General features: G+C 71.0%; 53 protein-coding genes and 9 pseudogenes (2 of these 62 cut by a window edge). 37 read left to right on the top strand and 25 right to left on the bottom strand.

Annotation, left to right across the window (positions count from 1 at the left end; genetic code table 11):
• Together BLW82_RS42210 and BLW82_RS42205 are read right to left on the bottom strand one after the other, a co-directional pair.
• A protein-coding gene (locus BLW82_RS42210; RefSeq protein ID WP_256216154.1) for an MFS transporter crosses the window boundary here: on the bottom strand, positions 1-783 show its 5' portion. 489 nt of this gene lie to the left of the window's left edge; 783 of the gene's 1,272 nt are visible here — the first part of the coding sequence; the start codon lies at positions 781-783; its stop codon lies beyond the left edge, outside the window.
• Between the two features lie 23 nt (positions 784-806).
• Positions 807-1,445, bottom strand: a complete 639-nt coding sequence (locus BLW82_RS42205) for an HD domain-containing protein (protein ID WP_093507674.1) — start codon at positions 1,443-1,445, stop codon at positions 807-809.
• A gap of 137 nt (positions 1,446-1,582) precedes the next feature.
• Here BLW82_RS42205 and BLW82_RS42200 point away from each other — a divergent pair, with 137 nt between their 5' ends.
• Positions 1,583-2,557, top strand: coding sequence for a GlxA family transcriptional regulator (locus BLW82_RS42200; protein WP_093507672.1), 975 nt, complete (start codon positions 1,583-1,585; stop codon positions 2,555-2,557).
• Here the strand turns inward: BLW82_RS42200 and BLW82_RS42195 are convergent.
• The 4 genes and pseudogenes from BLW82_RS42195 to BLW82_RS42180 all read right to left on the bottom strand — a co-directional run.
• The gene (locus BLW82_RS42195; RefSeq protein ID WP_256216153.1) at positions 2,523-3,392 is read right to left on the bottom strand and encodes a transposase; all 870 of its coding nucleotides are present in this window, start codon (positions 3,390-3,392) and stop codon (positions 2,523-2,525) included. The genes BLW82_RS42200 and BLW82_RS42195 overlap by 35 nt on opposite strands.
• A gap of 44 nt (positions 3,393-3,436) precedes the next feature.
• Positions 3,437-4,075, bottom strand: a complete 639-nt coding sequence (locus BLW82_RS42190; protein ID WP_143063754.1) for a hypothetical protein — start codon at positions 4,073-4,075, stop codon at positions 3,437-3,439.
• Positions 4,076-4,178: 103 nt separating this feature from the next.
• Positions 4,179-5,177: a rod shape-determining protein gene (locus BLW82_RS42185; protein ID WP_093507668.1), complete on the bottom strand. Its 999-nt coding sequence runs from the start codon at positions 5,175-5,177 to the stop codon at positions 4,179-4,181.
• Positions 5,178-5,212: 35 nt separating this feature from the next.
• Positions 5,213-5,475, bottom strand: a pseudogene (locus tag BLW82_RS42180) (transposase family protein); the annotation flags it as partial.
• 44 nt (positions 5,476-5,519) lie between these two features.
• On the opposite strand from BLW82_RS42180, the pseudogene BLW82_RS46435 reads away from it, so the two are divergent.
• Positions 5,520-5,603 (top strand): annotated as a pseudogene (locus BLW82_RS46435) (hypothetical protein); the annotation flags it as partial.
• A 129-nt stretch (positions 5,604-5,732) separates the two neighbouring features.
• Here BLW82_RS46435 and BLW82_RS42175 read toward each other — a convergent pair.
• Both BLW82_RS42175 and BLW82_RS42170 read right to left on the bottom strand, forming a co-directional pair.
• Positions 5,733-6,278 (bottom strand): hypothetical protein, encoded by a 546-nt coding sequence (locus tag BLW82_RS42175; RefSeq protein WP_093507666.1) that lies wholly within the window; start codon positions 6,276-6,278, stop codon positions 5,733-5,735.
• Between the two features lie 355 nt (positions 6,279-6,633).
• Complete coding sequence (locus BLW82_RS42170) at positions 6,634-7,035, bottom strand: hypothetical protein (protein WP_093507664.1); 402 nt, start codon at positions 7,033-7,035, stop codon at positions 6,634-6,636.
• A 385-nt stretch (positions 7,036-7,420) separates the two neighbouring features.
• Between BLW82_RS42170 and BLW82_RS44880 the strand changes: the two are divergent.
• From BLW82_RS44880 to BLW82_RS45965, 8 genes and pseudogenes are all read left to right on the top strand, one after another.
• Positions 7,421-7,554: pseudogene (locus tag BLW82_RS44880) on the top strand (ATP-binding protein); the annotation flags it as partial.
• A 120-nt stretch (positions 7,555-7,674) separates the two neighbouring features.
• On the top strand, positions 7,675-8,247 hold the full coding sequence (locus BLW82_RS42160; RefSeq protein ID WP_093507662.1) for a hypothetical protein: 573 nt from the start codon (positions 7,675-7,677) through the stop codon (positions 8,245-8,247).
• A gap of 240 nt (positions 8,248-8,487) precedes the next feature.
• Positions 8,488-8,682 carry a helix-turn-helix domain-containing protein gene (locus BLW82_RS42155; RefSeq protein WP_093507661.1) on the top strand — a complete coding sequence of 65 codons (195 nt, stop codon included), beginning with the start codon at positions 8,488-8,490 and terminating at the stop codon, positions 8,680-8,682.
• A 32-nt stretch (positions 8,683-8,714) separates the two neighbouring features.
• A pseudogene (locus BLW82_RS42150) lies at positions 8,715-9,385 on the top strand (site-specific integrase); the annotation flags it as partial.
• Positions 9,386-9,418: 33 nt separating this feature from the next.
• Positions 9,419-9,723, top strand: a pseudogene (locus BLW82_RS46430) (ATP-binding protein); the annotation flags it as partial.
• 4 nt (positions 9,724-9,727) lie between these two features.
• Entirely contained in the window at positions 9,728-10,342 is a 615-nt protein-coding gene (locus tag BLW82_RS42145; protein WP_256216152.1) for a hypothetical protein, read from the top strand.
• 1,151 nt (positions 10,343-11,493) lie between these two features.
• Complete coding sequence (locus BLW82_RS42140; protein ID WP_093507659.1) at positions 11,494-12,102, top strand: hypothetical protein; 609 nt, start codon at positions 11,494-11,496, stop codon at positions 12,100-12,102.
• Positions 12,103-12,195: 93 nt separating this feature from the next.
• Positions 12,196-12,528, top strand: a pseudogene (locus BLW82_RS45965) (DUF664 domain-containing protein); the annotation flags it as partial.
• 105 nt (positions 12,529-12,633) lie between these two features.
• Here the strand turns inward: BLW82_RS45965 and BLW82_RS42130 are convergent.
• A pseudogene (locus BLW82_RS42130) lies at positions 12,634-12,894 on the bottom strand (transposase family protein); the annotation flags it as partial.
• Positions 12,895-13,189: 295 nt separating this feature from the next.
• On the opposite strand from BLW82_RS42130, the pseudogene BLW82_RS42125 reads away from it, so the two are divergent.
• From BLW82_RS42125 to BLW82_RS42115, 3 genes and pseudogenes are all read left to right on the top strand, one after another.
• Positions 13,190-13,545 (top strand): annotated as a pseudogene (locus BLW82_RS42125) (transposase); the annotation flags it as partial.
• A 328-nt stretch (positions 13,546-13,873) separates the two neighbouring features.
• Complete coding sequence (locus BLW82_RS42120; protein WP_093507655.1) at positions 13,874-15,115, top strand: IS110 family RNA-guided transposase; 1,242 nt, start codon at positions 13,874-13,876, stop codon at positions 15,113-15,115.
• A 21-nt stretch (positions 15,116-15,136) separates the two neighbouring features.
• Positions 15,137-15,544, top strand: a pseudogene (locus BLW82_RS42115) (IS5 family transposase); the annotation flags it as partial.
• A gap of 64 nt (positions 15,545-15,608) precedes the next feature.
• On the opposite strand, the gene BLW82_RS42110 reads toward BLW82_RS42115, so the two are convergent.
• The 3 genes from BLW82_RS42110 to BLW82_RS42100 form a co-directional block, all read right to left on the bottom strand.
• Positions 15,609-16,013 carry a nuclear transport factor 2 family protein gene (locus tag BLW82_RS42110; RefSeq protein ID WP_093507654.1) on the bottom strand — a complete coding sequence of 135 codons (405 nt, stop codon included), beginning with the start codon at positions 16,011-16,013 and terminating at the stop codon, positions 15,609-15,611.
• 154 nt (positions 16,014-16,167) lie between these two features.
• On the bottom strand, positions 16,168-17,406 hold the full coding sequence (locus tag BLW82_RS42105; protein ID WP_093496986.1) for an IS256 family transposase: 1,239 nt from the start codon (positions 17,404-17,406) through the stop codon (positions 16,168-16,170).
• A gap of 67 nt (positions 17,407-17,473) precedes the next feature.
• Positions 17,474-17,977 carry a hypothetical protein gene (locus tag BLW82_RS42100; protein ID WP_093507652.1) on the bottom strand — a complete coding sequence of 168 codons (504 nt, stop codon included), beginning with the start codon at positions 17,975-17,977 and terminating at the stop codon, positions 17,474-17,476.
• 170 nt (positions 17,978-18,147) lie between these two features.
• On the opposite strand from BLW82_RS42100, the gene BLW82_RS42095 reads away from it, so the two are divergent.
• Both BLW82_RS42095 and BLW82_RS45960 read left to right on the top strand, forming a co-directional pair.
• Positions 18,148-18,681, top strand: a complete 534-nt coding sequence (locus tag BLW82_RS42095) for a CbrC family protein (RefSeq protein ID WP_093507650.1) — start codon at positions 18,148-18,150, stop codon at positions 18,679-18,681.
• Between the two features lie 49 nt (positions 18,682-18,730).
• Positions 18,731-19,024, top strand: coding sequence for a DUF6083 domain-containing protein (locus BLW82_RS45960; RefSeq protein WP_256216151.1), 294 nt, complete (start codon positions 18,731-18,733; stop codon positions 19,022-19,024).
• 162 nt (positions 19,025-19,186) lie between these two features.
• Here BLW82_RS45960 and BLW82_RS42085 read toward each other — a convergent pair whose 3' ends face one another.
• The 3 genes from BLW82_RS42085 to BLW82_RS42075 form a co-directional block, all read right to left on the bottom strand.
• Positions 19,187-19,621, bottom strand: a complete 435-nt coding sequence (locus BLW82_RS42085; RefSeq protein ID WP_093507646.1) for a hypothetical protein — start codon at positions 19,619-19,621, stop codon at positions 19,187-19,189.
• A gap of 73 nt (positions 19,622-19,694) precedes the next feature.
• Positions 19,695-20,099, bottom strand: coding sequence for an Imm21 family immunity protein (locus BLW82_RS42080; protein WP_093507644.1), 405 nt, complete (start codon positions 20,097-20,099; stop codon positions 19,695-19,697).
• Positions 20,100-20,182: 83 nt separating this feature from the next.
• Positions 20,183-21,352, bottom strand: a complete 1,170-nt coding sequence (locus BLW82_RS42075; protein WP_093507642.1) for a low temperature requirement protein A — start codon at positions 21,350-21,352, stop codon at positions 20,183-20,185.
• Between the two features lie 505 nt (positions 21,353-21,857).
• Between BLW82_RS42075 and BLW82_RS42070 the strand changes: the two genes are divergently transcribed.
• Positions 21,858-24,188 (top strand): heavy metal translocating P-type ATPase, encoded by a 2,331-nt coding sequence (locus BLW82_RS42070; protein ID WP_093507640.1) that lies wholly within the window; start codon positions 21,858-21,860, stop codon positions 24,186-24,188.
• Between the two features lie 255 nt (positions 24,189-24,443).
• Here BLW82_RS42070 and BLW82_RS42065 read toward each other — a convergent pair whose 3' ends face one another.
• Positions 24,444-26,171 (bottom strand): sensor histidine kinase, encoded by a 1,728-nt coding sequence (locus BLW82_RS42065; RefSeq protein WP_093507638.1) that lies wholly within the window; start codon positions 26,169-26,171, stop codon positions 24,444-24,446.
• Between the two features lie 482 nt (positions 26,172-26,653).
• Here BLW82_RS42065 and BLW82_RS42060 point away from each other — a divergent pair, with 482 nt between their 5' ends.
• Entirely contained in the window at positions 26,654-27,823 is a 1,170-nt protein-coding gene (locus BLW82_RS42060) for a site-2 protease family protein (RefSeq protein WP_093507636.1), read from the top strand.
• Positions 27,820-28,260 (top strand): OsmC family protein, encoded by a 441-nt coding sequence (locus BLW82_RS42055; RefSeq protein WP_093507634.1) that lies wholly within the window; start codon positions 27,820-27,822, stop codon positions 28,258-28,260. Before BLW82_RS42060 ends, BLW82_RS42055 begins: the two co-directional genes overlap by 4 nt.
• Before the next feature lie 119 nt (positions 28,261-28,379).
• On the opposite strand, the gene BLW82_RS42050 is transcribed toward BLW82_RS42055, so the two are convergent.
• Together BLW82_RS42050 and BLW82_RS42045 are read right to left on the bottom strand one after the other, a co-directional pair.
• Complete coding sequence (locus BLW82_RS42050; protein ID WP_093507632.1) at positions 28,380-29,279, bottom strand: universal stress protein; 900 nt, start codon at positions 29,277-29,279, stop codon at positions 28,380-28,382.
• A gap of 21 nt (positions 29,280-29,300) precedes the next feature.
• A complete protein-coding gene (locus tag BLW82_RS42045; RefSeq protein ID WP_093507630.1) occupies positions 29,301-30,146 on the bottom strand; it encodes a CBS domain-containing protein in 846 nt (281 codons plus the stop codon).
• Between the two features lie 173 nt (positions 30,147-30,319).
• Here BLW82_RS42045 and BLW82_RS42040 point away from each other — a divergent pair, with 173 nt between their 5' ends.
• Genes BLW82_RS42040 through BLW82_RS42000 form a run of 9 tightly spaced genes read left to right on the top strand, consistent with a single transcriptional unit; the run spans position 30,320 to position 38,184 of the window.
• Complete coding sequence (locus tag BLW82_RS42040; protein WP_256216150.1) at positions 30,320-30,757, top strand: hypothetical protein; 438 nt, start codon at positions 30,320-30,322, stop codon at positions 30,755-30,757.
• The gene (locus tag BLW82_RS42035) at positions 30,754-31,686 is read left to right on the top strand and encodes a hypothetical protein (RefSeq protein ID WP_093507628.1); all 933 of its coding nucleotides are present in this window, start codon (positions 30,754-30,756) and stop codon (positions 31,684-31,686) included. Before BLW82_RS42040 ends, BLW82_RS42035 begins: the two co-directional genes overlap by 4 nt.
• The gene (locus BLW82_RS42030; protein ID WP_107408604.1) at positions 31,673-33,091 is read left to right on the top strand and encodes a V-type ATPase 116kDa subunit family protein; all 1,419 of its coding nucleotides are present in this window, start codon (positions 31,673-31,675) and stop codon (positions 33,089-33,091) included. The genes BLW82_RS42035 and BLW82_RS42030 overlap by 14 nt, the downstream gene beginning before the upstream one ends.
• 4 nt (positions 33,092-33,095) lie before the next feature.
• Positions 33,096-33,512, top strand: a complete 417-nt coding sequence (locus BLW82_RS42025; RefSeq protein ID WP_093507626.1) for an ATP synthase subunit C — start codon at positions 33,096-33,098, stop codon at positions 33,510-33,512.
• A 2-nt stretch (positions 33,513-33,514) separates the two neighbouring features.
• On the top strand, positions 33,515-33,748 hold the full coding sequence (locus BLW82_RS42020) for a V-type ATP synthase subunit F (RefSeq protein ID WP_256216149.1): 234 nt from the start codon (positions 33,515-33,517) through the stop codon (positions 33,746-33,748).
• A complete protein-coding gene (locus BLW82_RS42015) occupies positions 33,745-34,371 on the top strand; it encodes a hypothetical protein (protein WP_143063753.1) in 627 nt (208 codons plus the stop codon). The genes BLW82_RS42020 and BLW82_RS42015 overlap by 4 nt, the downstream gene beginning before the upstream one ends.
• Entirely contained in the window at positions 34,368-36,089 is a 1,722-nt protein-coding gene (locus tag BLW82_RS42010; RefSeq protein WP_093507620.1) for a V-type ATP synthase subunit A, read from the top strand. The genes BLW82_RS42015 and BLW82_RS42010 overlap by 4 nt, the downstream gene beginning before the upstream one ends.
• Positions 36,086-37,567, top strand: a complete 1,482-nt coding sequence (locus tag BLW82_RS42005) for a V-type ATP synthase subunit B (RefSeq protein WP_093507618.1) — start codon at positions 36,086-36,088, stop codon at positions 37,565-37,567. Before BLW82_RS42010 ends, BLW82_RS42005 begins: the two co-directional genes overlap by 4 nt.
• Entirely contained in the window at positions 37,564-38,184 is a 621-nt protein-coding gene (locus tag BLW82_RS42000) for a V-type ATP synthase subunit D (RefSeq protein ID WP_256216148.1), read from the top strand. Before BLW82_RS42005 ends, BLW82_RS42000 begins: the two co-directional genes overlap by 4 nt.
• A 91-nt stretch (positions 38,185-38,275) precedes the next feature.
• Here the strand turns inward: BLW82_RS42000 and BLW82_RS41995 are convergent, their stop codons facing one another.
• Entirely contained in the window at positions 38,276-38,680 is a 405-nt protein-coding gene (locus BLW82_RS41995; RefSeq protein ID WP_093507616.1) for an Hsp20/alpha crystallin family protein, read from the bottom strand.
• Positions 38,681-39,125: 445 nt separating this feature from the next.
• On the opposite strand from BLW82_RS41995, the gene BLW82_RS41985 reads away from it, so the two are divergent.
• From BLW82_RS41985 to BLW82_RS41970, 4 genes are all read left to right on the top strand, one after another.
• On the top strand, positions 39,126-40,010 hold the full coding sequence (locus BLW82_RS41985; protein WP_093507612.1) for a universal stress protein: 885 nt from the start codon (positions 39,126-39,128) through the stop codon (positions 40,008-40,010).
• Positions 40,011-40,125: 115 nt separating this feature from the next.
• Entirely contained in the window at positions 40,126-42,945 is a 2,820-nt protein-coding gene (locus BLW82_RS41980) for a cation-translocating P-type ATPase (RefSeq protein ID WP_256216147.1), read from the top strand.
• A complete protein-coding gene (locus tag BLW82_RS41975) occupies positions 42,942-43,601 on the top strand; it encodes a potassium channel family protein (protein ID WP_093507608.1) in 660 nt (219 codons plus the stop codon). Before BLW82_RS41980 ends, BLW82_RS41975 begins: the two co-directional genes overlap by 4 nt.
• The gene (locus BLW82_RS41970; RefSeq protein WP_093507607.1) at positions 43,598-44,254 is read left to right on the top strand and encodes a potassium channel family protein; all 657 of its coding nucleotides are present in this window, start codon (positions 43,598-43,600) and stop codon (positions 44,252-44,254) included. The genes BLW82_RS41975 and BLW82_RS41970 overlap by 4 nt, the downstream gene beginning before the upstream one ends.
• Before the next feature lie 595 nt (positions 44,255-44,849).
• Here BLW82_RS41970 and BLW82_RS41960 read toward each other — a convergent pair.
• A complete protein-coding gene (locus BLW82_RS41960) occupies positions 44,850-45,476 on the bottom strand; it encodes an Rv1733c family protein (protein WP_143063751.1) in 627 nt (208 codons plus the stop codon).
• A gap of 367 nt (positions 45,477-45,843) precedes the next feature.
• Between BLW82_RS41960 and BLW82_RS41955 the strand changes: the two genes are divergently transcribed.
• From BLW82_RS41955 to BLW82_RS41940, 4 genes are all read left to right on the top strand, one after another.
• Positions 45,844-46,122 carry a DUF1876 domain-containing protein gene (locus BLW82_RS41955; protein ID WP_093507603.1) on the top strand — a complete coding sequence of 93 codons (279 nt, stop codon included), beginning with the start codon at positions 45,844-45,846 and terminating at the stop codon, positions 46,120-46,122.
• 176 nt (positions 46,123-46,298) lie between these two features.
• On the top strand, positions 46,299-47,207 hold the full coding sequence (locus BLW82_RS41950) for a pyridoxamine 5'-phosphate oxidase family protein (RefSeq protein WP_093508576.1): 909 nt from the start codon (positions 46,299-46,301) through the stop codon (positions 47,205-47,207).
• Between the two features lie 499 nt (positions 47,208-47,706).
• Positions 47,707-48,576 (top strand): universal stress protein, encoded by an 870-nt coding sequence (locus BLW82_RS41945; protein WP_093507601.1) that lies wholly within the window; start codon positions 47,707-47,709, stop codon positions 48,574-48,576.
• Positions 48,577-48,676: 100 nt separating this feature from the next.
• Positions 48,677-50,176, top strand: a complete 1,500-nt coding sequence (locus BLW82_RS41940; RefSeq protein WP_093508575.1) for a bifunctional aminoglycoside phosphotransferase/ATP-binding protein — start codon at positions 48,677-48,679, stop codon at positions 50,174-50,176.
• 95 nt (positions 50,177-50,271) lie between these two features.
• Here the strand turns inward: BLW82_RS41940 and BLW82_RS41935 are convergent, their stop codons facing one another.
• Together BLW82_RS41935 and BLW82_RS41930 are read right to left on the bottom strand one after the other, a co-directional pair.
• A complete protein-coding gene (locus BLW82_RS41935; RefSeq protein WP_093507599.1) occupies positions 50,272-50,556 on the bottom strand; it encodes a hypothetical protein in 285 nt (94 codons plus the stop codon).
• 448 nt (positions 50,557-51,004) lie between these two features.
• Entirely contained in the window at positions 51,005-51,880 is an 876-nt protein-coding gene (locus BLW82_RS41930; protein WP_093508574.1) for a universal stress protein, read from the bottom strand.
• 178 nt (positions 51,881-52,058) lie between these two features.
• Here BLW82_RS41930 and BLW82_RS41925 point away from each other — a divergent pair, with 178 nt between their 5' ends.
• Together BLW82_RS41925 and BLW82_RS41920 are read left to right on the top strand one after the other, a co-directional pair.
• Entirely contained in the window at positions 52,059-52,736 is a 678-nt protein-coding gene (locus BLW82_RS41925) for a CBS domain-containing protein (protein ID WP_256216146.1), read from the top strand.
• A gap of 203 nt (positions 52,737-52,939) precedes the next feature.
• Positions 52,940-53,614 (top strand): CBS domain-containing protein, encoded by a 675-nt coding sequence (locus tag BLW82_RS41920; RefSeq protein ID WP_093507595.1) that lies wholly within the window; start codon positions 52,940-52,942, stop codon positions 53,612-53,614.
• A gap of 32 nt (positions 53,615-53,646) precedes the next feature.
• Here the strand turns inward: BLW82_RS41920 and BLW82_RS41915 are convergent, their stop codons facing one another.
• The 3 genes in view from BLW82_RS41915 to BLW82_RS41905 are tightly spaced (at most 5 nt apart) and all read right to left on the bottom strand, a layout consistent with a single transcriptional unit that may run on beyond the window.
• Entirely contained in the window at positions 53,647-53,922 is a 276-nt protein-coding gene (locus BLW82_RS41915) for an acyl carrier protein (protein WP_093507593.1), read from the bottom strand.
• 5 nt (positions 53,923-53,927) lie between these two features.
• On the bottom strand, positions 53,928-55,430 hold the full coding sequence (locus BLW82_RS41910) for a dihydrolipoamide acetyltransferase family protein (RefSeq protein ID WP_093507591.1): 1,503 nt from the start codon (positions 55,428-55,430) through the stop codon (positions 53,928-53,930).
• Positions 55,427-56,014: the 3' portion of an alpha-ketoacid dehydrogenase subunit beta gene (locus tag BLW82_RS41905; RefSeq protein WP_093507589.1), read on the bottom strand. Its footprint extends 468 nt past the window's final position; 588 of the gene's 1,056 nt are visible here — the last part of the coding sequence; the start codon falls outside the window, past its right edge — the gene reads right to left on this strand; its stop codon occupies positions 55,427-55,429. The genes BLW82_RS41910 and BLW82_RS41905 overlap by 4 nt, the downstream gene beginning before the upstream one ends.

Genomic DNA, 56,014 nt, shown 5'->3' with positions numbered 1-56,014 from the left:
GCTGAGCCCGCCCGCAGCACCGGACCGCACATGCAGGACACTGCTCACCAGGGAAGGAGTGAGCGCGAGGAACAGACCCGTGACGGACCACCCCGCGACCAGGGCGGGAACGGAGGCGAAGAACTGCGGCCGGGCTTCCCGAGGAACCCGGACGCTCGGTCGCAACGACGCCAGGCCCGTCGCGCGCGGGGCGAGTGTCTCAGGGATCGTGAGGACGACAGCGGCCAGAACGACGAAGGTCAGCGTCAGGACGGGAAAGACATACGCATCGGGGCGTGAGGTCGACTGAACCAGCAGCCCCACCAGTCCGGCGCCGGCGGCCATGCCGATACTCGTGCCCACCCCTGTCGTCGTGGGCCCCAGCTGCGGACGTCCCTCGGGAGAGAGGTCGACGAGCCCGGCGGCAAGAGCCCCCGTGGCCGTCCCCGTGGCGATGCCCTGCACCACCCGGGCGATCAGGAGAGAGACGACACCGTCGGCCGTCCAGAAGATCGCCGTGCTGGTCGCCGCCACCAGAAGGGCGGCCACCAGCACCGGACGGCGACCCAGCTGGTCGCTCAGCGATCCGACCGTCAGCAGGGCGCCGAGCAGACCCACGACATACACCGCGAAGATCACTGTCAGCATCGTGACCGACAGGCCCCACCGCTCCCGGTAGAGAGGGTAGATCGGTGACGGTGCGCTTGCCGTGGCCATCATCACGACATTGGCACAGGCCAGCACTGTGAAGGCCGTACCGCGCCCGAGACGACGCCCGTCGTGTGGGCCTCTCACAGGTCTCATCATCACGTTTTATGGCGCCTTGATCAGCTCGGCCAGGGAGCGCTCATGATGCGCTCGACCGTGGTTGTGCGCTGGAAGCCGGGAACGAAATGCTCCAGCACATCCGAATTCACGGTTCCGTTCGTGGTCTCCGGGCGGTACTTCAGTCCCTCGACGAAGGCCTGCAGAAACTCGTTCTTGAAGTCGCCCCGCGGATGGACGGCGGTGATCTCGTCCACCCGGCTGCGATCCAGCTCGTCCAGACCGAAGCCGAGCACGTCCGTCAGAACCCCGGAGTACGTGATGGCGATCTCCGGGCCCATCCGGCCGGGAATTCCCGGGGTCGTGTGCAGCGCGATCGCCGTCCACACCACGTCGGCGGCCGCGGCCGGGAAGCCGTGGTCGAGCATGAACTTGCGTGCGTGGTCGGCTCCATCGACCTCGAAGCGCTGCTCGACGTCGGAAAACGGCGTCAGCAGGCCGGTGTCGTGGAACATGGCGGACAGGTAGAGAAGCTCCGGGTCGGGCTCCAAACCGAGCCTGTGAGCATGCAGGGCGCCGAAGACGAAAACGCGCCGGGAGTGGTGGTAGATGAGGGGGCTGGTCATCTCCTGCATGAGGCGGGTGGCCTCGGCGACCGCCGCCGTTTCAGGAATCTCCACCCCCGCGATGATGTCGCTCATGACCTCTGCTCCTACCGATATCGGTGTGTTACGAATGGACGGTGCGTCCGTCTTCCACCCTGCCGACCACCCGGCGTCCGGCGCTCCCTCGGTCCGGCCATGAGTCACCCGAATCCGGACAGGCGGGCAGCGGGGTTGTGGGCTCCACCACGCATCGGGTCGCGATCCTCGTCTACGACGGGGTCAAACTCCTGGACGTCGTCGGCCCCGCGGAGGTGTTCGGGGAAGCGAACCGGCTCGGCGCCGACTACAAGATCGTTCTGGTGTCACCGACCGGTGCCGATGTCACCTCGTCCATCGGGATCCGGATCTCGGTCGACGCCGCCGCCACGGAGACCGCTCCCGACACGTTCCTGGTGGCCGGCGCCGACATCTACCCGCGCACACCTGTGCCCCGTGATCTGATCGAGGCCACGCGAACGCTGGCGGGCCGGGCCGGCCGGGTCGCGTCCATCTGCACCGGAGCCTTCATCCTCGGCGCCGCCGGCCTCCTGGATGGCAAGCGCGCGACCACGCACTGGAAGGTCGCGCAGGAACTCGCCGCCCGCTGCCGGGCCAGCAGCGTCGAACCCGACGCGATCTACGTCCGTGACGGCACCACCTACACCTCGGCGGGCGTGACCGCCGGCATCGACCTGGCACTGGCACTCGTCGAGGAGGATCACGGCCCTGATCTCACCCGTGACGTCGCCCGCGCGCTGGTGGTCTATTTGCAGCGTTCGGGCGGCCAGTCACAGTTCTCCGCACCACTGCAGGGACCGCCGCCCCGGTCACCGGCGCTCCGCAGAATCACCGACGTGGTCACGGCGAATCCCGGGGGAAACCACTCACTCGGCGAACTCGCCAAGCACCTCAATGTGAGCCCCCGGCACCTCAGTCGGCTCTTCCACGACGAGCTGTCCACGACGCCGGCCCGGTACGTGGAGATGATCCGGTTCGACATGGCGAAAGCTCTCCTCGACCAAGGGCATACCGCAACGCAGACAGCATCCCTCGCCGGATTCCCGAACTACGAGAGTATGCGGAGAGTTTTCGCGCGGGAATTGTCGCTCAGCCCCGCCGCCTATCAGCGACGTTTCAGCACAGCGCGCCGAGCCGACGAGGGGCAGTAGACGAAGCTGTCACTGAGCCTTTTCGGCGTGCCCACGGGTCGGGTGCCGCCGGCGTTGTGCAACGCACGAGGCTCCCGCGCCGTTGGGCGATGGGGGGCAGCCGCGTCCCTCGTGCCGGCAACCTCGCCAGGACCCCTGTTACCCGCGGCGCGGCAAGTCGGAAATGGCCCCATGAGGGCAGGGCATGTTCCACGCGTGCTCGGGCCCTGCGGCGGACGGCGTTCTCCGCTTCCTGTTGCGGGCTGAGGTGTATCTGACCTCGTCGTTTATGGTGCGGGATGAGCAGTCCGGTGCCCTGGTAGCCGCGGTCGGCGATGACCGGCGCACCGCGGCAGGCCCGGTCGACGCCGGACTCCGTGAACGCCCGGCAGTCGTTGCGGCTGCCCGGCAACGGCAGGCCGGTCGCCACCACCAGGCGACTGTCGGCATCAATCACGACCTGCAGGTTGGTCGAGTACCGATAGTTCTTGCCGGAGGCGGCCACGCTGCGGTCGCGGGTGGGCACCAGGGTGCCGTCGACGACGCAGACCGTGTCCTTGCGCGGCCGGCAGGCGGGTGAGATGGCCAGCAACGGCGCCGAGTGGGCGAGGACGCGGCCGGCCGCGGACTTCGAGACGCCGAACAACGGCGCCACCTGCCGCAACGTGAGGTTTGTGGGCCAGTACGTCGCCACCAGCAACACCGTGTCCTTCAGCGACAGCCGCCAGGGACGACCGCGTTGCACATCACCGCCCCGACGCCGTACCAACGCCACCACTCTGGGGAACTGCGCCTCGGACAGCCCGGAGAAAGTCTTGATCGACTGCGGAGCATCCGCTGAGATCACCCCACCCATGCTCGTCCAACGCACCCACCGCCCCCGCCAGTTACGGGACAACCTCAAGGCGGCCAGTGCTCCCGTGCCCTGGCCGCACTGAAACCGATTGAGGCGGTGAGCAGGGCCTGAACCACGGCGATCAGGGCGGACAGCGTCCAGAGCCATTCGGGATTGGCGGGCGGCGGCCCGGCACTGACGCCGTACCTGCCCCGGGGATCGATGGTGACGGTGATGTGGTCACCGACAGCGAGGTCCCCTGCGCCGATGGCGCCGAGCGGGTGGTGGGAGGCATCCGCCAGGACCGCTTCCGTTCCGGCGTCGAACGGGCCGGCGCTGGCCTGCAGAGCCGTCACGACCGCTCGGACGGGTCGGCCACGCTCGTGCAACGCGTGGTCCTTTCGGACGATCCACCCCACGAACATGGTCACAGCGACGCAGATGGCCACCGCGATCTCCTGTACATGGACGCTCTCCTCCGGGTTCTCCGTCCGAAAGTCGTACAGGACGAACGCCAACCCGAGCAGACCCCCGCCCAGCACCATCCCCACGAAGCCCATGACGAACGTGTTCCGCCATCCGACGGGCGTCAGCGACGCACCGTAGACGAGGCCGCACGCAATCGCCGTCAGCATCGCGCTCGCCGGCACCGCGAGTGCCGCCCACGAAAACCGCACGAGCCATCTCCGCCCGGTAGTGCTCACCGGTTCCTCCCCAAGTCTGTTCCGGTGTGATGCCCACCCCTTGGTGTCGTGATCGCTCCGCGGAAGCCGCACAAGTCCTGGCCCGGGGCGTTCCGCAGGGGATCTACCTGTCGTCGGCGTTCAGATCACGTGGTGGCCGCAGGCCGAGCTTCACCAGCAGCTGCAGCTTCTCTGCCAGGTCGATGCGGTGCTCGGCGATGACGGGGGCAGGCGGCTTCTCGGCGAGCAGCCGGGCCACCCCGTCGAGGAGGACCTGGAGGCGGTGCTGCCCTGCCTTCGGTTCGACCACCCGGCGAGCGGGGAGCCCGGTCAGATCCGTCAGGTGGTCCTCCGCTCCGGGCGGGTGCGGGCCGGTCAGCAGCAGCCCGCCGGCGGTCGCCTGCCGGACGGTCTCCGGCGGCGCTTCACGCAACACCTGCTCCACGAGGCCCACCACCGGCTGATAGGCAGGGGCCAGGACGGCGCGCAGTTCGCTCGGCGACAAGGTGACCTTGCCCGGCGGCGCAGGGAAGACACGATCCTCGGTGATCATCGCCCCTAGAACGGGCCCGGGGGTGGGCACCGTTGGCGAGGGCGCGAACGCACCGCCGTGAACGACCGCGGCCCACGCCTGCTCCAGGCCGGCATCGAGCCGGTGCTCGGCCTGCAGATGCTCTACCACCGCCTGGGCCAGACCTCGCGTGCCACCGGTCGCCAGAGCACCGGCGATCGCCTCGCGCCCGGCGACGACAGCGACCGAGGTGTGGAGGCCGTCCTGGTGCACCACGACACACGCGGCCGGCTCCGGGTCCAGGCCGGCACCGGCCAGGGCGGCCACCGCCTCGTCCACCACCGTGACCACCGCCGCCGGCCAGAGCTCCTGGACCTTGTCCACGGCCGGCTGCACCCCCGGGTGTGCACCGGCTCCGGGTGCCACGAGGACCACCGACCCGATCGGCGCCGACAGCCACGCCCGCTTCGTCATACCGGCCAGGACCTGCGCCGCAAGCGACGCATTCACCCCCGGGCCCGGATTCCAGACCAGCTCCAACACCACGTGCGAGTAACGGGCGTCGCGCCCCGTCACCTGCACTCGTATCTCGTCCAGAGCCCACCAGAGCACGCCGCCACCCCGCACCGTTTTCCTGTGCGGCGATCTTAGATGGCTGAGGGTTTCGAGCGTTGTCTCTCCAGGGTGAGGACGGCTTTGGCGGTGACCGTCATACGGTCGGGGCTGCAGCGGGCTCTGCGAGAGATACGCCAGGTCTCACTCTCGCGACGCTTCGTTCGACTGGCGCCCGCGCCGCCGGCAGGGCCCGGTTGATCGTCCGCTGGGTCGGGGTGAGGTCCTGGTGCGGGAGTCGCCCGATCGGCGTGGTCACGCAGGGGCCGGCCCCGATGTGGGCACGGTCGGCGAGAACGTGGGCCGCCCTACAGGGTCAAGGCGTCCGGCTACGCCGCCCTTCTCGGCGAAGGAGCGACACCTGAAGAAGCCGCCGCTCTCGTGGTCGCCCATCTGCCGACTGGCAACCTGCGCAGGGGAGGTTGAGGCGACCCGCCCCCTGGGATTCCGTGAACCCTGCCCTGGGGAATTCCGCGCTCTGGCGAGATCTTGTGATCAGCCGGCTTTGGAGCCCATCCGAGGGGTGTCGAGGGTCGCAGGCATGATGGGTTGCGGTCAGTCCCACCAGCCGTCGCCGGCCTGCCAGCGCTGCACCCATGCCAGGAAGCCGAGCGCTTTCGGCATGGGATACGGGTACGCACCGACGTCCGTGACGAGCCAGACTTTGCCTCGTTCGGGACCGGTAACGACGAGGACCCAGTAGGAGAGCCCATCGTCGGTGCCGAGCACGACAGAACCGTGGTTGTAGACGGCGGCGACGCGCTCGTGGTGGTCTTCGGCGAGGGGCTCGCCTTCCCAGGGCCAGGAGTCCTGGAGCGGGAACAGGGCGGCGGGATCGCGGTCCCCCTGGTCGGGCCAGTCCGGGGGGAGCCAGCCGAGGGGCAGGAGGCCGCCGTCTTCCGGTGGCCCGAGGGATGACCCGTTGGTGATCTCGGCGACCAGGCTCCGATACGGCTCCGGGAGGACGACTCTGTTCTCGGATTCCCACACCGAGACGGCATGGTCTCCGAGTGCCGGCTCGCGCCATTCTGGCTCGAATGCGGAGCGCAGGAACTCCAGGGTGGACTCGTCAGGGCGTTGATCGGGTGATGTGGTTGTCACGGCAGCATGCTGGCAGGGGAGTGTGACAGAGCCGCTGCGGGGGTGTCAGGCTCGAACGTTTCAGTGGGGAAATTGACGCAGCCGTTGGGGAGGTACGTGAAGTTCCACAGGAGCGGACATGACGGTGGCCCGCCCGGAAAGATCCAGGGCGGCCCGTCGACGTGTGCGTGGTCGTGAAGGGCGGTCGCCTACGCGGCGAAAGGCTCCATGAGGCTTCAGCCGAACGATCGTCCTCATAGGCAATAGGTGAGGCCCGGGGACACTGTCCCCTCCACAACCACGTTCTCTGCAACACAGGCAGGCGGCCGGGCATTCCCGCACGGACGGCCGGGAAGACGGTGTCACGAACTTTTGGCTACAACTCACACCACTCACCCAGAGGGCCAGCCTCCCGCGTCTGCGTGAAGACGTGCACCAGGTCCCACGCCCGATCGACATCCAGGACAAAATCGCCCGTGAACGCGGCGAGGCCGTCCATGATCGGGACTTCGACCTCGGCACCCGAGGGCGCGGTGCCGTCTCCTGCGAGCAGAGACATCCGCTCGGTGTCACTCATCAAATGGACGGCCGCGTGATCATCTCGGAAGGCCAGGGTCAGCACCGGGAACTCCCTGCTCGGCGACCGAACCTCGACGTACCCCTGGCCACAGGAACGCAGGTCCTTGAAGCGATCTGACAGATCCTTCACCTCTGTACGGCGCTCAGCCGGATCGAACAGTCCCGATTCCGGGGACGTCGCCGCCCACACCACGCTCATCCAGTCCCGCTTCCCCGCACAGGCCGTCACCCACGATCCAGGGCCACGATCCCACGCCTCACCACAACACGACTACGGGACTGGATCAGATGATCGTGTTACGAGCTCTTTGCGGATGCGCACTATCGGCCAGGACTTCGTCCACGAGGCCCCCCTCCCGCTGCCCCTACCTGGTGAGACGTTCGAGACCGGGCTCGCCTTCTATCCGCGCTTCGACCGCTACGGCATGGTCGCCGTCCGTGTCTGCCACTCCTCGGTCCCGGTCCGTGACATCGGCCGCCAGGTGCACGTCCTGCTCAGGTCAAGCGAGGTCGTGGTCGTCCACGGCCGCACCGAGACGCCCGGCACCCGCGCCCGACCGCGAAGGGTGCCGAGCCGGTGGTGCTGGACCAAGACCTTCGCCGACCCCGGCTCTGCGCAGCCATCATCGATCGCCTCACGTTCAACGGCACCGTCATCGAGACAAGCACCGAGTCCCACCGACTCGCCCATACCAGGGCAAAACGGCAGCGAGGCTAGCGATCACGTGGAGATCCCTGCCGGCCCCGGCAGACTGGGAAGCTTGTGCATGGCTTGCTGCTGGTCGCCGATTGACATGATGTGCGTCGGCAAGATCTCAGATGTCTCTTGGAGGCGACTATGACGTTCACGACCGCAGCGGATTCCGGAGCCGCCGATGGGGACGAGTGGTCCTATGCAGCGACAGTTGGCCTTGGACCGCTCCGGTTCGGCATGACCGTCGACGAAGTGGTCGCAGCGGTTCAGGCACTCAGCCAGACGAAGGTCAGTGATTGCGCTCGACACCACAAACTCTTCTCGCCGACGTGGAAGATCGAAGTCCATCGCCAGAGGGCTGCCTCTTGTCTGCCAGCCGTCACGGCCTACGTGAGCCAAGCTGTGGGGCTGTTCTGTATCGCTGCAGATGCGGTGACAGGTCCTCAGGTCAAGTACGACGGAATCCCGCTGGTCGGGAGGGACCTGTCGGAGCTGGAGAGTGACATGATCGCGTATGCCGAGGCAAAGGACGCTTATTTTCGCTACAACGTCGACGGTTGCGCAGGGCCGGATGATCGCGGGGTCGTCATGTGCGGGCAACCCGTCGGTCAGGTCCTGCGGTCGCGTCCGTTGTTCATGGTGACGCGCGACGGGGCGAATACCGAGTGGGACTCAATGCCTTCTGAGGAGTACCGCCACGGTCAGTCACAGACCTGAAGTGGTGTGACTCGTAACAGGGAGCCGCCGTCCCATCGTCCGCTGGGGCCATGCGAGACCGGAAACCGGGGCCGCCTCAGGCCGGGACACAGACGCCCAGCACGACGAGCAAAAGGGGCCGACAGTAGAGGAGCACCTGGTCACCTTTGCCGACCAGCGCTATGGGACGATCTTCGCCGAGTTGAGCAGTCAGAGGGGGACTTATCGGCCGACCCGTGCCGACTCGACGGGCGCCGTCGCGTGACCGCCGGCACCAAACTCCTCACCGTACCCCAGGTCATGGAACACCTCCAACTCGGCCGCACCGCCGTCTACAACCTCGTCCGCACCCGTCATCTCGCCTCCATCAGCCGCGGCTGCGCCCGCCGCATCCCCGCCCACGCCCTCACCGACTTCATCCACACCCGCTTCGACGAGGAAGCCGCCGCCTGGTGACCATGCTCCGTGACTAAAAGCCCTCCCGCCGTGTGCGCGCCAACGGCGACTGAACCAGCTACCAGCGCAGGGACGGCCGCTGGGAAGCCGCCGGATACGTCCTCTCTCCTGGCAACAGCCGCAAGCGCATCCGCGTCTACGGCACAACCCGCAAAGACGCCCTGGCCAAGCCCACCGAGAAGATCGCAACCAGTATCCGTGGCCGCCCCGTCCCCTCCGCGCAGGGCACCATGGCCGCGTACCTGACGTACTGGCTGGAGAACCTCGCCGTCCACCACCTCCGTGAGAACACCCACACCTGCTACGCCACCTGCGTCGACTGGTACCTCGACCCCGGCCTCGGCAAGAAGAAGCTCACCGCCAAGGACGTCCGCACCTGGCTCAACCGGCTCCGCACCACCTGTCAGTGCCGCATCTGCGGCATCGACGACCGGCGCGACGAGCCCGGATGCTGTGCCGTCGGCCAGTGCTGCCGCAGGCTGCTCTCCCCGCTGACGCCGACCTACATCCACTCGGTGCTCACGTCCGTCCTGGAGCGCACGACGCGGTGCGAGGAAGAGATCCCGCGCAATGTCGCCCGCAACATCTGCACCGGCCTCCACGGCCCCGACGCTTCGAATCCCTCACCGCCGACGAAGCCCGCCGACTCCTCACCACGGCGAACGAACACCGCTTGCACGCCCTGCTCGAACTCGCCCTCCATGGTCCGCAACCACACCGGACTCCTGACCCATATCTCGGCACGTGCTTGCGGCAGTCGGCGGTTCTCGCCCTGGAGGCAGCCGGCTGCCAGCCCCTCGCCCGCGCGGAGGCCAACCTGGTCTTCCAGGTCATCTCGAAGCGCTACCAAACGGGCTCGATCATCCTGACCTCGACAAGACCATCAGCAAATGGGGACACGTTTTCGGTGACGAGGTGCTGGCCACCGCCATCCTTGAGCGCCTCCTCCACCACTGCGCAGCCATCTCCATCAGAGGTCCCAGTTACCCGCTCAAGAACCGCCTGGCCGCCATCGAGCGCGAGCGGCACGACGCAGCCTGACACCATGGTCGACAATGACCGCATGGATGTCACTGAGCTGCTCGAATCGGCTTCTCTCCTCGTCCCGGAGAAGGTCGCTACCGAGAACGACATCTCGGTGCAAGACGTCTGGGACTACCTCGCCCACGACGAATGGCAGATCGCTCTGCGCCTGCTGGAAGAGCTCGGAGACGGGCAACCGCTGCCCTTGACGTTCTGGGAGCAGCTTGCCGAGGCGGCTGTGCAACTCGGCCTCGAGCGGAGCATAGCTTGGTGCCACTGGCGGTGTGCCGAGATCCGAAACGGAATGATCCGGGCAGACCTGACGCTTCGTCCACCCACGGAGGCCCGACGCAGGACATCAATATCCGGTCACGGTGTCCTGCGACCCATGTGGGACATCGGGAACCTCTCGCCGACCGGTGGTGTTGCGGTAAGCATCGCAGGCCTCTGGGTCGAGGACATGCCCATTTTGGAGCCTGGCGGCCGGGCCACTGTCCGCCTCGTTCCCCTCACCCCAGCTCACTGGACGCACGTAAAAGCCGGCCAGCGAATCAGCATGCACGAGGACCGGACCGTGGCCGGCACCGCAGTCGTGCTGGAAGTTCACCTCCCCACCCCCGCCATGCCCACGAGGTGACGCCGACCGACCCACCCTCAGCTGGTGCAGATATCTCCGTGTGGAGCAGTCACAGGAGTACGTGTCGTCCCCAGCCGGAAGGTGAACAGCCACATCATAGTTGGCAGTCCGCCCCGCGAGCGTCCTCGGGCTCAGGCCATGAACGTTGTCCCGGTCGGGGTCAGCACCGGCTTCCAGAAGCAGCCGAATCGGCCCGTCCTCACCCCGCGAACAGAACACCGCTCTCCACAACGGCGTATTGCCATGACGGACCACGACGTCGACCCCCGCACCTGTGGCTCGCCCCAACCGACCCCGATCCGTCATGCCGACCGTCCTCACCCGGCTTGACGAGAGAGATGGGGGATCCCCCCACTCCCCCACCGCGCCGGCACCCGCATCTGGTCCACACCGGCTCGGCACCGAGCAACGCCTGCGAGTGCGAGAGACGCTCACCTACCTCGCCGTCCAGTGCACGCTGCGCGCCGATGCCCGCGGTCACACTCGCCTGCCTACGGGCCCGCTGCGCGGCGTGCGCCCGCGCGGACGCAGGGAAGTCTGGGAGGAACTCGCCCAGGGAGCCTGGCTCCAGTGCCCCAACCTCAGGTCTGCGCCGGTGGAGGTAGAACTGCTCGAAGCCACCGTTCTGGACCAGATCCTCGGCCGGCAGACACGCTGCCGCTCCGCCCAATGGGCGCTTCGGCCTGCGCCATTGCACCTGCCTACGGCCTCACCGCCTGCGCTGCGGCTGATCGCTCTGATCCTCGCCACACATCACCGGCCCTGCGCCACGCACTGTCGACATGGAGGTGCTCACCCGCCTCAGCGGCCGCTCTCGGCAGCAGATCGCCGAGTTGCTCGACCGGCTGGTCGCGCTACGGGTGCTGACGGCATGGCGTCAACACCGGGACATCGAGGACGTGCCCTGGGAACTCATCACGTCCGAGACGACGGCAGGGCCAAGCCGCGACATACATGACCAGCCATTTGTTGACGGACTCTCCTGCCCGCCTCATGCACCCCAGAGCAGAACGTGTCGTCCGCACAGAGAAACCAGGGTTTCCCACCCGTAATATCGCTACACCGGGGCACACAGCGGACGATGTTCCATCCCCAGCCTGCCGCAGTGTGTCCGCAGGCTTCGATCCGGCCACACCCCTGAGGAGACGGACATGCCCGAAAGCACGGCTCACATCACCGAGTTGACGTCGCAGTACATCAGCCAAGTAGCAAACGACCTCGACCGCAACGTCAAGGAACAGCAACGCGTCACTGAAGAACTCGCTGTACTGCAAGAGCAGTTGGCCACTCTGCAGCGAGACCACACTGTGCTGGTCAACATGCAGCAGGCACTCGGCGCCCCGACCACAGCTCCCGGGCCGACCCGCACCGACAGCGCCGTAGTGCCCTCCCCCAGGAAGAAATCCGCCCCCGTGGCCGGCGCGCGCCGGTCGGCGAAGAAAGCACCGGTACAAAAACCCCAGGGCAAGAAGACGGCCGCGACAACAGCTCAGCCCAAGCTGGTGGATCTCGTCCACCAGCATGTGGCCGGGCAGAGTGAGCCGCGCTCCGCCGTGGAGATCGCCGAGGCCCTCCGGCAAGCGCACACCGGGCGCGCCATCGACACGAAGGTGGTACGCACCACCCTCGAAAACCTGGTGGCCAAGAGCCGAGTTCACCGCACCAAGCAGGGCTCCTCGGTGTTCTACACGGCCGCCGATGCACCGGGGCAAGAGGCAGCCTCCGCCGGCAAGGCCCAGCCCGAAACTGCCACGGCATAGGGACATCGCCTGCTCCACCACCGCTGCACCGCCGCAGGGCCGGTCCACCGACGATCTTGAGACCGCGAGCAGCCCATGGCAGGCTCACGCCGCATGATCGATGAATTCGCGAAGGACAACCTGCACGGGAGACTGCGGCGGGATCGCAAGGCGCTGCCCTGAGAACTCGACGGCTCGTCCGAACACGACGCCCGCCGACCTTTGACAACGACCGGAACCAACCTCCTCGGCCTGGTCCAACACGCGGTCAGTGTCGAGGCCAGGTACTTCGGCGAGGTCTTCGACCGCCCTTCCCCGGAACCGCTGCCCCGCTGGCAGGACTCCCCCGGCAACGGCCTGAGGGCTACCGAGGACGAGACCCGCGATCAGACCATCGGGTTCTACCGGCGCACGTGGGAAGACTCGGACGCGACGATCAACGTTCTCTGTCGAAGCGTCTGGTTCCTGATGAACTCCGCGAGCCGGCCGACCCGTTGCTGCCGTCGTTCGCTGTTCGTCCGCAAGGTGGCGGGGGCCGCGCTCCGTGTGATGAGGGTCGTCCTCGCGCAGGATCTTCACCAGGCCCGGCGGCTGTTCAGCGAGCAGGCCGGTCACCGCGGTGCCGACTGATATTCCGAAGGCCATGGCGATCCTCGCGAGGGTGTCGTGGCGGCGCAGGTACACGAGTGCGACCAACGCGCGGCAATGCAGCGGGAATTTATACCGCCGCTCACCCTCACAGGTGAGGATGAGTATCGTGACCCACTCGACCAGGGTGTGCGGGAGGTCGACTACGCCGGGGTAGGGAACCAACAGGGCTCCTGTGCCGCTGAGTCGAGCTTCGAACACCTCCCTCAACAGCACGGGAGCCCTGTGCGTCGCACACATCGCCCTCGCGCCGCATCCGTCCAACGATCGGCACCTGGACCAAGCCAGCTGACGAGTTCCTCAACTCTGTCGCCGACTAGACCCCTGTCCTACATGGCCTTAAGAACTCCTAACGAAATGATCTTCAAGGTGGTTGGATCGCTCCGGGACTGATGATCCGGGGGTGGTGCAGGGTGGCTCGGCCGAGGCGTGGGAAGTCGACAACGAGCTTTGGGCGGTGATGCTGCCCAAGGCCGAACGTCGGATGCGACACGCCGGCCGCAAGCGGCATCCAGACCGTTTGGTGTTCCAGGGCATCCTGTTCGTCCTGCACACCGGGATCGCCTGGGAACACCTGCCGCAAGAACTCGGCTTCGGCTCGGGCATGACCTGCTGGCGCCGCCTGGCCGAATGGACCGAGGCCCACGTCTGGCCTCGGCTGCACGAGGCCCTCCTCGCCAAGCTCCGCAACGCGAATGCCTCGGACTACTCCCGAGCTGCCGTCGACGGCTACCACATCCGCGCGCCAAAGGGGGCCCCAAGACCGGACAAAGCCCCGTCGACCGGGGAAGGACGGGCAGCAAACACCACCTAATGGTGAGTTACGAGGCCGGTGAAGCCTGAAGCACCACCGGGCCCGGAGCCCTTTGATCAGACGGGTTCACCAGCCTCGTGTCGTGGCGACGGCACGAAGGCGATTGAGTCGAGGATGTTCGTGGTCTGAGCCGCTCGCGAGGAACACCTCCCAGCTCACCGGGAGCCTTCAAGCTCCTGAAAAGACTGAGGACCTCGCGGGCAGCTGGGGTCACGAACGGCTAATCGGATGCTGGGCCGTCAGAGCCCTTCCATTAGGGAGTCGCGTGCCTCCACGGCTGTGACCAGCAGGTGAGAGGTGCAACTGACAGGAAGGACGCGAGACAACCTCATGAAGATCTTCTGCGGTATCGACTGGGCCAGCGACCACCATGACATCGCCCTCGTCGATACCGACGGCACGCTGGTGGCGCGGGCCAGAATCGCTGACGACGCCGCCGGCCTCCAACAGCTGCTGGACCTCCTGGCCGAGCACGGGGACACTCCCGAAACCCGCATACCAGCCGCCATTGAGACGTCCCGAGGACTGCTGGTGGCCTGCCTGCGAGCCGCTGGCCGCCCCGTCTACGCGATCAACCCGATGGCAGCGTCCCGATACCGTGACCGCCACACCGTCGCACGCAAGAAGTCAGACCACCTCGATGCCATGGTCCTCGCCAACATCTTGCGCACCGACACCGCAGCACACCGGACGTTGCCGGCCGACACCGAACTCGCCCAGGCCATCGCCGTCTTGGCTCGCGCCCAGCAGGACGCGGTCTGGGACCGCACCCAGGCTGCCAACAAACTGCGGTCTCACCTGCGCGAATACTTCCCCGGCTATCTCGCTGCCGTCCAGCCGATTCTCGGCGGCCTGTGCTCATCCGTCGCTCGCGCGCTGCTGGCAGCCGCACCCACCCCGGCCCGGGCCGCCCGACTGACCAAGACCCAGCTGCGGGCCGCACTGAAAAGGGCTGGACGCCAACGCGGGATCGAGGCCGAGGTCACGCGCCTGCAAACGGTCCTGCGGGCCCCCCAAATGCGCCAACTCCCGCTGGTCGAAGACGCGATGGGCCACCAGGCCCTGACACTGCTGCGAAAGTTGGACGCTGCCTGCACCAGCGCAGATGAGCTCGCCGAAGCCGCGGTGGAAGCTTTTGAGACACACCCGGACGCCGGCATCATCACCAGCTTCCCCGGACTCGGCTCCCTCACCGGCGCCCGTGTGCTCGCTGAGATCGGAGACGATCGATCCCGCTTCGCCGATGCCAGGGCCCTCAAGTCCTACGCCGGAGCAGCACCAGTGACGCGGGCATCCGGCAAGAGCGTCTCCGTGAAGGCCCGCCGGATCAAGAACCAGCGTCTTGCTGCTGCCGGCTACGTCTGGTCGTTCGCATCCCTGACGGCCTCAGCAGGTGCCAGGGCTCACTACGACCGCAGACGCAACAACGGCGACCGGCACATCGCAGCTCTGCGTAATCTCTTCAATCGCATGATCGGGTGCCTGCACCACTGCCTCGACCTGCGAGTCCACTACGACGAAACCATCGCCTTCCCCACCCCTCCCGAGCCCATCCTCGCTGCCGCAGCTTGACCGCTTAACTCCATCGGATGTCTGATCACCGACGCGACGGGTATTCCGCTCGCCGTCACCCTGACCGGGGACAATCGCAACGACGTCACTCAGGTCATCCCGCTCCTCCAAGCCGTGCCGCCCGTGCGTGGCAAGCGTGGTCGGCCCAAGCGTCGCCCAGACGTGGTGTTGGGTGACCGCGGCTACGACCACGACACGTACCGCCGGCTGGTCTGGGACCTCGGCGTGAAGCCACTGATCGCCCGGCGCGACACCGAGCACGGTTCCGGACTCGGCACTCAACGCCGGGTCGTGGAGCGCGCGTTCGCCCACCTCCACCGGTTCCGCCGCCTGCGCATCCGCTGGGAGAACCGCGACAGCATCCACGAAACCTGCCTCACCCTCGCATGCGCGCTCATCTGCTGGAGGCGCTTGAAGCCCTTGCCATAGGAGTTCTTGGAACTTCAACAAAGTGACAGTCTCGTCACCCGGCCGACCCGAGCAAGGCCAAGAATCAGGCTCCGGCGATGGTCCGGCCCGGCATCCGCTCCGCGAGCGCGGCCCGCCAGGCCGGCGCGCCGAAGGGGTCGGCGAAGTACTGCGTCTCGTGCACCACGTGTTGGTCAGCGAATTCCATGATGCTCACCGAGTACGAAGGCACACCGTCGTAGGTGATGAGGCATTCGCTCACCCACAGATTCGTATGGCCGGTGATCCGCTGGACTGTGAAGTGTCGGTCGGCCGGGTGCCCGCCGCGTTGCGCCGAGATCGCCGCTCGGCCCCGGAACCGCTCGCCTGACTGCGGGTAGTCCAGGATCGCGTCCGTGGCGTAGATAGCGTGCTCGGCTTCGGTGTCCCCTCGTTCCGAGGCCCGCCAATGCTCCTCGATAGCGACCCTGGTCCGGGAGTCAGCATTCATGGCACCGTCCTTCCCTAGCGGTGACAGCCTAGGCGCTCCAGGCCACAGCCGACGGAGGGCAAGCCGGGCCTGGGCAGCCAGGTCCTCCCTTTGGCCGGAGGTCACGTCCGCTGGAGTGGTGTATCGCCGGCCACTCGGTGATCTCGTTTTGAGGCTATGCGGTGAGTTCGGTCGGGAGGACGGTCTCGTCGGTTTCTGACTCGATCGGGTGGAGCCGGGCCTTGGCCAGCAGGTCGAGTCCCATGTAGCGGCGGGCCTCGGTCCATTCGTCGTTCTGCTCGGCCAGCACGGCGCCGACCAGGCGGATCAGCGCGGTGCGGTCGGGGAAGATGCCGACGACGTCGGTGCGACGTCGGATCTCCTTGTTCAGCCGTTCCTGTGGGTTGTTCGACCAGATCTGCCGCCAGATCTCGCGTGGGAAGGCGGTGAAGGCCAGCAGGTCGTGCTGAGCGGCGTCCAAGTGGGCTGCTGCCTTGGGGAACTTGGCTTCCAGGGCATCCAGAACGTGCCGCATCTGGGCCTGGACAGCGTCGGTGTCGGGTTGTTCGAAGACGGTCCGCAGCAGGGTGGCCACCCACGGCTGAGCGGACTTCGGGACCTGGCTCAGCAAATTTCGGGCGTAATGCGTGCGGCACCGCTGCCAGGATGCGCCGGGCAGGACCGCGCCGATCGCGTTCACCAGGCCGGTGTGCGCGTCGGAGACGACCAGCTGGACACCGGACAGGCCGCGGGCGGTCAGGGAGCGCAGGAAGGCGAGCCAGCCCGCACCGTCCTCGGCCGTGGCGACGTCGATGCCGAGGATCTCGCGGTGTCCGTCGGCGTTGACGCCGACTGCGATCAGAGCGTGGACGTTGATGATGCGGCCGCCCTCGCGGACCTTCTGGGTCAGCGCGTCCACCCAGACGAACGTGTAGGGCCCGGCATCGAGCGGCCGGTTGCGGAACGCGGTGACCTGATCGTCCAGATGCTTGGCCATCGCGCTGACCTGGGACTTCGACAGCTGGGTGACGCCGAGGGACTCGGCGAGCTTCTCGACGCGGCGGGTGGACACACCGAGCAGGTAGGCGGTGGCGACCACCGAGACGAGGGCCTGCTCGGCCCGCCGGCGGCGTTCCAGGAGCCAGTGCGGGAAGTAACTGCCCTGCCGCAGCTTGGGGACGGCGAGTTCGACGGTCCCTGCGCGGGTGTCCCACTCGCGCGGGCGATAACCGTTGCGGTGATTGACGCGTTCCTCGCTGACCTGCCCGTATTCGGCATTGCAGAGGGCATCGGCCTCCGCGGACATGAGCGCGTCGGCGAACGTCTTGACCATCGCGCGCAGCAGATCGGGACTCGCCGCGGCGAGGTTGTCCTCGGCGAGAGCGTGCAGGGGCAGACTGTCTGGTGCGGTCATCGTGCTGATCTCCTTCGAGCCTAGACATCTCGAAGATCAGCCGGTGGCCGTTCTCATATCCGGACCCTCACTCCGACGCCGGGACAAACACCCGGATCAGGTGGGAACCGGTACACCACTTCCAGAGACGCAACCTGGCCGGATCGGAGGGCGGCAGCCGTCCACAGTGGCAACGGTGTCGAGTGACCGCCACCCGGCTCACCCCATCCCCGAGCCATTCTGTCAGCAGTTCTAAGCCGAAGAAGATGTCTTCCCGTCCGCTGACGAGCAGTTCGTTGATCGTGGCGGGCCGGTTGAAGCCGATCTGCCAGATCCGGTCGTTGAGCCACTTGGCCGAAGGCCGGCGGCGAGACGCTGATGCCCGGGAGAGGAGGCTCGGCAACGACCAGGCGGTCGACCCGTCTGGGTGACCGGCGGCCAGGGCGTAGGCCGCCACCGTGTCGTGCGGCTTCGGCGTGCCCTCGTCTGTGCGATCGACGACCAGTGCGGTCCCAGTCGCTTGGTCCCAGCCTTCTACGCGCGCCATGCGGCCGATCTCGGTGTCACCGCCGTGCGGCTGCTTGTTCTGCACGTTCTTCCGTACCCAGCTCTGCAAATTGGCGAGTACGCCGACAGATCTCGCCGCTTGATCACGGGGCCAGTTGCGGACAGACTGCGGCCCATGAGGTTCGCTGGCGTGCCCACCGACGCGCAGACCACCCGCGTCGACGCGGCTCCCTCCTTGCGCAGGCAGGCTCACCAGTGAGCGCCGCCCTGCCCTCCTTCCGCTACCACCCCGAACCCGTCGCAAGCGGATCCGTTCGCGAGAGCGCCGAGGCCTGCGCCTGCTGCGAGCGCAGCACCGGGTGGATCTACACCGCGACCTTCTACACAGCCCAGGACGTCAACGGACAGTTCTGCCCCTGGTGCATCGCCGACGGCAGCGCCGCTGAACGATTCGAAGGTGAATTCACCGACTCCTACGGGCTCGACGGCGTCAGCGAGGAGACCCTGGAGCACGTCACCCGCCGCACCCCCGGCTTCCACGCCTGGCAGGATCCGCACTGGCTCGTCCACTGCAACGACGCGGCCGCCTTCATCGGCGAGGTCGGATACACCGAACTCGCCGCCCACCCCGACGCACTCGACCAGCTTCGAACCGACCTACGGATCGGCGGTTGGCACGACGCATCCCGGCTCGAGAACTTCCTGACCCACCTCGCGCAGGGTGCAAGCGCCATGCTCTTCCGCTGCACCGTCTGCGGCACTCACCTCGCCTACGCCGACGCTTCATAGCCACCCAGCCCAGACACGCCTTCGGCCTTTCCCACTCCCGTTGCACCGCATGCGTCCGGGTAGGCGACCCGGCGGCAGCGCTGCCGTCGATGCGCCGTGTTGGCTGACAGGTTCGCGCGCATGCGCTCCACGCCTGCCGCCAGTGGGCGGCAGCTCGGTCCTCGCCCACCGCGTGCGCCGCTCCCTGCAGGTCTGCCCCGAAGGCGTCAGCCGACTGCTGCGCTGCGGCCAAGGCGGCCGGTGCCGCGACCGCGGCAACCGGATCGAGTGGTACCACCGCAACACTGAGCGGGCCGTCCGTCTCCATCCCCAGGAACTGCCGGCCACTCGGGTGGCAAGGTAACTTCGATCGGGCTCTGGTCCACTTCTCGTGGTCGCGTACGCAGCGCCTCTGTCGATCTTCATGTGACGGCAGCCAAGGTCGCTCAAAAACCGTTCGGCTGGAAAGACATCTCACGCAGCTCAAGGTCGAGCCGCCCAGGTTGTGGGCGTCCGATGAGGCTCTCTACTGCCCACCGTCAGCGACGACGGGTGCAGAGTCGTCGTCGAGGAAGAAGGCGTCGGCGATCCGGGCGAGTTCGGCGTCGCTCAGCTGAGGCGGTCTCCAGCCGCGGCCACATGCGTGGTCGACGAATCGGGTGTCCAGGGGAACGTGGTAGCGCTCGACGTAGTGCACCAGGTCCGTGTACCAAAACCACTCACCGTCGGTGAGGAGATGCAGGCCGCCGATCAGCTCGTTGCCGGAGCTGAGGATGTCGTGGACTCGTGAAGTGGTCGCAGCCAGCAACGTGCCGGCACGCAGGTAGTGAACGAGGTCCGCTTCATATGTCTCGCCCTCTCCTCGGACACAATCCCGCAGCGAGGGTCCGTCCGTGCGACCATGGCCAAGCTCCCGGAATTCCCCGAGGAACCGGTCTGCATACACACGCTCGCTACTCACGGCAGCACCCTATGCGTCCGTCTCGGGCTCTTGCGCGCCGCGCCCGACCGCACTCACCGAAGCAGCTGCCCGTTCAGGACTCGGTCGGCACGAGCTGGACCAGGCCGACCCAGTTGCCCTCGTCTGCCTTGGTGTGGGTGGCCCGGACTCTCCAGCGGCCGGCAGGCAGCAGGACCGGTGCCTGATCAGGCATCCCGCCGGTCGGATACTCGATGCCCAGTTCGGAGCCCGCTTCGGCGGAGTCCATGAGCACGGCCGGCCCGTCCGACACCCACGTGCTGCACTCCTCCCACTCGGTGGCCGGGTCCGCAAGGACAGCCTCTGCTGCGGCCGTCAGCCCGGCCTCGGAGTCGGCGGCAAGCCATCGCAGGAAGACTCGATGCTCGGGCAGATAGCATCTGGTGGCGGGCTCGGCCGCCAGCACCAGTGCCTGCGCACCGTTCTCGCCAACGGTGATCACACCGGCCAGATTGTCCACCAGGCCCGGTCGTAGTCGTCTGGCGCGGTCGGACGGGCGTGCTGTTCGACCGCCTGACGTCTGACTGGTGGGTCCTCGCCCGGTCAGTGGCTGTCCGTCGAGGTCATGGTCGTGAGCACTGTCCGGTGTACTCGGGTAAGGGCGAGCACGAGTGTCACCAGGATCAGGTCGAGGATCAGCACAGAACCCAGGGGCGGTAGCCAGACAGCGGCGATGCCCGCGGCGCCGCAGGCGAGGCAGGCCAGCAGCCGGACGCCCCAGGCTTGGCGTGTGGTGGTGTAGTACCACCAGGCTTGGGTGATCACGTAGAGGATGGGGCCGCCGAACAGGAGGAGGCCGAGTTCGCTGTTGCCGTGGCCGGTGGGGTGGCTGATGGCGAGTTCGGCGCCGACAGCGAGAGCGACGAGGCCGGCCAGGGTGGGGTACTGGCCGCTCACGGCATGGCGGACCGGCAGCAGCGTGTCGGCCGTGGTGGCGACGTACCGTGCCAGGATGTTCTCGCCTCCTCTGAAGTAGCTGGCGCACAGGCACACCACCGCGACGAACACACCCAGGCCGGCCGTCACGGTCGCGGCGTCGACAGGGGCGGCGGAGATCGCCGTGCCGACGGTCAGTACGGTCTCGCCGAGCTGGAGGATGATGAACAGCCGGATCCGTTCCACCATGTGCTCGGCGTCGAAGACCAGATCCCGCGAGGACAGGACGTGCCGGGGCAGAGGGTGGGCCAGCCAGACGCCGGTCATGTCGATGGCGGCGGCTGCGGCCCACCAGGCGAGGCGCGGCCCGTGGTCCACGGCCGCCCCGGCCAGCCACAGCGGGATGGAGGCTGCGGCCCACGCCGTCACACGGCGGTAGTGCTGCCGCAGCAGCGGGGTCGGCGCCCACGCCGCAGCCGTGATGTCGACCAGCAGCAGGATCGCCGCCAGCGGGACTACGAAGGCCCACGGCCGGCCCGCGAAGGCGTGCGGGATCTGGGCGTTCATGAACAGGCCCAGGCCCATCACCACCAGCACCAGCACCAGCCGCCGGGTGCGGGGCCGCTCGACGTCCAGGAAGGTGGCGTCGAAACTGGTCAGGGCCCAGGTGCTGAGGACGGCGATCAGCATCACGGCGGTCTCGGCGGCGGTGCGCCAGGACAGTTCGGCGTGCAGGTGGTCGGCGAGCTGGCCGACCGCGAAGACGAAGACCAGATCGAAGAACAGCTCCAGCGTGGAGACGTTGCGGCGCAGGCCGGCGAACGGCGCGCCGCTCACGTCAGCACGCCGCTTCGGGACCGATGTGCCTCGGCATAGGCTCACGATCCGGCCGCGTGCCAGGATGCGCACTCCGGAGCCTTGACGAGATTCGGAGGTCCGGCTTCGGGCCGCCTCGATGGTGCGGTCCTGGCCAGGGGGTACGGAGTGAGAGGACGGTGGCTCAGCGCGGGACCTGCACCGCTTCCGCGCCCGCGACGAACGACACCGGCTCCGGGGTTCGGCGCACGCCCTCGCCGGTGCAGATGATGCGGTTGACGCGCAGGCTTCTGGCGCTGGTGCCCGATGCCGCTCGGTCTTTCAGGGCGGGGTGGCCCATTCGACGAGGTCGATCAGTTCGGGCACCTGCACACCGACCGGGGCCGGCCATGACCGGCACGCGCGGGCGCCGTCCGCATGGCCCTCAATCAGGGCCGGACGTCCCCTGCCATGGACACCTGGCGGCGCGTTGTGATGGAGAGGAACCGGCTTCACGATCGCCGCGCGGGACGGACCGAGGTACGCCATGACCCACCGCACGACCACAGCGCAGCTGCGCCGCCTGACCTCGGCGATCGGGTCGCCGCGGCTCGAACCCGTCCTCCTGGCCGTCACCGCGGCGGCCCTGGCAGCCGGCGGCATCGCCTGGCTCACGGGGGCCGGCGACCTCGCCGACCTCTGCTGGGGGCTGGGCACCCTCTCCGCCGTCGTCCCCGCCCTGGCATGGGTGCTCACCGCACTGTGGCGCGGACACGCGGGCGTGGACCTCATCGCCGTCCTCGCGCTCGGCGGCACCCTGGCCGTCCACGAATACCTCGCCGGTGCGCTGATCGCGCTGATGCTCGCCACCGGCCGCACCCTGGAAGCCGCAGCCCAGCGGCGCGCCTCCCACGACCTGCGGGCCCTGCTGGAGCACGCACCGCGCTCCGCGCGCCGCCGGACCGACGCGGGCGTGGCCTCGGTGCCGCTGGCCGAGGTGGCCGTCGGTGACCTGCTCGTCGTCGGCCCTGGCGAGGTCGTCCCCGTCGACGGCCGGGTGGAGGGCGACGCCGCCGTCCTCGACGAGTCGGTCCTCACCGGTGAGGCCCTCCAGGTCGAGCGGACCCGCGACGAGACGGTGCGCAGCGGCGTGGTCAATGCCGGCGGCGCTTTCGAGCTGCGCGCCACGGCCACCGAGCAGGGCAGTACCTATGCCGGGATCGTACGACTGGCCCGGCAGGCGGGCGCCGAGTCCGCGCCCGTCGTACGGCTGGCCGACCGGTATGCGGCCTGGTTCCTGCCGCTGTCCCTGGTGGTGGCGGGGCTGGCCTGGCTGATCAGCGGGTCTGCGGTACGGGCGGTCGCCGTCCTGGTGGTCGCCACCCCGTGCCCTCTGCTGCTGGCCGCACCGGTCGCCATCGTCTCCGGCCTCTCGCGCGCTTCCCATCTCGGCGTCGTCATCCGCGACGGCGGCGCGCTGGAGAACCTCGGCAGGGCCCGCACGCTCCTGCTGGACAAGACCGGCACCCTCACCCGCGGCCGCCCCCGCGTCCTCGACGTGATCGCCGCGCCCGACGTCAAACCCGCGGAAGTGCTGCGCCTCGCCGCCTCCCTCGACCAGTACTCCCCGCACGTCCTCGCCCAGGCCATCGTCGACACCGCCCGCGAACGCGGACTGGTGCTCTCGGTCCCGACGGACGTCACCGAGGAACCCGGCCGGGGCGCCACCGGAAACGTGGAGGGGCACCAGGTCTTCGTAGGCCGTACGGGCGCGGCGACCGCCCGACCGGGCTGGGCGAAGGCGGTCGACAACCGCGCGCTCCTCGACGGCGCGGCCGTCGCCTGGCTCACCGTCGACGGACAGCCGGCCGGCGCCGTCCTGCTGCGCGACCCCCTCCGTCACGACGCGCCCCGCACCCTGCGCCACCTGCGAGCGGCGGGCATCGAACGGCTGTTGATGCTCACCGGCGACCGTGCCGCACCCGCCCATGAGGTCGCCGCCGTCCTCGGCCTGGACGACGTGCGCGCCCAACTCGGCCCGGCCGACAAGGTCGCCGCCGTACGCGCCGAACGCGAACGTGCGGTCACCGTCATGGTCGGCGACGGCGTCAACGACGCCCCCGCCCTCGCCGCCGCCGACATAGGCGTCGCCATGGGCGCACGCGGGTCCACCGCCTCTTCCGAAGCCGCCGACATCGTCCTGACCACCGACCGCGTCGATCGCCTTGCCGACGCCGTCACCATCGCCCAACGGTCCCGCCACATCGCCGTACAGAGCGCCCTCGGCGGCATGCTCATGTCCCTGGCCGCCATGGCCGCAGCCGCGGCCGGCCTGCTGCCGCCCGCCGCCGGCGCCCTGCTCCAGGAGGGCATCGATGTCGCCGTCATCCTCAACGCCCTGCGCGCACTGCGCGTCGGCCGAGCCGCGCACCCGGCCCTCACCCCCGCTGCCGAAGCCCTCATCCACCGCTTCGCCGCCGAACACGACGACCTCCAGGACGTCCTGGAATCCGTACGCGACGCAGCCGACCGCCTCTCCGACAGCTCCGGCCCAGCGTCCCTGGCCGCAGTGGAGGAGACCCACCGTCTGCTCACCGAACGGCTGCTGCCGCACGAGTACGCAGAGGAGCACGAGCTCTACCCCGCCCTCGCCCCCACCCTCGGCGGCCCCGAGGCCACCGCCACCATGAGCCGCGCCCACACCGAGATCGAACGCCTCTCCCGCCGCATCGCCACCCACCTGCAACTGGCCGAGGCGGACGGGAGACTCTCCGCCGAGCAACTCGACGACCTCCGCTCCTGCCTCTACGGCCTCAACACGGTCCTGCGTCTGCACTTCACCCAGGAGGAGGAGAACTATTTCTCCCTCGCTCCGTGAACGACCGCAAGAGGCCGGTGAGTGGACGGCGGCCGGGCTCGGCCGCCGTGGCGGCCCGGTCGGCGTGCACTCCGCGTCGCCGACGACCTGGTGCGTCTTCGTGCCGTTCAGGTGGTCGGACGGACGTCCTTGCCGTCCTCCAAGGTTCCATTGCCGTGATGCCGCGCCGTCAGGCTGCTGCTTCGGACCTGCCGGGTCTTGGGCCGAGTGGTCCCCGCCCACGCCCCGCTGTGCCCCACGGGCGGCTGAGCTCCTCTACTCCCCCTGCAGTGGGACGTGCCATTCCAGCGCGGTGCCACCGCCGTCGGGACATATGATCTCCAGCCCTCCGCCGAGCTGTTCCGCCCGTTCGGCCAGGTTCCGCAGCCCGCTGCGACGGCCGTCGGGCGGAATTCCGACGCCGTCGTCCGAGACCGTCAGGCGGACCTCGAGGCCGTCGGTGGTCAACACGACCCCGGCCCTGCAGGCGTGAGCGTGCCGGGCGATGTTGGTCAGAGCCTCGGAGAGGACGGCTACGACATGGTCGGCGATCTCGCCGGGCACGTCGGTGTCCAGCAGGCCCTCCATCCGGACGCCGGGCGCGAAGCCCAGGACCGGTGCCGCCCGGCCGATCGTCTGGACGGCTCTTGCGCGCAGCCCGCCGTCAGCTGCGTCGGCACGGGCCCGAAGGCCGAAGACCGACGACCTGATGATCTTGATGGTCTCGTCCAGGTCGTCGACGGCTCGCAGAATCCGCCCGGACGCCTCCGGGTGGTCGATGAAGCGCTCGGCGCTCTGCAGAGTGATCCCGGTGGCGAACAGGCGTTGAATGGCCAGGTCGTGCAGGTCCCGGGCGATGCGGTCGCGGTCCTGGAGCACCGCGATCTGCTGGGCGTCCTGTCGTCGGTCGGCCAACTCCATCGCGATCGCGGCCTGTGCGGCGAAGCCCTGCAGCATCTCGGTCTCCTTGTGGGAGTAGACCGGCCGCCCGGCTTCGCGGGCCAACAGCACCACTCCTCGCACCCCGCCCTCGCCGGTGCCGATGGGGACGGCCACGGCGGGGCCGAGCCCGTGGAAGCGCGGGGGGTCGGGAGATATCCGGGCGTCGTGGGTGACGTCGTCGCTGGCTACGGGCGCGGCGGCGGAGAACGCCAGTCCCATCAGCGATTCGCGCAGGGGCAGTACCAGTCCCCGGTGCGCGTCCGCGTCCAGCCCCACGGCGACCTCGACGGTCAGTGACGCACCGGCCGCACTGGTCTCCAGGGGCAGTGCGACCGCTGCCAGCGCGGAGCCGGCGATCTCCTGCGCGCGTTCCGCGATCAGGTGCAGGGCCTCGGCACGACCGCTGCCGGACATCAGACCGTGAGTGATCTCCGCGCTCGCCCGCAGCCACCGCTCCCGCAGCCGGGAGTCCTCGTAGAGGCGGGCGTTGTCGATCGCCACACCGGCCGCCACGGCCAGCGTGGACAGTACCGACTCGTCCTCCTCGTCGAACTGCAGCCCACCGCGCTTCTCGGTCAGGTAGAGATTGCCGAAGACCTGGTCCCGGACCCGGATCGGCACGCCCAGGAAGCTGTTCATCGGCGGATGACGGTCCGGGAAGCCGTAGGAGGCGGGATGCTGGGAGAGCTTCTCCAGGCGCAGGGGTTCCGGGTTGCGGATCAGCTCGCCGAGGATGCCGTGGCCTTCGGGCAGCGGTCCGATCTCGGCGACCTGCTCCTCGGTGACACCGACGGTGTGGAACGCCGACAGGGTGCCGCCGTCGGGTCCGATGACGCCGAGGGCCGCGTATTCGGCGTCCACCAGGGTCGCGGCAGCCTTGACGATGGAGTGCAGGGCCTGTTCCAGGTCCAGCTCGCGGCCGACCGAGAGCAGCGCTTCCAGAAGGCTGTGCACGCGGTCCCGGGTGTTCCGGGCAGCGTCCAGCCTCGCCTGCAGCTCATCGAGCAGCTCGTCGAGCTTCAGCTGGGGCAGCAGGACGCGGAGCTCGTCGGGAGTTTCCACCGCGCTCCTCCTCGGTCCCGGCGCACGGGCCCGGCATCCCCGAATCGTCTCCACGATATCCCTCCTCGACGAAAGGCGGCATGCCGAAAAGGGGTCGGCCGTCCGGCGGAGACAGGCATGTGTCCCGAGTGCGCGGGTGTCGCTCGGCCGGGTGTTCAACCCCGTGTGAGCTGGATGGGGTTGCTCGATACGGGGGCCACGGGAGCTGTCCGGCCGACTCCGGATCTTCGTCGGTGAAGGCCGTACGCTCCGGCACGAGCGGAGCGCTGTCCGACGGATGCCCCCGGATCGGTCGCGCGTGCTGTGCCGCGCCTGGGATGGTCACGGCGGACCAGGCGAGCCTCTTCCCGGGCGGCCGTGATCGGGGCCGAGTGTCCCCGTCGAGAGCCGGTCGGCCCCTCCGTATCAAGCGGCCTCCGCCGCACGCTGTAGGTCCCGCGGTGTACTGCCCCGTGCGAAGGCCGGAAAGTGAGGCGAGCTTCATGGACGAGACGCTGTCCCTGGGCCGGATCGCCGGTGTCCGGGTCGGCTTGCACTGGAGCGTCCTGGTCGTCGTCGCCCTGATCACCGTGACGCTGGCGCACGGCCGGTTCCCGGCCGCGCATCCCGGTCACTCCCCCGTCGCGTACTGGGGTCTCGCCGTCCTGACCGCCGTCGTGTTCCTCGGCTCGCTGCTCGCGCACGAACTGGCGCACGCCGTGGTCGCCCGGCGCAACGGTGTCGAGGTGGAGGGCATCACGCTGTGGATGCTGGGCGGCGCGGCCCGGCTGCGCGGCGAGGCGCCGTCGCCGGCCGCCGAGCTGCGGATCGCCGGGGCGGGCCCGATCACCAGTCTGCTGACAGGCGGTGTGCTCGCCGGAGCCGCCGTGGGACTGGACGCGCTGCACGCGTCCGGGCTGGTGGTCGAGGCGGTCGCCTGGCTCGCCGCGATCAACATCCTGCTCGCCGTCTTCAACGCGCTTCCCGCTGCCCCGCTGGACGGTGGCCGGCTGCTGCGGGCGTACCTGTGGCACCGCAGCGGGGACCGGTTGCGCGCCACCCGTGGTGCCTCGGCGGCGGGCCGGGCACTGGGCTGGTTCATGGTGCTCACAGGGTTCGCGGACGTCCTCTTCGCCGGCAACCTGTCCGGCCTGTGGGCCGCGCTGATCGGCTGGTTCCTCATCGCCGCCGCCACGGCGGAGTCCCGCCAGGCACAGATTCGGGGCGTCCTGGAGGGCGTTCCTGTCTCTCGTGTCATGACACCGGCCCCGGTCACCGTGCGGGCCACGACGAGCATTCGCGACTTCCTGGCCGAGGGCCCCTTCGGCCCTTACCGCCATGCGGCCTTCCCGGTGCTGGCGGCTGACGGTTCGGCCACCGGGCTGCTCACCGTGCGCCGGGTGCAGGACGTGCCACCGCCGGAGCGTGATCACACGATGGTCCAGGAGGTGATGCGCCCTCTCGGCGAAGTCGTGACGGCGTCGCCGGATGAGCCGGTCCTCGACCTGCTGCCCCGGCTGCAGACCAGTCCCACGCGCCGCGCGCTCGTCCTCGACCAGGGCCGTCTCGTCGGCATCCTCTCCGTCGCCGACGTCAGCCGTGCCCTGACGTGGCCCACCGCACCGGAAGGTCCTCAGCACCCACGTTCGGAACTGTCGAAGGAACAGCGATGACCAGTACGGTCCGTCCTCCGGTCGCACCCGGCCCCCTGCCGCCGGGGCGTGTGGAGGTGACCTGCTTCGGGCACCGGGCGCTCACGGCGGTGGTGCGGGGCCACACCCTCGTCACCGACCAGCCTCTTGAGGCAGGCGGCGACGACGTCGGCCCCTCACCGGTGGAACTGTTCGTCGCGTCGCTCGCCACCTGTGTCGCCCACTACGCGCGGGGCTTTCTGGAGCGCCATGACGTGGACGTGGAACGGCTGGGCGTGACGGCGGAGTTCGCCATGGCCGAAGACCGGCCGGCCCGCGTGGCGTCGGTACGGCTGCGGGTCACGGTGCCACCCGGGCTCGACGAGGCCGGACTCGCCGCGCTGGGCGCCGTGGTCGACCACTGCACGGTCCACCACACGCTGCGGCAATCGCCGGCGGTCACCTGGGAATTCGCCTGAGCAGGCGTTCCGCCGTCCACCGTGCGGCGGCACTGACGAAGGTACGGCCACGACGGCGAACGGGCTCAGCCGACGAGGACCGCGAGGTCCAGCGGATTTCGTCCTGCGCTCGCACTGCCTCAGCCGCCGTGCGCCACCACGGCGACGGGTGCGACCACATGGTGCAGAACGGCGTGGGTGACATGACCGATGCGGGTACCGACGGGGCTGGTGCGGATCCGACGGCCCACAACGGTCAGCGAGGCGTCGCGGGAGGCGTTGACGAGGACCTGCGCCGCACTGCCGCAGCGACTTGCCTCGATCACGTCGACACTCGGGAACTTCCGCCGCCAGGGGTGCAGCGCGTCCGTCAGGGCGGTCGCCTGCTGTCGCGCGAGCGCGGCATGCAGCTCCACGCCGTGGAAGCGGCGGAAGTCGCCGGGTGGCTCGGTCCAGCCGTGCACGACCCTCAGGACCGCGCCCCGGCGTGCGGCGGCGTCGAAGGCGAACTCCAGGAGCGTCGCGTCCGGGTCGCGGGTGTCCAGGCCGACGACGACGGGCCTGGAGGGCGCCGTGGCGGACGGGCCGCCGGCGGGAGCCGTCAGGTGGTCCCCGGCGGCTTGCCCCTCTGCCCTGACCAGCACCACCGGGCGGGCGGCGTGGGCGACGACGTACAGGCTGACCGAACCGACGAGGAATCCGCCGAGGCCGCCGAGGCCGCGTGAGCCCAGCGCCAGCAGTTCCGCCGCGTCCGCCGCCTCGGCAAGAGCGGTGGCCGGGTCGCCGGTGACCCGATCGGTGCACACCTCCACGCCGGGGTGGCGCAGACGGAGTCCCGCCGCGGCCTCGGCGGGATCCCATTCGTACCGGTCTCGCTCGCTCTCCGCGCCAGACCGCGGTGCTCGGTCTCCGGGCACCGGCTCACACACGTGGAGGATCTTCAGTGGCAGGGTGCGCAGCCTCGCCTCATGGGCCGCCCAGTCGGCGGCGGCGCGGCTCTCGGGCGAGCCGTCGACACCTGCGGTGACGTTTCCGGTCATGGTGTCCGCCGTCCGGGGAGGTCAGTCGACGGTGAGGAGGTTCTTCACCTCGACCACGTCGGCTATCCCCTCGGTCTCGGCCACCAGCCGGTCTCCGGTCGCCGCCGGGAGCTGCCCCGTCAGTTCCACGATGCCGTCGTGCACGGTCACCTGGACGGTCGTGCGGTCGCCCGGGGCGCAGACGGTGCGGATCCGGTCCTCGACCTCGGCCTGGATCCCGGCGTCGTCCCTGATCAAGGTCCGCAGCAGCGCGTCGCGGCCGACGGCGCCGACCAGTCGGCCCTCGTGGTCGGTCACCGGGATCCGCTTCAGCCGCGACAGCGCGGCGAGCCAGGCGGCCTCCGCGACGGTGGCACCGGGCAGCACGGTGATCGCGGGACTGGTCATCAGGTCGGCGGCCGTCTCGCCCTGGGCCTTGTCGAGCAGCCGCCGTCCCCGCAGCCTGCCGACCGGCCCGGGACGGTGGCCGGAAGCCTCGACGGCCACCTTGGCCAGCAGGTCCGACTCGGAGACGACACCCACCACGCGGTCTTCCGCGTCCACGACCGGCAGCGCACCGACGTGCTCGCGTGCGAGCTGCCGGGCGATCTCCCGGTACGGCAGGTCGTCTCGCAGCCAGGCGGCGGGCACCTCCATCACGTCCCGCACCAACGGCGTGCCGGAGCCGGTCGCCGGTTCGCGGGGCGCGTCCACCGGGGCAGGCGGCGGCTGTTTCTCCGGCCTGGCGTGTTCGGCCGCTGCGGTGACCACGGCGCCCAGATAGCGCACCAGCGTGTCCTGGCGGTTGCCTTCGCTGGCCCTCCAGGGCCGGGACGGCATGGACCGGCGTGCCTCGGTCCCCGTGGAGAAGTTCTCGTGCTCGTTCACGGTCGCCTCCGGAGTCCGTCGGGTTGCCTACCGTTTCGTTCCAGTCTTCCGTTCCGCTGTCGGCCGTCCAGTGCCGAACGGCCCCGATGGAACGGCGTGACGGCCCTATCCGGTGCGGGTGCGGGCGCGGATGGTGACACTGGAGGAGCAGCGACCGGCAGGGAGGCTGGGACATGAGCCTGCGGGATTTCCTGGAGCGGTTCCGTCCGACCGGGACACCGGGGGCGGCCGTCACGGGAGTGCCCCCCGACCGGGCGGCGGAACGCGCCGCGGAACTGGCACCGGCCCTGGCCCGGCTGACGGCCGTCCAGCAGGAGGCTGCCCGGATCAGGGCAGCCGGTGAGGAGGCTGCAGAGACGATCCGCCGGGACGCCGGGCGAAAAGCCGCGGACATCGTGGCGGCCGCCCGGGAGCAGGCTCCCGGGGTTCGTCGCCAGGCTGCCGAACCCGTCGTGCGGGAGGCGGTGCGGGAGGCGGAAGCCGTACGCGCCGCCGGTGGCCGGGCCGCCGACGCGGTCCGCGAGCGCGGTCGGGCGGGGCTGCCGTCCTTGGTGGAGGACGCGGTGGCGCTGGCACTGCGGCCGACAGCCGGGACGGGCGCGGCGCCGTGAGCGCCGGGTGGGTGGCCGGTGCGGTCCGGGCGCGAGCCCTGACCGTCCGGTGTCCGGGTGCTGCCGGGGCGCGGGAGATCGCGGCGTGCCCGTCGCTCGACGAGGCGCTGCGGCGGCTGGGCGGGACGCCGTACGTCAAGTACGCGCGCGAGGCGGCCGGGCTGCCCGAGGCGCAACGCGCGGTGTCCGCGACGCTGTTGTGGCATCTGAGGGTGCTGGCGGGCTGGCTGCCGCGAGGTGGGGCCCGGCTGCTCGTGCCGCTCGTCTCGGGGTTCGAGGTCGCCAACGTGGTCGCCCGGCTGTCCCCGTCGGCCGGTCGCGGCACGGACGCCCCGGGGTCGCCGTACCGGCTCGGAGCGCTGGAGACCGCCTGGCGGCGCCTTGACCAGGCGGCGACTCCGGCGGAACTGCGCGCCGCTCTCGCCGCGTCCCCGTGGGGCGATCCGGGCGGCGACACGCCGTGGGCGCTGGTCACGGGCATGCGGATGGCCGCCGCGCGGCGCACCGCCCTCACTGTGCCGCAGGCGCGGGAGTGGGCCGTCGCACGCGCGGCCCTGCTGACGGCGCGTGAACTGTTCGTGTACGGCCGTTCCCTGCCGGGACCGGTGCGGCGGGACGCGGCCAGGCTGCTCGGGGGACGGGCGCCGGACGCCGCCTCGTACCAGGAGTTCCGCGACGGCCTTCCGGCGCCGGCCCGGCGGCTGCTGGCCGGTGTCGAGGAGCCGGAGGGACTGTGGCGCGCGGAGGCCCGCTGGTGGCGCGCGGTGCGGGATGAGGGGGCCGCTCTGCTGCGCGACAGCCGGCCCGGACCCGGCGTGGTCATCGGCGCGGTCGCCGTGCTGTCCGTCGACGCCTGGCGGGTGCGCGCGGCCCTGGAGTCGGCGGCCCGGGGCGGGCGGCTCGGGGAGGCGTTCGATGCCCTGGCCTGAGGGGATGACACCGGTCCGGATGTGCCGCGTGGCGGTGGTCGTGCCGCGCGCGGCGGTGCGGGAGGCGCTGGTGCGGATCGCCGAAGCGGGCTGTGTGGAGCTGGACTGCGTCGAGGAGACGGCCCCGGGCCCCGCGGCACTGCGGCTGCGGCGGCTGGCGGGCCACGGCGGCCCGGAGAACGTGGGCGGGGCCGCCGCCCTTGCCGTCGCCGCACCCGACCTGGACCTGCTCGAGGAACGGCGGGAGACGGGCCTGCTGGCCGGGGAGGCCGAACTGGAGGCACGTTCGCAGGGCGCCGTGCGGCAGGGCGAGGTGTCGGCGCTCGCGGGGTGGTGCCCGGCGGCCGAGGTGCCCCGGGTCGCCGAGCGGCTCGCGGCGGCGGGCGGCGCCCTGCTGCCGCTGCCGTCTCCGCGCGGCACCGATCCGCCGACGCTGCTGCGCACCACCGGGGAGGTCTCCTTCACGCCTCTGGTGACGACGTACGGCACACCGTCGTACGCGGACCTCGACCCGTCATGGCCGGCGGGCCTCGCGTACATCGCGATGTTCGGGATCATGTTCGGCGACGTCGGGCAAGGGGCCCTGCTGGTCCTCGGCGCGCTGGCCCTGCGCCTCGGTCGGCCCCGGCGGCTCGCCCCGCTGCACCGCCTCTGGCCCTTCCTCGCCGGCGCTGGGCTGGCCGCGATGCTCGCGGGCGCCGCCTACGGCGAGTTCTTCGGGCCGACCGGCCTGCTGCCGGTGCTGTGGCTGGCGCCGCTCCAGAGCCCCGCCCGGCTGCTGGCGGCGGCGGTGGTGTGCGGGGCCGGGCTGCTGGCCCTCGCGCATGCCGCGGGCGCGGTGAACCGGGTGCGGGAGGGCGGCTGGGCGTCGGGGCTGTACGCGGCGTCCGGCGTGGCCGGGCTGCTGTTCTACCTGGGGCTCGCCTCGGCGGCCGCGGCGCTGGTCCTGCACGTGGCGCCGGCCGCCGTGGCCGGAGCCGGGCTCGCGTGCGCCGGACTGGCGCTGGTGGCGCTGGGGCTGTACCGGGCCACCGCGGGTGGCGGCGCGGGGCTCGCGGAGACGGGGGTACGGCTCTTCGACGTCGTCGTACGCGCCGGGACCAACACCCTGTCCTTCGCCCGGCTCGCGGCCTTCGGGCTCACCCACGCCGCGCTCGCCGACCTGGTGTGGCGCGGCACCGCGGGCCTGGCGGCACGCGGTCCTGCCTGGTGGGCGGGTGCCGCCCTGCTGTTCGCCGTCGGGACGGCACTCACTTTCGGCCTGGAGGCACTGGTGGCCGGGGTCCAGGCCCTGCGGCTGGAGTTCTACGAGATCTTCTCCCGGCTCTTCGAGACGGAGGGCCGTCCGTTCCGTCCCTGGCACGTTCCCCCGGCGGAACCCGCCGACGCGCTCCTACGAAGGTGATCACATGCTCGCCTGGCTGATCGTGCTGCCGGTCCTGGCGGCGGTGCTCGGTGCCGTACGGCTGCTGCGGCGGCGCCGGACCAGACACGCGTTCCGCTGGCTCCTGGCGACGAACCTGGCTCTGCTGGCGGGCGCGTGTGCTGTCCTGGCCACGGCGCTCTCGGGCCCGGCACAAGCCTCCGCGCAGGGTGCGGCCGGGGGTGGCGGTGTCAACGGCTCCGCCCTGATCGGGGCGGCCATCGCGGTGGCGGGCGCCTCGATCGGCGCCGCCATCGCCGTCGCCTACACGGGGGCCGCCGCGCTTGCCGCGCTGAGCGAGCGCCCGGAGATGTTCGGCCGGGCCATGGTGATCGTTGGTCTGGCGGAGGGCATCGCGGTGTACGGGCTGGTGGTCGCGATCCTGTTGATCGGAAAGGCGTGACCATGGGGACGGTGGCCGCCATCGGGGCCCGGACCAGCGTGGGCGGGCTGGCCCTGGCCGGGGTGGAGGTGCTGGTCGCGGAGGATCCGGATGCCGTCCGCCGGGCGTGGCGGGACCTCCCCGGCACCGTCGCCCTGGTGATCCTGACCGCGTCGGCCGCCGAGACCCTCGGCGCCGGGGCCACGGGACTGGAGCCGGGCCTGACCGGGCCGCTGACGGTGGTGATGCCCCGATGACGGCAGTGGACGAGCTGGACCCGGTGCGCGCCGAACTGCTCCGTGCGGCCCGGGCCGAAGCCGAGGCCGCCGTGGAGAGGGCGCGTGCGGATGCGGCACAGACCCTGCGTGCCGCGCGCGCCGACGCCGAGCGGGTGCTCGCCGAGGCACGGGAGCTGGGCGCCGGTGACGGACGCGCCGCAGCCGCCCGGGAGCGGGTGCGTGCCGCCGAGGACGCCTGGAGCCGGGAACTGGCGGCCCGTGCGGAGGTCTACGCGGACCTGCGGGCCGGGGTGCGGGCCGGGGTCCGGCGCGTGCTGGCCGAGGGTGCCGTATCGCCTGGTGGACGCGGGGATACGGACCGGCCGGGGCGGGTACCGGCGGCCGGCGCCGCCGCGGACCTCGGGGCTGCGGCCCGCTCCGGCGCACAGCGAGCGGCGACCGAAGCCCCGATCCCGGACGACCGTCTCGCCCGGGCAGCCAGGGCGCTGCTCGGCGCGGACGCGCGGATCACGGCGGTACCGGGTGGCGGAGTCACCGCCGATGTACCCGGACGCCACCTCGACCTCTCCGCGGACGCCCTCGCCGACCGTGCTCTGGAACGCCTGGGCGTCCGGATCGAGAGTCTCTGGGGCGAGCCATGACCGCCACGTCCGCACATGTCCTGCGGGTCGCCGGGCCTCTGGTGGAGATCGCGTGCCCGGCCTCAGTGGCCATGCACGACCTGGTGCTGCTGGGAACCGCCCGGCTGCCGGGCGAAGTGGTCGCCGTCCAGGAGGACACGGCCACCGTCCAGGCGTACGAGTACACGGGCGGCCTGGCTCCCGGGCACCCCGCCGAACCACAGGGCCACCCGCTGGCGGTACGGCTGGGCCCCGGGCTGCTCGGAGGTGTCTTCGACGGCCTGCTGCGTCCGCTGGCCGGCGCGGGCGACCTGCTGCGCACCGGCGGACCGGGCGGCACGCCGGACGGGCGCACCTGGCCGTACACGCCAAGGTCGGTCGAGGGCTCCCGGGTCTCGGCCGGTGACGTCCTCGGCGAGATCGGCGCGGTCGTGCCCCTGCGACTGCTCGTCCCGCCCGGCCTTTCGGGCACGGTGAGCGCCCTCGCCGGTGCCGGCGAGTACGCCGTCGACGCCGTGCTCGCCGCGGTGGACGGGCACGAAGTGCGCATGGCGCAGACCTGGCCGGTACGCAGACCACGCCCGGTGGCGGAGCGGCTGCCCGCCGAGCTGCCGCTGCACACCGGGCAGCGCGCCGTCGACCTGCTCTTCCCGGTGGCCCGGGGCAGCACCGTCGCCGTCCCCGGCGGATTCGGCACCGGCAAGACCATGCTGCTCCAGCAGATCGCCAAGTGGTGCGACGCCGACGTCATCGTCTACGTCGGCTGCGGAGAGCGCGGCAACGAGATGGCCGACGTCATCGAGGAGCTGGCGGAGCTGACCGACCCGCGCAACGGGGGCCGGCTGTCGGAGCGCACGGTGACGATCGCGAACACCTCCAACATGCCGATGATGGCCCGCGAGGCGAGTGTGCACACGGGGGCCACGGTCGCCGAGTACTTCCGCGACATGGGCCTCGACGTCGTCGTCATCGCCGACTCGACGTCCCGCTGGGCCGAGGCGCTGCGGGAGTTCGCCTCGCGGATGGGTGAACTCCCAGCCGAGGAGGGCTATCCGGCCGGGCTCGCCTCACAACTGGCGGCGTTCTACGAACGGGCCGCCGCCGTGCGCACGCTCGGCGGCGCCACCGGCTCGGTCACCGTGCTCGGCGCCGTCTCCCCGCCGGGCGGTGACCGCACCGAGCCGGTCACCGCCCACACCGAACGGTTCGTACGGTGCCTGTGGAGCCTGGACCGCGACCTCGCCTACGCCCGCCACTACCCGGCCGTCTCCTGGACGGACTCCTTCTCCCGGGACGCCTCCACCCTGGCCACCGCCCACGCGCGGGGCGGGGACCCGGACTGGGCGGGCCGACGGGCCCGGGTGGCGCGACTGCTCGCCGAGGCGGACCGGCTCGCCGACCTGGTCGAACTCGTCGGCATCACGGCCCTGCCCCCGCGCGAGCGGATCAGCGTGCTCGCCGGGCGGCTGCTGCGCGAGGCCGTGATCCAGCAGAGCGCGCTGTCCCCGGCAGACGCCTACAGCACGCCCGGGAAGACGGCAGCCCTGGTCGCGGACACACTGGCGGTGGTCGACCGCTGCCTGGAACTCGTGGACTCCGGGACCGCCGCGGACGCCGTGGAGGCGGTTGACTTCACCCCGTTGCTGCGTGTCCGCGAGGACGCCGGACCGGAAGAAACCGTGCCGGTGGCGGCCGCCCGCGACACGGTGCTGGCCAGGCTGGCGGAGGCAGCGGCATGAGCGGGCCTGCGGACCGGGCGGGCTCCGGGGCCCCCGTGGACCCCGCCGTCCCCGTGGGCCGCGAGGCCCGCGTGGACTCCGCGGTCCCCGTGAGCTCCGTGGACATCGAGTACACCGGCGTGCGGGAGCTGCGTGGCCCGCTGGTGGTCCTGGCGGGGGTACGCGGGGTCGGCTGGGACGAGTCCGCCACGATCACCCTCGACTCGGGTGAACGACGGCACGGTCTGGTGCTGGAGGTGGACCGGGACCTCGCCGTGGTCCAGGTCCTGGAAGACACCGCCGGAATGGACCGAGGCGGCACCCGCGTCGCCTTCTCCGGCTCTCCCCTGCACATCCCTGTCGGCCCCGGGTGGCTGGGCCGGGTGTGCAACGGGCGGGGCGAACCGGCCGACGGCGGGCCGCCGGTGCTGGGCGCGACCCGGGCGGCGGTGGGCGGCGCACCGATCAACCCGGTGCGCCGGGAGCCGCCGAACGAGCCGGTGCTGACCGGCGTGAGTGCCGTGGACGTCCTCACCACCCTGGTACGCGGCCAGAAGCTCCCGGTGTTCTCCGCGGCCGGACTGCCGCACCTTGAACTGGCGGTGCAGATCGCGGCCCAGGCGACCTGCGGCGGCGAGGCGTTCGCCGTGGTCTTCGCCGGCATGGGCCTCACTCACGCCGACGCCGCGTTCGTCCGCGCCGGACTCGCGGAACGCTCGGCCGCCCGGGAACTGGTCCTGCTCCTCAACACCGCCGACGACCCGGTCATCGAGCGGCTGCTGACCCCACGGCTCGCCCTGACGGTCGCCGAATCCCTGGCGTTCACCGAGGGCCGGCACGTCCTGGTGGTGATGACGGACATGACGGCCTACGCCGAGGCGCTGCGCGAGGTGTCGGCCGCGCGGGGCGAGATCCCGGCCCGCCGGGCCTACCCGGGCTACCTCTACAGCGACCTCGCCTCCCTCTACGAGCGCTGCGGCCGGATCAGGGGCCGCCCAGGATCGGTGACCGTCCTGCCGGTGCTCACCATGCCGGCGGGCGACATCACCCACCCCGTCCCCGACCTGACCGGATACATCACGGAGGGCCAGATCGTGCTCTCCGCCGAGGTGCACGCGGCCGGTGTGTACCCGCCCGTCGACCCGCTGGCCTCGCTGTCCCGGCTGATGCGGCACGGCGCCGGAACAGGACGGACCCGGGCCGACCATCCGGACGTGGCAGCGCAGCTGCTTGCCGCGCTGGCCCGGGCCCGGCAGGTGCGGGAACTCGCCGACCTGATCGGCCGGCCCGCGCTCAGCCCGGTCGACCTGCGCCACCTGGACCTGGAGGACGCTTTCCGGCAGCGGTTCCTCGCCCAGGCCACGGACGAGAACCGGACGCTGGACGACTCCCTGGACCGGGCCTGGGACGTCCTGCTGACGCTGCCGCGCAGCCAGCTCGGCATGATCCCGGCGGAACTGCTCGACGCCCACCGCGCCCCGCAGGAGGAGCCACCGTGAGCGGGCACGGAAGCCGGGTTCCGGCGGGTCGGGCCGGCCGGCTGAGGCTGAGGCGCAACCTCGCCACCGCGCTGCGCGGAGCGGTTCTGCTCGAACGCAAGCTCCGGCTGCTGCTCGACCGGGAGCGGGTGGCACGCCGTGCTGCGGAGGAGGCCGGCGCGGTGTGGCGGCAGCGGCTGGCCGAGGCGGACAGCTGGCTGGTGCGGGGGGTGCTGCTCGGCGGCGAGGCGGCGCTGGCCGAGGCGGTACCGGCGGACCACGCCCGGGTAGTCGTCGGTTGGGCCGCGCTCATGGGCGTACGGCACCCCGGCACCGTCTCCTGGACGGATCCCGTGCGGTCACCCGAGGAGCCGACCCCGCCCAACTCCGCGCTGGCGCATGCCGAGACGGCGTACCGTGCGGCGGTCCGGGCGGCCGCGGAGCACGCCGTCCACCGGGCCGCCGCCGGCCTGCTCGCCGCCGAGGCGGTACGCACCCGGCAGCGGGTCCGCGCCCTGCGCCGGCACTGGATCCCCCGGCTGCGAGACGAGCTCGCGTCGGTGGAACTGGCACTGGAGGAGGGCGAGCACGAGGAGGCGGTACGGCGCCGGTGGGCCGCCGAGCGCGGCGCACGGTGACCGGAACCGGGCACGTGCCCGACGCCGGCACGTCCGGGTTCGCATACGACGGCGGGCCCGCTCGGGGCCCGCCGGAAAGGGAACGCGTCCGTCAGCCGCCGTGCTGGATCTCTACGTGCCTGGCCTCCGCCTTCTCGCTGCCCAGACCCACGCTGATGGTCAGCATGCCGTCGGTGTAGTCGGCCTTGACGTCGTCCTCGTCAGCGCCGGGCGGCAGAGTCACACTACGGCTCATCGCGCCGTACCGAATCTCGCTGTGGCTCTTGTCGATGTCCCGTTCGGCGCGTTCGGCCTCGACCGTCAGCACCCCGTCGCCGATGACGACGTCGATGTCGTCGGGGGACATCCCCGGCAGTTCGGCGCGCATGACATAGCGGCCGCCCTCCGTGTAGTCCTCGATCCGGACCGGGGGCATCGTCAGCCTGCTGGGAAAGGTCTCGAACCATTCCGGGATCTCGGGGAACGGGAACCTCTGCCTGTGTGCCAGTGTGGCCATGGCCGTACCTCCTTGGCGGTCGTCGTGTCTGCCGACACCTCCAGTCCAACTCGCCGGGCGCGCCTCGGCTGGGGCCGAACAGCCCAGGTCCAGGTCCCTGAAGTCCCTATTCCACGGGCGGCTCGTGGCCAGACTGGAGAGCGGGGCACCCACACACCCGCACACCCGACGGTGATCACCATGTCCGACGTCACCACCACCGACCTCTACGAAGTGACCACGGCCCTGTCCTGCCTCCGGGAGGACATGCGGGGGCCGGCCACCCCCTTCGGTCTCTTCGTCCGCGGCCTTCCGCACGAGCCGACCCTTCTGGCTGATCCCGGCACTCCGGGCCGACCGGTCGCGGCCTCGGGACCTACGGCCCCTGGCAGCTCCTGCGAGCCGAGGCTTGCATGAGATCGCGGGGGCACTCTCCGCGTCCTGCCGCAGCGAGGAGGCGAGCATCATGAACACTCCCGCACCGAGTGACCGCCGGCCCGTCGTGGTCGGTGTCGACGCCGACCCGGCTCACCGGATGGCGCTGGTTTGGGCGTCCGACGAGGCGGTCCGGCGGCGGGTTCCGCTGCGCGCGGTCCACGCCGAGGGCGTGCCGACCCGGGACCATCGGGGAGGGAGGGTCCCGCCGCCCTGGGAGGAGCGGAACGAGGAGCCGCACCGCAGGGGGAAGCAGTTGCTCGCCGAGATGGTGGACTTCGTCGCGGCCAGGCATCCCGGCATCGAGGCGGACGCCTTGCTCGCACAGGGGGAGCCCGGGCGGGTGCTGGGGGAACAGAGCCGCGACGCCACGGCCGTCGTGCTCGGCTCTCGCCATCTGGGCCGGGTCCGGGAGGTGTTCAGCTCCGCCTCGGTCGTCCTGCCCGTCCTGGCGCACGCCCGCTGCCCCGTGGTCGTCATACCGGCACCGGAGCACGTCACCCAGGAGCCCGCGTACTACGTGGTCGGCGTCGACGGCAGCGAGCACTCAGCCGCAGCGATCGACCTGGCCTTCCAGGAGGCCGCGCTGCGCGGTGCCGAGGTACGGGCGCTGTACGTGTGGCAGCCCGGCCACCTGCGGATGTTCGACGAGTACGCGTCCCAGCAGGAGTGCCGCCGGCTGCTCTCGGAGACGGTGGCCGGCCGCCGGGCCCGCTATCCGGAGGTGGAGCTGCGGCACGAGCTGGTCGTCGGGCATCCGGCGCAGGCGCTAGCCGACGCCTCGGCGCACGCGCTGGGCGTGGTGGTGGGAACGCGTCGGCGCGGCGGCTTCGCCGGCATGCTGCTGGGCTCGGTCAGCCAGGGCGTGCTGCACCACGCTCGCTGCCCGGTCTTCGCCGTTCCCACGCAGGAGTGAGACTGCGGCCGAACTGCTCGATGGCGTCCGACAACGACGTGAGGAGAAGCAGCATGAAGGTCTCCGAGGCAACGACCGTCCCGGGCCTCCTATGAGCCCTGGACCGGTGCACCCGGTGACGTCTGTCCTGCACGGTGGCGGCCCGGCGCCGTGCGGTGCCGTCCCTGGCCCCGTCGAGCCCGGTGCCCCGGCATCCGCCGTCCCCTCGCTTCCGGTCTCCGGCGTCTTCGTCGCCCTGGAGGGCTCTCCGCGTGGTCTCGGCGCAGCCGAGGCCGCCGGCCGGCGGATCAGTCACGGCACCAACGACCTGCCCGCCTTCGGCCGGCGGCGGATATGGCCTCGGCTGGCGGCGCAGTTTGCGGACCTCTTCGCGGTGATGCTCCTCGCCGCCTCGGCGATCACTTTTCTGTCCTACGGACTCGAACAGCCCCGGGACCCGGCCACGCTGCAACTGGCCTTCGCGATTCTCGCGGTGGTATTGCTGAACGCCGGTATCGGCTTCGCCCAGGAATACTCCGCGGAGCGGACCGCGCAGTCCCTTCAGGCGATGGTCCCGCGCACCTGCCGCGTCCTGCGGGACGGCGAACGACAGGAGCTGCCCGCCCGTGACCTGGTGCCCGGCGATCTCGTGGTCCTGGAGGCCGGGGACGCCGTGCCGGCCGACTGCCGGCTGGTGGAGGCCCAGGAGGCCGCCGTCAACAACGCGGCCCTGACCGGCGAGAGCGACGCCGTGGCACGCGTGGCCGATGCCGTGCCACCCGGGCCGCTGCTCGAAGCCCGCAACTGCGTGTTCATGGGGACCGACCTGGTAGCGGGCACGGCGAAGGCCGTCGTCTTCGCCACCGGCGCGGGCACGGAATTCGGACGGCTCTTCCGCCTCACCGCGGCCGCGCCCCGGCAGCAGACCCCGCTGCAACGGCAGGTCGCCGCCATGGCCCGCCGGGTGGCGGGCGTCGCGCTCGCGACCGGGGCGGTCCTGTTCGCCGTGCGGGTGCCCAGCGGGCAGCCCTTCGTCGACACCTTCGTCTTCGCGCTCGGCGTGATGGTCGCCCTCGTACCGGAGGGTCTGCCGGCGACGCTCTCCGTTTCCCTGGCGATCGGTGTCCGCCGGATGGCCCGTCGGCACGCTCTCGTCAAACAGCTGCTGGCCGTGGAGGCGCTGGGGTCGACCAGCGTGGTGTGCACCGACAAGACGGGAACGCTCACCCAGGCCGAGATGACCGTCGTAAGGCTGTGGGCCGACGGTGCCTACCATCCCCTGACCGGTGTCGGGTACGCGCCGGTGGGCGAGGTCGCGGACGCCGGACCCGTGCGGGAGCTGCTGCGGGCGGCGGCGCTGTGCTGCGACGCCCGGCTGGTGCCGCCGTCCGGCCCGCTCGGGTGGCGGGTGCTGGGTGACACCACCGAGGGCGCGCTGCTGGTCGCCGCGGCCAAGGCCGGTGTGGACACAGCCGTGGAAGAGGCCCGTTCACCACGTGTGGCGGAACATCCCTTCGACTCCGTCCGCAAGCTGATGAGCACCGTGCGCCGCGAACCGGACGACACCTACGCCGCGTACGTCAAGGGGGCGCCGCTGGAACTCCTCGCCCGCTGCGTCGCCGTGGACCGGAACGGAACGCGGACGCCTCTGACGGACGCCTCTCGTGCCGAGGTCGTCGCCGCCGCCGATGAGCTGGCGGGTCAGGGGCTGCGGGTGCTGGCGGTGGCCACCCGCCGGGTCAGCGGTCCGCGTCCGGCTCTGGACGACGCCGAGTCGGAGCTGACCCTGCGGGGACTCACCGGTATGTATGACCCGCCACGTCCGGAGGTGCGGGACGCGGTGGACGCGTGCCGGCGTGCGGGGATCAGGATCGTCATGGTCACCGGGGACCATCCGCTGACCGCGGAGGCCGTGGCCCGCCGGGTCGGGATCGTGCGCGCGCCGGATCCCACCGTCGTCACCGGGGCCGCTCTGGACGCGCTGGACGACGCCGGACTGGACGCGCTGCTGGACGGCGCGGGCGAGCTGCTGCTGTGCCGGGTCAGTCCCGAGCACAAGATGCGGGTGGTCACCGCCTTCCAGCAGCGGGGTGAGGTCGTCGCGGTCACCGGCGACGGCGCCAACGACGCTCCGGCTCTGAAACACGCGGACATCGGCGTGGCCATGGGCGCGTCCGGCACCGACGTCGCCCGGGAGGCCGCGGTCATGGTTCTGCTGGACGACTCCTTCGCCTCCATCACCACCGCGGTGGGACTGGGGCGTTCGGTCTACCGGAACATCCGCAAGTTCCTGATCTACCTCTTCAGCCACAACATCGCCGAACTGGTGCCGATCCTCGCCGCCACGTTCACCCGGTTCCCGCTGGTGCCGATCACGGCCGTGCAGATCCTCGCCATCGACCTCGGCTCCGACGTGCTGCCGGCGCTCGCGCTCGGCGCGGAGCCGATGGAGAAGGACGTCATGGACAGGCCGCCCAGGCCGCGCCACGAGCGGCTGTTCTCGGCCGGCGTCATGGGCCGGATCTGCTTCCTCGGCGGTATCCAGGCGCTCGGCGTGTGCGCCGTCTTCTTCTGGCACATCCACGCTTCCGGCATCCCCGCCACGGACTTCACCAAGGACACGCCCGCCTATCGGGAGGCGATCACCATGGTCCAGGCCGGCATCGTCGTCAGCCAGTTCTTCAACGCCCTGGCCGTGCGGACGGACCGGCAGAGCGTCTTCCGGGCCGGGCTGCTGAGCAACCCCTGGCTGATCGGCGCCGGCTGTGTGGGTATCGGCCTGATGGCCGCGATCAGTTACGCGCCGCCGCTCCAGGCGGTGTTCGACACCGCCCCGCTCAATGCCACCGACTGGGCGGTCCTCGCAGGCTTCGGTGCGCTTCTGCTGGCCGCCGAGGAAGTCCGCAAGTGGATGGTGAGGCTCCGTCGAACGTCCTCGAAGGGAGAAGGACGGTGAGAGCGATCGTCGTGGGCTGCGGCCGGGTCGGTGCCACCCTCGCCACGCAGTTGGTGACCGAGGGCCATGACGTGCGTGTCATCGACCAGGAACCGGAAGCGGCCAGGCTGCTGCCGACCGGCTTCCCGGGAGCCTTCCTGGTGGGCAGCGGCTTCAGTCGTCCCGTGCTGGAGGAGGCCGGAGTCGGCCACGCGGACGCCCTGGTCGCCGTGACCGCCAGGGACAACGGCAACATCGTCAGCGCGCGAACGGCGAAGGAGACCTACCGGGTCCCCATCGTGCTCGCCCGCATCCACGATCCCGGGCGGGCCGAACTCTGCCGGGAGCTGGGCATCCCGGCCGTCTCCAGCGTCCGCTGGGCCGTGAGCCGTATCCACCAGATGCTGCTGCACCGCCACCTCACCCCCGAGCTCGTCTTCGGCAACGGCGAGACCCTCCTGGTCCGCTCCGAACTGCCCGGCCACCTCACCGGGCGCAGGCCGACCGAACTCGACGTCGACGGTGAGATCCGGGTCGTCGAGATCACCCGCGCCGGGCGCTCCCTGCTGCCCGCCCACGGGGTCCTGGCCGAGCCGGGGGACCTGGTCACCTTCGCCGTCGCCGCCACCGCACTCGCCCGGTTGCGCGGCTTCCTCGACAAGGAGCTGGGAACGTGAAGATCCTCATCGCCGGCGCGGGCCGGCTCGGCTCGCAGATCGCCCAGGTGCTGGCCGCCGGGAACAACGACGTGACGCTCGTGGAGCAGGACGGCACCAGGCTGTCCGCGCTCGCGCACCTGTCCCGGGTCCGCCTGGTGCTCGGCGACGCCTGCGACACCTCGCTCATGGAACACGCCGGATCGCTGACCTGCGACCTTGTGATCGCCGCCACGGGAAGGGACGAGGACAACCTCGTCATCAGCATGGTGGCCAAGAGGCGGTTCGGCGTGGCGCGGGTGGCCGCGCGTGTCAACGACGCGGAGAACGCCTGGCTCTTCGACCAGCGCTGGGGCGTGGACGTGGCGGTGCCCACCGCCACCCCTCTCATCTCTCTCATCGAGGAAGCCACCGGGGCCACGGACACGGTGGCGCTGCTGCGCCTCAGCAAGGCGGGCGTCGAGGTGATGGAGACCGCGATCACCGAGCGGTCTCGCGCCGCGGGGCACACACTGGGCGAGATCTCCCTGCCGGCCGGCACTGTCGTGGCCAGCGTCGTCCGTGACGGGCGGCCCACGGTTCCCGGACCGGACATGCGGCTGCTGCCCGGTGACGAACTTCTGCTCGTGTCGCACGAGGCGACCGAACATGAGATCCACGCGGCCTTCCAGTAGCCGGCCGCGGACTCCTCGTCACCTCTTCCCGGACCATACGATCCCGACCGGGCAGGACGCGTGCGGCGCAACGTGCCGGCTGACGGAGCCGGGCAGGGCCCGCGCGAACCCGCCCCGGCCCGGCTGCCGACGGCCAGGACCTCGGCGCCCTCGGCGGCCCGCAGCAGGACGTCGGTGGGGTTGCGCCGCACGACCACGACCGGGCAGGACGCGTGCGGCGCAACGTGCCGGCTGACGGAGCCGGGCAGCGCCCGCGCGAACCCGCCCCGGCCCGGCCTCCGACGGCCAGGACCTCGGCGCCCTCGCGGCCCGCAGCAGGACGTCGGTGGGGCTGCCGTGCACCAGACGGGCGTGGACCGAGGCCGGGTCCGCGCCGAGCACGTCGGTCAGCTCCGCGAGCATGCGCTGCCCGGCCTCCTCCGCGTCGATGCCGACCACCACCCGCGGGGCGGAGGCGTCCCTGTCCATGCGTCCCACCTCTGCCTTCGGCATGCGCGGGGCCCGGCCCACGGAGTCCCTCTGCTTGCCACGCTGCGGGGCCGTCGTCGCGCCGCCAGAGCAGTGAAGTCCTGTGCCGCAATGCACGAGACCGGTGTCAGCGGGTGTAGCGGGTCACCCAGCCGGGCTCCACGTGCTCCCATTCGCGGGCCCACCGGGCGAGGCGGCGCTGTTCGATGCTCCTGTCGAGGGCCCACCGCAGGCCGCACGTGGTGGCCACACCACCGAACGCGGTCGCGCATCCCATCGCCACACCGGCGGTCGCCGCGAAGTCCCGGGCCCGGGGTGGCGTGGCGATGTCACCGCGCGCGTCCAGCCACACGGTCGCCGTGGCTCCGCGATGGAGCCAGGCCCGTACCGGTGCGACGCCCGTGTGGGCGCCGTTCCGGTCACTCCATTGCACGAGCGCGTGGAAACCGGACTGCGCGCCGGCGCGGTCGTCACCCGACCGCGCTTCCGTCAGCAGGCTTGCCGCCGCCGGGTGCAGTTGCGCGAGCCGAGTCTGCCGAGCCAGCGTGAAGTGGCTGTACACCGCATGCCCGACGCACCATGTCCCGAGCGGCACGGCCACAAGTGCGACGACCGTCAGGAAGACCCGGAGCCCGCGTTCCAGCCGGTCCATGGGCCGTTCCAGTGAGCCCGGCTCGCCGTCGGCCGCGTGCCGAACCCGCTTGCCGGGCGGGCCTGACGTGGACCGGCGGCCGGGAAGACGCGGTGTCCGCATGGCACGGCCCTCCGCTTCGAAAACGTCGTACGTCCCTCACCGTCCTCGGCCGCTGATGCGTCCGGTAGGGCCGCGCGGTCCTCCATGGGTGCCGTTCGGCCCCACTGGACAGGTCGCCACGGAACGCTGGAACGGGTCCGCGGCCATGCCCTGGCCGCGTGCACAGGATCGACCCGACTACAGGGGCGGAAGGACGGAAACCTCTGCGGCGGAAGGTCCGCTTTCCTGGGCCGCACGTCGGTCCCACAGGGACTTTCGGCCCTGTGGGACATGCGGGTTCCGTCCGACGGTGGAGATGCGAGGAACCGACCACTTCGGGTCATAGCGGTAGCTGCCGAGGTGATCGCGCCGAGGCGAGGAGAGAGCGATGTCGCACACAGGTCAGTGGAAGGTACGCCTCCACTTCTTCGAGGAAGATGACGGCACGACCAAGGCACACGTGGTGCTGGACACCGGCACCACGGAACTCGCCGGCAACGGAACCGCGCACTGCCATCCGGCAGACACGAACGTGCCGGAGATCGGCGACGAACTGGCGGTGGGCAGGGCCATGAACGACCTCGCCCAGCAACTGCTGAACACCGCCGACCGGGACATCCAGGGCATCGTCGAAACCCGGCCGAACGTGCGTCAGACCGCCCGGTAGCCGATCCCCCCGGCGAAGGCGAGGCAGCGAAGGTCGTCGGGCGTGGGCTCCTCGGCCGTACCGTGGCGCCCCGGTACGGGCCGCCAGGTCGCCGACGCCGGGGATCCGCCTCGTGCGGAGGCAGGTCCCGCGTGGCACGTTGGATGGAGCATCATTTCTCCGGAGAGGGGCCGATCATGCGAGCTCACCTCGGCGACCAGCTCGTCATCGAGGGTCCGGCGACCGGCACGGCCAGGCGGGACGGCGAGATCGTCGGACTGCACCACGAGGACGGCACGCCCCCCTACGACGTGCGCTGGTCGGACACGGACGAGGTGACGCTCGTGTTCCCGGGACCCGACGCCCACATCCACCATCTTGAACACGGTCAACTCCTCACCGAGGGCGAGGTACAGCCGGACGCGGGAGCGGTCCGGCCCGTACCCCCGGCCGGGGCAGCCAATTCAGGCGATGTCGGTCGACGTGTGGCCGCGGAACGCCGCAGGCAGGGACTAAGCCGTACGGAGACCGCCCGCCGAGCCCGGATGGCCCCCGGCTACCTGGCCTACCTCGAGGAACGGCCTGCCGATCCCTCCGTAGCGGCTCTGATCAAGTTGGCCGCCGTGCTGGGCACGTCGGTCACGGCCCTGCGCGGCGGCGGCATGGATCTTCCGCCCGGCCAGGGCCGTGCCCTGCTCCACCCACAGCTGCGGGATCTGGACCCGGAAGAATGCCGCGCCCTGCTGTCCTCGCACGGTGTGGGGCACATCGCGGTGTCGTCGCCCGACGGTCGCCCGGCGGTCGTGCCTGTCAACTACGAAGTGGTGGACGACGCCATCGTCTTTCGTACGGCCCCCGACTCGGTCGCTGCGGCAGCCGTTGAAACGGAGGTCGCCTTCGAGGTGGACCATGTGGACGAGGCGCTGAGCCAGGGCTGGAGCGTGCTGGCCGTCGGCCCCGCGAGGGTCGTGACGGATCCGGAGGCCGTGCGCGGGCTCGCCCGGCGTGCGCACAGCACGCCATGGCCCGGCGGGGTGCGGGAGATGTGGGTCTCGATCAGGCCCACGAGCCTGACGGGCCGCCGGATCACCGCGGCCGACCAATGAGCGATGCCACCTGACGGTCGGGGGCAGTCAGCGTCGGGACGGGGCGTACCCGGCCGCCGAGGCGTTTGGGGAGGCTGCGGATGACTCGATGCGCGTCCGCGACGCGGGGGGCTTGCGTCGGTGGGTAGGTCTGCCATACACCGCAGGCGCCAGACAAGGACCGACGACCGCTGGATCCGGGAGTCGACCCGTCTCGCGACCAGTTGGGCTGAGAGCCGTGAGGTCGAGGCCGACGTCAGTGACAGGCGCCGCGCGGGCGGGCGGGGTCCGGATGGGGCGTGGGCCAGGCGTCCTGGCTCATCGAGGAACCGCCGCGCCTGCCGGGCGCGGATCGCAATCGCCACGCCCCGAGGCCCTCCTCCGCGTGCGGCGGAAAGGAGATCCGGGGGATCCTCGAATGGAGAACCGTGCTCGGTATGCGCGCGGCACCCGCACCATCCGCGCGAACGGACCTGTTCACCGTCATTTCCCGGCTTTCTACGAGACGGAGGCCGCCGCTATGCAACCAGTCGTCACCGTGGGTCTGGACGGCTCGTCCGACAGCCTCGCCGCCGCCCGCTGGGCCGCCGACGAGGCTGACAATCGCCGGCTCACCCTGCGCCTGCTGCACGCGTGGCCGATGCTGGCTCCCGAACCGGCCCGCGTTCCCGCGGAAGTCGACCAGAACTACTGGTCGAAGCGTCTCGTCCACGACGCGCAGACAGAGCTCCAAGCCCTCCACCCAGGGCTGCGCGTCGTTACGAGTCTGGTCGCCGACGATGCTCGGAACGCCCTCCTGAAAGCGGCGTCGGAGTCGGAGATGACGGTGCTCGGTTCGCGAGGTCTGGAGCCCGTGGAGAGCTATTTCCTGGGCGACGTCAGCATGCCCGTCGTGGCACGGGCCGACCGGCCGGTGGTGCTGGTCCGTGCCGAGGGGCGGGAGAAGGGACCGTCCTCAGCCGTCCCGGGCCGTGTGGTCGTGGCCCTGAAACTGCACGGCTCCTGCGACGACCTGCTCGATTTCGCCTTTCACACCGCTGCGGCCAGGGGCGTTCCTCTGCTGGCCGTCCATGGCCGAAGCGTTCCGCTCCATGCCCGTGTGCCCTGGGGTGTGGACCACGACATCGCAGAAGAGATGACGCGGGATGTTCAGGAGCAGCTGAGCAGGGCGCTTCATCCCTGGCGCGAGAAGTACCCGCGGGTGGAGGTGGCCGACGGCATCGGTCTCGAGAGCCCGGCCAAGGTCGTCGTGCAAGCGGGTGAAGGCGCCGTGCTGCTGGTCGTCGGCCGGCGGCAACGCCGTCATGGTCTGGCGCCGCACCTGGGTCCCGTGGCACAGGCCGCCGTCCATCACGGGCGCTGCCCCGTCGCCGTCGTTCCTCATGACTGAGCGAGGCCACCGTGGGACACCGGCGCCGCAGGTGCCGCGGGCGGACGAGTCCGCGTTCCGCTCCACGCCCCGGCACCACGGCGGGCCGCCGCGCGCCGGAGTGTGTGAGACCCACACCGCGACGCTGTTCTTCCTCGGCGACCGGGCCTACAAGGTCAAGAAGCCGGTCGATCTCGGGTTCCTGGACTACACCACCCTGGCCGCGCGCCGGGCCGCGTGCGAGCGCGAAGTCGGCCTCAACCGCAGGTTCGCTCCCGATGTCTACGTGGGCCTGGGCGAGTTCCGCAGCCCTGATGCCGACGCACCCGAACCACTCGTGGTGATGCGCCGCATGCCGGAGGACCGTCGCCTCTCCCGCCTCGTTCAGGAAGGCGCTGTCGTCGACGACGTACTTCGGGCCGTTGCCCGGCACCTGGCCGCGTGGCACGCGACCGCCCCCCGCGGCCCCGACGTGGACGAACAGGGTACGCGGGACGCGTTGTCGGCACGCTGGGAAGCAAGCTTCGCGGAGGTCCGCGCACTGGCCGCCGACGGCTCCTGGCCCGAGAGCGGCACGGAGGCCGAGCGGCTGGTGCGCCGCTATCTCGCCGGCCGAAAGCGGCTGTTCGACGCCCGTATCGACCAGGGCCGCGTGGTGGACGGCCACGGAGACCTGCTCGCCGAGGACATCTTCTGTCTCGACGACGGACCCCGCGTCCTGGACTGCCTGGAGTTCGACGACCGTCTCCGCCATCTCGACGGCCTGGACGACGCCGCCTTCCTCGCCATGGACCTCGAACGGCTCGGCGCCCCGCAGGCCGCGGCGTACTTCCTCGCCCGGTACTGCGAGTACTCCGGCGATCCCGCGCCCCCGTCCCTGTGGCACCACTATGTCGCCTACCGTGCGTTCGTCCGCGCGAAGGTCTCGATGATCCAGGCCCGTCAGGGCGCGCCCGGCGCGGAGGCGGCCTCTCGGCGGCTTGCCGCCATGGAACTGCACCATTTGCGCGCCTCCGCCGTCCGTCTCGTCCTCGTCGGCGGACTCCCGGGCAGCGGGAAGTCCACCCTCTCCGGGGCACTGGCCGACCGGCTGGGCGTCACCCTGCTCAGCAGCGACCGCATCCGCAAGGAGCTCGCCGGCATCCCCGCCGGGCAGTCCGCGGCAGCCGGCTTCGGCGAGGGGCTGTACACGCCGGAGTGGACGGCCAGAACCTATGCCGCCCTGCTCGACCGCGCAGCCGTCCTGCTGTCCCTTGGCGAGTCCGTCGTGCTGGACGCCACCTGGTCCGACGCCAGGCAGCGGGAAGCGGCCGTGCGGACGGCCGAACGCACCCACGCCGACCTGGTGGCCCTGCACTGCCGCGTTCCGGACGACGTGTCGGCGGGCCGCCTCAGCACGCGCTCGCCCGGTGTGTCCGACGCGGGTCCCGACATCGCCCGCGCCATGGCCGCAAGGGAAGCGCCGTGGCCGGAAGCCGTACCGGTCGACACCAGCGGTGCGCTGGAAGCCTCCGTGGCACAGGCACTGACCGCCGTACACCCGTGGGAAGCCGGCCGGTCCCCGGCCTTCCGCCGGTACGCGGACTACGGTGCGGGAGACCGTGGAGGAGCGAGGGAGTGACCACCGTCCAGGCGCTCGTCCACCATGGCCGGGCACCCTGGCCGGCGAGGTCGCGGGGAACGCGGGAGGGGCAGAACACCGGTTCTCGCCGGTGTTCAGAGGCGGTCGTGCTGAGGGAGGGCGATGCCGCCGCCGGCACGCACGGCCTCCACCACCTCCTGGTGCAGGTTTCGGCTGTTCCGCTCGGAAGGACACGGCACGGGGCTGCCGGTCAGGGTGAACCACTGGGAGGTGCCGCTGTACTGGACCTTCACATCGGCCTGCCTGCCGTTCCACCTGGTACGCACGGTCAGCTCCCCGGTGACCACCCCGACCTCGTCGGTACGGACGCCCCCCTGTCCCGTGAACACGCCTGGTGTCGTCCACGATGTCTGGACCATGGCGCCTTCAGCCTTTCTTCGTGAGTGCGGAGATCGACGCTTCCCACCGGCACCCCGCGGGTCCGCGGCCGCGCTTTCTCCGGCTTCGCCTTCGACGAAACGCGTGTGACTGCTCAGTCCTCGGCATCCAGAACGGGGCCGCCGACTCCTTCAGCCGGGCCTCGTGGGCTCGCCGGAGCCGTTCCTCGGAACGCCGACGGCGAGCCCACGCGCCGACGGTGCGCCGCCCGCACGGCAACTACGGAACGGATGTCGGGCACTTGCCAGACTGACGGCGGGAAGCCGTGCTCACGGCGCGATCGGGTCCTGCGGACATCATGCGCGTCCGGCCTGCGCGACGACAGGGCCGAACGGTCCTTCACAGGACCGGTCAGGCCCCCCGGGGACAGCGGGAAACCCTCTGTGTGGTCGAAGTGCCTCGGGGGCCGCAGCGGTCGGGTGGTCGGCCTCAGCCAGGATGCGGGACGACGGCCACCGGGCACTGCGCGTGGTGCAGCAGGGTGTGGGCGACCCTGCCGAGCTGGAGCCCGAAGTGGCCGTGCCGGCGCCGGGCGCCGACGACGATCAGGTCGGCACGGGCCGCCGCGTCCAAGAGGACGCGATGCGCGGGGCCCTCGACGACCTGACGGCGCACATCGACCCGCGAGTGGTCCCGTACGACCTCCTGAAGCGCCTCCCCCAGCGCGGCCGATGCGCGTTCTTCGCGCAGCCGGGCGGCGTCGTCGGCGATCATCATGTGGTCCGCCGGCTCTTGCGACGGGATCCGCCATGCCCGCAAGGCCGTCAGGGCACAACTGCGCGCTTCGGCCTCACGCAGGGCGAACCGTAGGGCCCCGGTCTCGTCGGCTGTGTCACCGACCGCCACCACGACGCTGCCGAAGGTCCCTTCGCGGTTGTTCTGCGCACCACGGACCACGACGGCCGGGCAGTCGGCACGGGCGGCGACCGCGAGGCCGACCGACCCCAGCAGCATCCCGGCCACTTCTCCACGTCCCCGGCAGCCCGTGACCAGCGCGAACGCATTCGGCCCGGCCCGCAGCAGCGCTGTCACGGCATCCTCGGGCAGGACCTCCGCCGACACCTTGACCTCGGCATTGCGCAGCCGGGCGCGCTCCGCGCAGGAGGCGACGATGTGCTCCGCCGTCACCTCCTCGGCCGGGCGGGCGGTGCCGAAGGACGGCCGGGTTCTCTCGTACCTCTCCCACAACGAGGCGTGGAGCAGGTGCAGCGGGAGCCCGTGCCGGGCCGCCTCGTCCACCGCCCAGTCGACCGCCATGAGACTGGAGTCCGACCCGTCGACGCCCACGACCAGAGGGAGTTCCATCGCCGTCACCGCCTTCTCCGTACGGCTGCCGACCCCCCTGTGAATACCGTCGCACCGCCCGCGGGTCGCCGCGACACACCACCGGGCCGCCGGCCGGATTGCGGTGCGCCTGGGTGCGCCGATGCTGGGACGTACCGGCCGGGTGACCTTTCCCGGCGCGCTGTCGAGGAGGCGGGACGTGCCTGATGCCCCGCACATCGTCGGTGATGTGATGACCTCGCCCGCGGTGGCCGTGGGGCGTGACGCGCGGTTCAGGAGGATCGTACGGGTCATGGCGGAGCACGGGGTGAGTGCCGTGCCGGTGGTGAGCGGCGGAGGAAAGGTCGTCGGTGTGGTCTCCGAGGCCGACCTGCTGCCCCGGGAGGAGTTCCGGGGGTGCGAGCCCACCCGCTTCGAGCGGATCCGGCGACGCTCCGACCTGGCCAAGGCCGCGGGAACGACGGCCGCCGAGCTGATGAGTATGCCCGCGGTCACGGTCCACCCGGACGTCACGCTCGCGCAAGCGGCCCGTCTCATGGCCGTGCAGCACGTCAAGCGGCTGCCCGTCGTCGACGACGAGGACCGGCTCCGGGGCGTCGTCAGCCGGGGCGATCTGCTGAAGGTCTTCCTGCGGCCGGACGAGGACATCGAGGAGGAGGTCCGCCGCACGGTGGTGTCCTACCTGTTCCCCGCGTTCTCCCACGCCATCCACGTGTCCGTGCGGAACGGGATCGTCGGCCTTCGCGGCCCCGTCCACGACGTCTCGCTCATCTGGGTTGCCGAGCGCCTCGTCCGCGCGGTGGAGGGCGTGGTGGGGGTCGAGTCCCGGCTCAGAGGTGAGGAAACAGGCACAGGTGGAACGCGAACCGCACAGTGACATGTGGTTGGGAGGTGCAGGCATACCGTTCCTCGCTGCTCGGCCACCTCGATCCGTCGGCCCGTCCCGTCAGCCACCCATGTGAGATCGCATGACCGCAGCTCTCTGCGCAGAATGGTTCTGTACCCAACCGCGGGACCCACTGCCGGACGGGGCGATCGCGCTGCGACCACGAGGTGGGTGGCCTGTATCCGGGAGGCACCATGCACCACCGAACGGTCGAGGAGCTCATGACCCGCCCCGTCGTCCGGGCACGCCGGGACACCGAGTTCAAGGAACTGGTCAGGCTGCTCGCGGAGAACGACGTCACCGCCGTACCCGTGGTCGACGATCTGGAGCGTCCCATGGGGGTGGTGTCCGAGGCCGACCTGCTGCGCAAGAGCGCCGATCAGGCCGACCCCTCGGGCAGGACTCCGGTTCCGGACCTGGAAGCCTGGGAACGGGCGAAGGCCGAGGGAGCCCGGGCCGAGGAGCTGATGTCGGCTCCCGCCGTGTGCGCGCGTCCGGAGTGGAGTGTGGTGGAGGCGGCCCGCCTCATGGAGACCCAGCACGTCAAACGGCTGCCCGTCGTCGATGAGGTGGACCGGCTGCTGGGCATCGTCAGCCGTGGTGACTTGCTGCGGGTCTTCCTGCGCGGTGACGAGGCCATCCGTGAGGAGATCACCAGAGAACTGCTGCACCGCACACTGGGGCTCGAACCGGCGGACGTGGCCGTGGAGGTACGTGAAGGGCGCGTCGAACTCAGCGGCACTGTGGAGTACCGGAGTCTGGTTCCCGTCGTCGAGCAACTGTGCCGGGGCGTGGACGGGGTGGTCTCGGTCGCCGGGAAGCTGGCCTGGCGGAGGGACGACGCCCGGCCCTCTCCGTCCGCCTCCTGAGGCCGCGCCCGCCGGCGTCGTACTCCAGGGCCTCAGGGTGTCGAACCTGCCGCGTCCTTGGACCTGCCGACCAGGAACCTCGTGGCATCCGCCAGGGTGGTGAGTTCCGGGTAGTCCTCCTCGTCGATACGGACTCCCGTGCGCTCGGACAGCAGCTCCACCAGGCTGAGGAAGTCGAGTGAGTCGAGTTCGAGCACGTCCCGGAACCTGTCGTCCGGCCGGACCAGGGTGAAGTCGGCGTCGGGAACGATCCGCGTGATCGACTCCTCGATCACCGCCGTGGCCTCCGCTTCTGTCAGGGGCTTCACAGCACTCACAGCTCCTCCGGTTTCCGTAGCAGTCGGTCGACCGCCGTGAGGTAGCGCGCTCCCACGGCACCGTCCGAGGCCCGGTGGTCGGCGGCCACGGTCGTGGTCACCACCGGGCGTACGCCGAGCATGCCGTCGACCGCCCAAGGCCGTTCGGCGATCGCGCCGAAGCCGACGAGGGCGACCTGGGGTGGATGGATGACGCCGTAGACGCTCTCCACGCCCTGGTCGCCCAGGTTGGTGACGGTGAGGGTGGCGCCGGACATCTCGCTGCCGCGCAGGCGCCCCCGGCGGGTGCGCTCGACGAGGCCCTTGAGGTGGTGCATGAGGGCGTCGGGCGGCAGGGTGTCGGCGTGGTGGATCACCGGCGCGAGCAGTCCGCCCTGCCGGAGCGAGACCGCGACGCCCAGGTTGACCTCGGACGCGGGGACGAACCCGTCGTTCTGCCAGTAGCCGTTGAGGCTCGGCACCTCGCGCGCGGCAAGCGCGGCGGCCCTGAGCAGCAGGGCCGCCGGCACGAGCCGGTCGGCGGGCGAACGGCCGCGGTTGAGCCGGCGCAGCCAGTCCGTGGCGGCCGTGAGATCGATGGTCGTGGACAGGTAGTAGTGCGGGATCTCCCGCTTGGAGCGGCTCATGAGCTCGGCGATGGCACGGCGCATGGCGTCCGTGCGCCGTTCCGGGCGGTCGGCGGCCGGTACGGTCACGGAGGCGCGCCGTGCGCCGTTGTGCCGGGGCCGCTCACGCTCGCCTTCCCCGGCATGGGCGCGCACGTCGGCTGCCCGTACGGCGCCGCCTTCCCCGGTGCCCCGTACTTCCGTCAGGTCGACGTCGAGGTCGTGGGCGAGCCGTCGGGCGTACGGGGTCGACCGCACCCTCGGCGGGTGAAGCGGCGCGTGTTCCACGTCGCTGCGGGTGATCCGTCCGCCGGGTCCGGTGCCGTGCAGTGTCGTCAGGTCGACGCCCCGCAGCTCGGCCAGGTGCCGCACCAGCGGCCCGGCTGCGAGCGCCGAGGTGGTCTCGGCGGACGCGGGTGGTGAGGGCTGCGCGGGCCCGGCCGTCGTGTGTCGTACAGGCTGCCCGGCCGGCTTCTTCTGGGCGCGGACCGGTTTCCGCCGGGGTTTCGGGCGTTCGTGCGGCGCGGTGGCCGGTTTCTGTTCGGCCGCCTCCTGCACGGGCGGTTTCCGCGTGGTCGGCGCGGCGGCCGTGGGACGGACCGCCTCGACCGCAGCCGTCGCCGAAGGCCCGGAGGCGCCTGCCCGCGTCACCGCAGAGGTCCCGCCTTCGATCACCGCGAGCGGGGTTCCCACCGGTACCCGGGTTCCCGCCGGGACGAGGAGCCGTCCCACGGTCCCCGACTCGAAGCACTCGACCTCGATGGCCGCCTTGTCGGTCTCCACGACCGCCACGACATCGCCCTTGCGTACCTGGTCGCCGGGGGCCACGAGCCACTCCTGGAGCAGCCCCTCGTCCATGTCCGCGCCGAGTGAGGGCATGGTGAACGCGGTCATGTCAGCCCGGCCTTTCCGGTGGCCGGCGCGGGCTCGCCGACCGTGCGGCGGGCGGCCGCGACGATGCCGTCTGGCTGCGGGAGCGCGGCCTCCTCCAGTCGGCGTGCGTACGGCATGGGCACCTCCGCGCTGCACACCCGCTCGACGGGGGCGTCGAGGTCGTAGAAGTGCTGTTCGGTGAGGCGGGCAGAGATCTCGGCGGCGAGGCTGCCGGTGCGCCAGCCCTCGTCGACGACGACGGCCCGGTGCGTGCGCGCCACCGAGCCGCCGATCGTGGCGTCGTCCAGGGGGCGCAGGGTGCGCAGGTCGACGACTTCCGCGCTGATGCCGCCGCTCGCGAGGTCGTCGGCGGCGGCGAGCGCCTTGGGCAGGGAGCCGCCGTAGGTGATCAGGGAGACGTCCGTGCCGGGCCGTCGGACGGCCGCGTGGTCGAGGTCGACGGGGCCCGCGTCGGCGGGCAGTTCGCCGGAGACGTTGTACAGGCTGCCGTGCTCGAAGATCAGCACGGGATCGGGGTCGGCGAGCGCGGGGGCCAGCATGTGGCGGGCGTCGGTGAGGGTGGCCGGCGCCAGGACGCGCAGGCC

Source organism: Streptomyces sp. Ag109_O5-10 (genome assembly GCF_900105755.1).
Taxonomy (GTDB): domain Bacteria; phylum Actinomycetota; class Actinomycetes; order Streptomycetales; family Streptomycetaceae; genus Streptomyces.
This window is presented reverse-complemented; position numbering and strand designations above follow the sequence as displayed.

Coding starts and splice junctions, on each gene's coding strand:
- BLW82_RS42205 (WP_093507674.1), bottom strand. CDS start 1,445: ATGAGCGACATCATCGCGGGGGTGGAGATTCCTGAAACGGCGGCGGTC.
- BLW82_RS42195 (WP_256216153.1), bottom strand. CDS start 3,392: ATGGGTGGGGTGATCTCAGCGGATGCTCCGCAGTCGATCAAGACTTTC.
- BLW82_RS42170 (WP_093507664.1), bottom strand. CDS start 7,035: ATGAGCGTGGTGTGGGCGGCGACGTCCCCGGAATCGGGACTGTTCGAT.
- BLW82_RS42160 (WP_093507662.1), top strand. CDS start 7,675: ATGACGTTCACGACCGCAGCGGATTCCGGAGCCGCCGATGGGGACGAG.
- BLW82_RS42145 (WP_256216152.1), top strand. CDS start 9,728: ATGGTCGACAATGACCGCATGGATGTCACTGAGCTGCTCGAATCGGCT.
- BLW82_RS42140 (WP_093507659.1), top strand. CDS start 11,494: ATGCCCGAAAGCACGGCTCACATCACCGAGTTGACGTCGCAGTACATC.
- BLW82_RS42120 (WP_093507655.1), top strand. CDS start 13,874: ATGAAGATCTTCTGCGGTATCGACTGGGCCAGCGACCACCATGACATC.
- BLW82_RS42110 (WP_093507654.1), bottom strand. CDS start 16,013: ATGAATGCTGACTCCCGGACCAGGGTCGCTATCGAGGAGCATTGGCGG.
- BLW82_RS42105 (WP_093496986.1), bottom strand. CDS start 17,406: ATGACCGCACCAGACAGTCTGCCCCTGCACGCTCTCGCCGAGGACAAC.
- BLW82_RS45960 (WP_256216151.1), top strand. CDS start 18,731: ATGCGTCCGGGTAGGCGACCCGGCGGCAGCGCTGCCGTCGATGCGCCG.
- BLW82_RS42070 (WP_093507640.1), top strand. CDS start 21,858: ATGACCCACCGCACGACCACAGCGCAGCTGCGCCGCCTGACCTCGGCG.
- BLW82_RS42060 (WP_093507636.1), top strand. CDS start 26,654: ATGGACGAGACGCTGTCCCTGGGCCGGATCGCCGGTGTCCGGGTCGGC.
- BLW82_RS42055 (WP_093507634.1), top strand. CDS start 27,820: ATGACCAGTACGGTCCGTCCTCCGGTCGCACCCGGCCCCCTGCCGCCG.
- BLW82_RS42050 (WP_093507632.1), bottom strand. CDS start 29,279: ATGACCGGAAACGTCACCGCAGGTGTCGACGGCTCGCCCGAGAGCCGC.
- BLW82_RS42040 (WP_256216150.1), top strand. CDS start 30,320: ATGAGCCTGCGGGATTTCCTGGAGCGGTTCCGTCCGACCGGGACACCG.
- BLW82_RS42030 (WP_107408604.1), top strand. CDS start 31,673: ATGCCCTGGCCTGAGGGGATGACACCGGTCCGGATGTGCCGCGTGGCG.
- BLW82_RS42025 (WP_093507626.1), top strand. CDS start 33,096: ATGCTCGCCTGGCTGATCGTGCTGCCGGTCCTGGCGGCGGTGCTCGGT.
- BLW82_RS42020 (WP_256216149.1), top strand. CDS start 33,515: ATGGGGACGGTGGCCGCCATCGGGGCCCGGACCAGCGTGGGCGGGCTG.
- BLW82_RS42015 (WP_143063753.1), top strand. CDS start 33,745: ATGACGGCAGTGGACGAGCTGGACCCGGTGCGCGCCGAACTGCTCCGT.
- BLW82_RS42010 (WP_093507620.1), top strand. CDS start 34,368: ATGACCGCCACGTCCGCACATGTCCTGCGGGTCGCCGGGCCTCTGGTG.
- BLW82_RS42005 (WP_093507618.1), top strand. CDS start 36,086: ATGAGCGGGCCTGCGGACCGGGCGGGCTCCGGGGCCCCCGTGGACCCC.
- BLW82_RS41995 (WP_093507616.1), bottom strand. CDS start 38,680: ATGGCCACACTGGCACACAGGCAGAGGTTCCCGTTCCCCGAGATCCCG.
- BLW82_RS41985 (WP_093507612.1), top strand. CDS start 39,126: ATGAACACTCCCGCACCGAGTGACCGCCGGCCCGTCGTGGTCGGTGTC.
- BLW82_RS41960 (WP_143063751.1), bottom strand. CDS start 45,476: ATGCGGACACCGCGTCTTCCCGGCCGCCGGTCCACGTCAGGCCCGCCC.
- BLW82_RS41955 (WP_093507603.1), top strand. CDS start 45,844: ATGTCGCACACAGGTCAGTGGAAGGTACGCCTCCACTTCTTCGAGGAA.
- BLW82_RS41950 (WP_093508576.1), top strand. CDS start 46,299: ATGCGAGCTCACCTCGGCGACCAGCTCGTCATCGAGGGTCCGGCGACC.
- BLW82_RS41945 (WP_093507601.1), top strand. CDS start 47,707: ATGCAACCAGTCGTCACCGTGGGTCTGGACGGCTCGTCCGACAGCCTC.
- BLW82_RS41935 (WP_093507599.1), bottom strand. CDS start 50,556: ATGGTCCAGACATCGTGGACGACACCAGGCGTGTTCACGGGACAGGGG.
- BLW82_RS41930 (WP_093508574.1), bottom strand. CDS start 51,880: ATGGAACTCCCTCTGGTCGTGGGCGTCGACGGGTCGGACTCCAGTCTC.
- BLW82_RS41920 (WP_093507595.1), top strand. CDS start 52,940: ATGCACCACCGAACGGTCGAGGAGCTCATGACCCGCCCCGTCGTCCGG.
- BLW82_RS41910 (WP_093507591.1), bottom strand. CDS start 55,430: ATGACCGCGTTCACCATGCCCTCACTCGGCGCGGACATGGACGAGGGG.